Annotated in this window: 54 protein-coding genes (2 of these 54 running past the window's edge); 25 read left to right on the forward strand and 29 right to left on the reverse strand. The window is 71.3% G+C overall.

Translation table 11 applies throughout. The annotated features are described in order from the left end of the window. Together mnmA and IPQ09_11410 are read right to left on the reverse strand one after the other, a co-directional pair. Positions 1–397, reverse strand: the beginning of a protein-coding gene (gene mnmA / locus IPQ09_11405) for a tRNA 2-thiouridine(34) synthase MnmA (protein ID MBL0194810.1). 683 nt of this gene lie to the left of the window's left edge; only the first 397 of its 1,080 coding nucleotides appear in the window; its start codon is at positions 395–397; the stop codon falls past the left edge of the window. Positions 398–958: 561 nt separating this feature from the next. Further along, complete coding sequence (locus IPQ09_11410) at positions 959–1,654, reverse strand: sigma-70 family RNA polymerase sigma factor (GenBank protein MBL0194811.1); 696 nt, start codon at positions 1,652–1,654, stop codon at positions 959–961. A gap of 173 nt (positions 1,655–1,827) precedes the next feature. Between IPQ09_11410 and IPQ09_11415 the strand changes: the two genes are divergently transcribed. Then, positions 1,828–2,499 carry a hypothetical protein gene (locus tag IPQ09_11415; protein MBL0194812.1) on the forward strand — a complete coding sequence of 224 codons (672 nt, stop codon included), beginning with the start codon at positions 1,828–1,830 and terminating at the stop codon, positions 2,497–2,499. Between the two features lie 43 nt (positions 2,500–2,542). Next, positions 2,543–3,079 (forward strand): TlpA family protein disulfide reductase, encoded by a 537-nt coding sequence (locus IPQ09_11420; protein MBL0194813.1) that lies wholly within the window; start codon positions 2,543–2,545, stop codon positions 3,077–3,079. A gap of 28 nt (positions 3,080–3,107) precedes the next feature. Here IPQ09_11420 and IPQ09_11425 read toward each other — a convergent pair whose 3' ends face one another. From IPQ09_11425 to IPQ09_11470, 10 genes are all read right to left on the reverse strand, one after another. Beyond that, positions 3,108–4,034 carry a hypothetical protein gene (locus tag IPQ09_11425; GenBank protein ID MBL0194814.1) on the reverse strand — a complete coding sequence of 309 codons (927 nt, stop codon included), beginning with the start codon at positions 4,032–4,034 and terminating at the stop codon, positions 3,108–3,110. 53 nt (positions 4,035–4,087) lie between these two features. Beyond that, positions 4,088–5,644 (reverse strand): AMP-binding protein, encoded by a 1,557-nt coding sequence (locus tag IPQ09_11430; GenBank protein ID MBL0194815.1) that lies wholly within the window; start codon positions 5,642–5,644, stop codon positions 4,088–4,090. A 584-nt stretch (positions 5,645–6,228) separates the two neighbouring features. After that, on the reverse strand, positions 6,229–7,182 hold the full coding sequence (locus IPQ09_11435) for a hypothetical protein (protein MBL0194816.1): 954 nt from the start codon (positions 7,180–7,182) through the stop codon (positions 6,229–6,231). Then, positions 7,179–8,654 (reverse strand): NADH-quinone oxidoreductase subunit N, encoded by a 1,476-nt coding sequence (locus tag IPQ09_11440; GenBank protein ID MBL0194817.1) that lies wholly within the window; start codon positions 8,652–8,654, stop codon positions 7,179–7,181. Before IPQ09_11440 ends, IPQ09_11435 begins: the two co-directional genes overlap by 4 nt. A gap of 3 nt (positions 8,655–8,657) precedes the next feature. After that, positions 8,658–10,523, reverse strand: coding sequence for an NADH-quinone oxidoreductase subunit M (locus tag IPQ09_11445; protein MBL0194818.1), 1,866 nt, complete (start codon positions 10,521–10,523; stop codon positions 8,658–8,660). Between the two features lie 83 nt (positions 10,524–10,606). Further along, positions 10,607–13,222 (reverse strand): NADH-quinone oxidoreductase subunit L, encoded by a 2,616-nt coding sequence (nuoL, locus tag IPQ09_11450; protein MBL0194819.1) that lies wholly within the window; start codon positions 13,220–13,222, stop codon positions 10,607–10,609. A 75-nt stretch (positions 13,223–13,297) separates the two neighbouring features. After that, on the reverse strand, positions 13,298–13,600 hold the full coding sequence (gene nuoK / locus IPQ09_11455) for an NADH-quinone oxidoreductase subunit NuoK (GenBank protein ID MBL0194820.1): 303 nt from the start codon (positions 13,598–13,600) through the stop codon (positions 13,298–13,300). Continuing rightward, positions 13,600–14,199, reverse strand: coding sequence for an NADH-quinone oxidoreductase subunit J (locus IPQ09_11460; GenBank protein MBL0194821.1), 600 nt, complete (start codon positions 14,197–14,199; stop codon positions 13,600–13,602). Before IPQ09_11460 ends, nuoK begins: the two co-directional genes overlap by 1 nt. Before the next feature lie 19 nt (positions 14,200–14,218). Further along, a complete protein-coding gene (gene nuoF, locus IPQ09_11465; protein MBL0194822.1) occupies positions 14,219–15,616 on the reverse strand; it encodes an NADH-quinone oxidoreductase subunit NuoF in 1,398 nt (465 codons plus the stop codon). A gap of 21 nt (positions 15,617–15,637) precedes the next feature. After that, positions 15,638–16,114 carry an NAD(P)H-dependent oxidoreductase subunit E gene (locus IPQ09_11470; GenBank protein ID MBL0194823.1) on the reverse strand — a complete coding sequence of 159 codons (477 nt, stop codon included), beginning with the start codon at positions 16,112–16,114 and terminating at the stop codon, positions 15,638–15,640. Between the two features lie 497 nt (positions 16,115–16,611). On the opposite strand from IPQ09_11470, the gene IPQ09_11475 reads away from it, so the two are divergent. Further along, positions 16,612–17,736, forward strand: a complete 1,125-nt coding sequence (locus IPQ09_11475; protein MBL0194824.1) for a zinc ribbon domain-containing protein — start codon at positions 16,612–16,614, stop codon at positions 17,734–17,736. Then, complete coding sequence (locus tag IPQ09_11480) at positions 17,733–18,146, forward strand: DUF2752 domain-containing protein (GenBank protein MBL0194825.1); 414 nt, start codon at positions 17,733–17,735, stop codon at positions 18,144–18,146. Before IPQ09_11475 ends, IPQ09_11480 begins: the two co-directional genes overlap by 4 nt. Positions 18,147–18,170: 24 nt before the next feature. On the opposite strand, the gene IPQ09_11485 is transcribed toward IPQ09_11480, so the two are convergent. From IPQ09_11485 to IPQ09_11500, 4 genes are all read right to left on the reverse strand, one after another. Then, positions 18,171–19,322: an acyl-CoA dehydrogenase family protein gene (locus IPQ09_11485; GenBank protein MBL0194826.1), complete on the reverse strand. Its 1,152-nt coding sequence runs from the start codon at positions 19,320–19,322 to the stop codon at positions 18,171–18,173. After that, complete coding sequence (locus tag IPQ09_11490; GenBank protein MBL0194827.1) at positions 19,319–20,197, reverse strand: enoyl-CoA hydratase family protein; 879 nt, start codon at positions 20,195–20,197, stop codon at positions 19,319–19,321. Before IPQ09_11490 ends, IPQ09_11485 begins: the two co-directional genes overlap by 4 nt. A 21-nt stretch (positions 20,198–20,218) precedes the next feature. Next, positions 20,219–20,617, reverse strand: a complete 399-nt coding sequence (locus tag IPQ09_11495; protein MBL0194828.1) for a RidA family protein — start codon at positions 20,615–20,617, stop codon at positions 20,219–20,221. 91 nt (positions 20,618–20,708) lie between these two features. Next, on the reverse strand, positions 20,709–21,695 hold the full coding sequence (locus IPQ09_11500; protein ID MBL0194829.1) for a threonylcarbamoyl-AMP synthase: 987 nt from the start codon (positions 21,693–21,695) through the stop codon (positions 20,709–20,711). A 121-nt stretch (positions 21,696–21,816) separates the two neighbouring features. Between IPQ09_11500 and IPQ09_11505 the strand changes: the two genes are divergently transcribed. Next, the gene (locus IPQ09_11505) at positions 21,817–22,491 is read left to right on the forward strand and encodes a hypothetical protein (protein ID MBL0194830.1); all 675 of its coding nucleotides are present in this window, start codon (positions 21,817–21,819) and stop codon (positions 22,489–22,491) included. A gap of 185 nt (positions 22,492–22,676) precedes the next feature. Here IPQ09_11505 and IPQ09_11510 read toward each other — a convergent pair whose 3' ends face one another. Together IPQ09_11510 and IPQ09_11515 are read right to left on the reverse strand one after the other, a co-directional pair. Continuing rightward, the gene (locus tag IPQ09_11510) at positions 22,677–23,057 is read right to left on the reverse strand and encodes a type II toxin-antitoxin system VapC family toxin (GenBank protein ID MBL0194831.1); all 381 of its coding nucleotides are present in this window, start codon (positions 23,055–23,057) and stop codon (positions 22,677–22,679) included. Further along, positions 23,044–23,304, reverse strand: coding sequence for an AbrB/MazE/SpoVT family DNA-binding domain-containing protein (locus IPQ09_11515; GenBank protein MBL0194832.1), 261 nt, complete (start codon positions 23,302–23,304; stop codon positions 23,044–23,046). The genes IPQ09_11510 and IPQ09_11515 overlap by 14 nt, the downstream gene beginning before the upstream one ends. 514 nt (positions 23,305–23,818) lie before the next feature. Here IPQ09_11515 and IPQ09_11520 point away from each other — a divergent pair. The 3 genes from IPQ09_11520 (at position 23,819) to IPQ09_11530 (ending at position 25,695) form a co-directional block, all read left to right on the forward strand. Next, positions 23,819–23,977: a hypothetical protein gene (locus IPQ09_11520; GenBank protein MBL0194833.1), complete on the forward strand. Its 159-nt coding sequence runs from the start codon at positions 23,819–23,821 to the stop codon at positions 23,975–23,977. After that, entirely contained in the window at positions 23,974–24,561 is a 588-nt protein-coding gene (locus IPQ09_11525) for a helix-turn-helix domain-containing protein (protein MBL0194834.1), read from the forward strand. The genes IPQ09_11520 and IPQ09_11525 overlap by 4 nt, the downstream gene beginning before the upstream one ends. Positions 24,562–24,840: 279 nt before the next feature. Continuing rightward, the gene (locus IPQ09_11530; GenBank protein ID MBL0194835.1) at positions 24,841–25,695 is read left to right on the forward strand and encodes a lamin tail domain-containing protein; all 855 of its coding nucleotides are present in this window, start codon (positions 24,841–24,843) and stop codon (positions 25,693–25,695) included. 23 nt (positions 25,696–25,718) lie between these two features. Here the strand turns inward: IPQ09_11530 and IPQ09_11535 are convergent, their stop codons facing one another. The 3 genes from IPQ09_11535 to IPQ09_11545 form a co-directional block, all read right to left on the reverse strand. Continuing rightward, the gene (locus IPQ09_11535; GenBank protein MBL0194836.1) at positions 25,719–26,534 is read right to left on the reverse strand and encodes a TatD family hydrolase; all 816 of its coding nucleotides are present in this window, start codon (positions 26,532–26,534) and stop codon (positions 25,719–25,721) included. Beyond that, positions 26,531–26,935: a hypothetical protein gene (locus IPQ09_11540; GenBank protein ID MBL0194837.1), complete on the reverse strand. Its 405-nt coding sequence runs from the start codon at positions 26,933–26,935 to the stop codon at positions 26,531–26,533. Before IPQ09_11540 ends, IPQ09_11535 begins: the two co-directional genes overlap by 4 nt. A gap of 635 nt (positions 26,936–27,570) precedes the next feature. Next, positions 27,571–28,005, reverse strand: a complete 435-nt coding sequence (locus IPQ09_11545; protein MBL0194838.1) for a TerB family tellurite resistance protein — start codon at positions 28,003–28,005, stop codon at positions 27,571–27,573. A gap of 492 nt (positions 28,006–28,497) precedes the next feature. On the opposite strand from IPQ09_11545, the gene ffh reads away from it, so the two are divergent. The 3 genes from ffh (at position 28,498) to IPQ09_11560 (ending at position 32,874) form a co-directional block, all read left to right on the forward strand. Beyond that, positions 28,498–30,195 carry a signal recognition particle protein gene (gene ffh / locus IPQ09_11550; GenBank protein ID MBL0194839.1) on the forward strand — a complete coding sequence of 566 codons (1,698 nt, stop codon included), beginning with the start codon at positions 28,498–28,500 and terminating at the stop codon, positions 30,193–30,195. After that, the gene (locus tag IPQ09_11555; protein ID MBL0194840.1) at positions 30,192–31,691 is read left to right on the forward strand and encodes a carbohydrate-binding family 9-like protein; all 1,500 of its coding nucleotides are present in this window, start codon (positions 30,192–30,194) and stop codon (positions 31,689–31,691) included. The genes ffh and IPQ09_11555 overlap by 4 nt, the downstream gene beginning before the upstream one ends. 118 nt (positions 31,692–31,809) lie before the next feature. Next, the gene (locus tag IPQ09_11560; protein ID MBL0194841.1) at positions 31,810–32,874 is read left to right on the forward strand and encodes a hypothetical protein; all 1,065 of its coding nucleotides are present in this window, start codon (positions 31,810–31,812) and stop codon (positions 32,872–32,874) included. Here IPQ09_11560 and IPQ09_11565 read toward each other — a convergent pair. Together IPQ09_11565 and IPQ09_11570 are read right to left on the reverse strand one after the other, a co-directional pair. Beyond that, complete coding sequence (locus IPQ09_11565; GenBank protein MBL0194842.1) at positions 32,871–33,392, reverse strand: DUF2062 domain-containing protein; 522 nt, start codon at positions 33,390–33,392, stop codon at positions 32,871–32,873. The genes IPQ09_11560 and IPQ09_11565 overlap by 4 nt on opposite strands. Before the next feature lie 41 nt (positions 33,393–33,433). Next, positions 33,434–34,168 (reverse strand): tetratricopeptide repeat protein, encoded by a 735-nt coding sequence (locus tag IPQ09_11570; GenBank protein ID MBL0194843.1) that lies wholly within the window; start codon positions 34,166–34,168, stop codon positions 33,434–33,436. 233 nt (positions 34,169–34,401) lie between these two features. On the opposite strand from IPQ09_11570, the gene IPQ09_11575 reads away from it, so the two are divergent. Both IPQ09_11575 and IPQ09_11580 read left to right on the forward strand, forming a co-directional pair. Next, positions 34,402–36,237 carry a peptidoglycan DD-metalloendopeptidase family protein gene (locus IPQ09_11575; protein ID MBL0194844.1) on the forward strand — a complete coding sequence of 612 codons (1,836 nt, stop codon included), beginning with the start codon at positions 34,402–34,404 and terminating at the stop codon, positions 36,235–36,237. 70 nt (positions 36,238–36,307) lie between these two features. Next, complete coding sequence (locus IPQ09_11580; GenBank protein MBL0194845.1) at positions 36,308–37,780, forward strand: MCE family protein; 1,473 nt, start codon at positions 36,308–36,310, stop codon at positions 37,778–37,780. An 18-nt stretch (positions 37,781–37,798) separates the two neighbouring features. Here the strand turns inward: IPQ09_11580 and IPQ09_11585 are convergent, their stop codons facing one another. The 3 genes from IPQ09_11585 to IPQ09_11595 form a co-directional block, all read right to left on the reverse strand. Further along, a complete protein-coding gene (locus tag IPQ09_11585; protein MBL0194846.1) occupies positions 37,799–38,479 on the reverse strand; it encodes a hypothetical protein in 681 nt (226 codons plus the stop codon). Between the two features lie 75 nt (positions 38,480–38,554). Continuing rightward, positions 38,555–39,130: an OmpA family protein gene (locus IPQ09_11590; protein MBL0194847.1), complete on the reverse strand. Its 576-nt coding sequence runs from the start codon at positions 39,128–39,130 to the stop codon at positions 38,555–38,557. Continuing rightward, on the reverse strand, positions 39,127–40,860 hold the full coding sequence (locus IPQ09_11595; GenBank protein ID MBL0194848.1) for a dockerin: 1,734 nt from the start codon (positions 40,858–40,860) through the stop codon (positions 39,127–39,129). Before IPQ09_11595 ends, IPQ09_11590 begins: the two co-directional genes overlap by 4 nt. Before the next feature lie 376 nt (positions 40,861–41,236). On the opposite strand from IPQ09_11595, the gene IPQ09_11600 reads away from it, so the two are divergent. The 10 genes from IPQ09_11600 to IPQ09_11645 all read left to right on the forward strand — a co-directional run bounded on the left by IPQ09_11600 (position 41,237) and on the right by IPQ09_11645 (position 50,825). After that, the gene (locus tag IPQ09_11600) at positions 41,237–42,241 is read left to right on the forward strand and encodes a radical SAM protein (protein MBL0194849.1); all 1,005 of its coding nucleotides are present in this window, start codon (positions 41,237–41,239) and stop codon (positions 42,239–42,241) included. Beyond that, positions 42,238–43,278 carry a hypothetical protein gene (locus IPQ09_11605; protein ID MBL0194850.1) on the forward strand — a complete coding sequence of 347 codons (1,041 nt, stop codon included), beginning with the start codon at positions 42,238–42,240 and terminating at the stop codon, positions 43,276–43,278. Before IPQ09_11600 ends, IPQ09_11605 begins: the two co-directional genes overlap by 4 nt. Then, positions 43,275–43,412 carry a hypothetical protein gene (locus IPQ09_11610; GenBank protein MBL0194851.1) on the forward strand — a complete coding sequence of 46 codons (138 nt, stop codon included), beginning with the start codon at positions 43,275–43,277 and terminating at the stop codon, positions 43,410–43,412. The genes IPQ09_11605 and IPQ09_11610 overlap by 4 nt, the downstream gene beginning before the upstream one ends. A gap of 45 nt (positions 43,413–43,457) precedes the next feature. Next, the gene (locus IPQ09_11615; protein MBL0194852.1) at positions 43,458–44,852 is read left to right on the forward strand and encodes a hypothetical protein; all 1,395 of its coding nucleotides are present in this window, start codon (positions 43,458–43,460) and stop codon (positions 44,850–44,852) included. 624 nt (positions 44,853–45,476) lie between these two features. Then, positions 45,477–46,289: a hypothetical protein gene (locus tag IPQ09_11620; GenBank protein MBL0194853.1), complete on the forward strand. Its 813-nt coding sequence runs from the start codon at positions 45,477–45,479 to the stop codon at positions 46,287–46,289. Further along, the gene (locus IPQ09_11625) at positions 46,286–47,416 is read left to right on the forward strand and encodes a hypothetical protein (GenBank protein MBL0194854.1); all 1,131 of its coding nucleotides are present in this window, start codon (positions 46,286–46,288) and stop codon (positions 47,414–47,416) included. Before IPQ09_11620 ends, IPQ09_11625 begins: the two co-directional genes overlap by 4 nt. Before the next feature lie 154 nt (positions 47,417–47,570). Next, positions 47,571–48,494 carry a PrsW family intramembrane metalloprotease gene (locus tag IPQ09_11630; protein MBL0194855.1) on the forward strand — a complete coding sequence of 308 codons (924 nt, stop codon included), beginning with the start codon at positions 47,571–47,573 and terminating at the stop codon, positions 48,492–48,494. A gap of 120 nt (positions 48,495–48,614) precedes the next feature. Then, the gene (locus tag IPQ09_11635; protein ID MBL0194856.1) at positions 48,615–49,613 is read left to right on the forward strand and encodes a PPC domain-containing protein; all 999 of its coding nucleotides are present in this window, start codon (positions 48,615–48,617) and stop codon (positions 49,611–49,613) included. A gap of 175 nt (positions 49,614–49,788) precedes the next feature. Beyond that, positions 49,789–49,989 (forward strand): hypothetical protein, encoded by a 201-nt coding sequence (locus IPQ09_11640; protein ID MBL0194857.1) that lies wholly within the window; start codon positions 49,789–49,791, stop codon positions 49,987–49,989. After that, positions 49,986–50,825, forward strand: coding sequence for a hypothetical protein (locus IPQ09_11645; GenBank protein MBL0194858.1), 840 nt, complete (start codon positions 49,986–49,988; stop codon positions 50,823–50,825). The genes IPQ09_11640 and IPQ09_11645 overlap by 4 nt, the downstream gene beginning before the upstream one ends. A 53-nt stretch (positions 50,826–50,878) precedes the next feature. Here the strand turns inward: IPQ09_11645 and IPQ09_11650 are convergent, their stop codons facing one another. Next, positions 50,879–51,208, reverse strand: coding sequence for a hypothetical protein (locus IPQ09_11650; GenBank protein MBL0194859.1), 330 nt, complete (start codon positions 51,206–51,208; stop codon positions 50,879–50,881). 798 nt (positions 51,209–52,006) lie between these two features. Between IPQ09_11650 and IPQ09_11655 the strand changes: the two genes are divergently transcribed. After that, positions 52,007–53,338, forward strand: coding sequence for a glycosyltransferase (locus IPQ09_11655; protein MBL0194860.1), 1,332 nt, complete (start codon positions 52,007–52,009; stop codon positions 53,336–53,338). Here the strand turns inward: IPQ09_11655 and IPQ09_11660 are convergent. Then, positions 53,301–53,732, reverse strand: a complete 432-nt coding sequence (locus IPQ09_11660) for an SRPBCC family protein (protein ID MBL0194861.1) — start codon at positions 53,730–53,732, stop codon at positions 53,301–53,303. The two genes, IPQ09_11655 and IPQ09_11660, sit on opposite strands and share 38 nt — an antisense overlap. A 160-nt stretch (positions 53,733–53,892) precedes the next feature. After that, the gene (locus IPQ09_11665) at positions 53,893–55,806 is read right to left on the reverse strand and encodes an acyltransferase (GenBank protein ID MBL0194862.1); all 1,914 of its coding nucleotides are present in this window, start codon (positions 55,804–55,806) and stop codon (positions 53,893–53,895) included. Between the two features lie 147 nt (positions 55,807–55,953). On the opposite strand from IPQ09_11665, the gene IPQ09_11670 reads away from it, so the two are divergent. Next, positions 55,954–56,388 carry the 5' portion of an alpha/beta fold hydrolase gene (locus IPQ09_11670; GenBank protein MBL0194863.1) on the forward strand. Its footprint extends 2,517 nt past the window's final position, so the window shows 435 of its 2,952 coding nt (coding positions 1–435); its start codon is at positions 55,954–55,956; its stop codon lies beyond the right edge, outside the window.

A 56,388-nucleotide genomic window follows, 5' to 3' on the forward strand; every position in this document is an offset into this window, starting at 1 on the left:
CGCCGCTCGCGGACGCGCCGAGCCGCGCGTAGTGCCCGGTCGCGACGCGCGACGCGCCGAGCGTGCGCGCGATGCTCATGAGCTCGCCGAGCTTCACGGTGCGGTTGCACGCGGTGCACGGGCTCGGGGTCTGCCCCTCCAGGTAGGCCTTCACGAACGGCCCGACGACCCGCGCCGAGAAGAGCTCGCGCCGGTCAAACGTGTAGTGAGGGAAGCCGAGCGCGTCGGCGGTGCGCCGAGCGTCGTACTGGTCCTCCGGCGCGCAGCAACGCCCGTGTCCGCCGCGCGCGGAGGGATCGTCGGGGTAGTCCCACAGGTGGAGCGTGACGCCGACCACGTCGTAGCCCTCGTCGACCAGGCGCGCCGCCGCGACGCCGGAGTCGACCCCGCCGCTCATCGCTACAAGCACTCGCTCGCGCCGGCTCATGGTCCGGCACCTCCTAGCACGCGGCGCCCCGCAGAGCCGCGCCGCGGTCGCTCTAGCAGCCCGTTGATCAACGGACCGAGCCCGCGCGTCGTCCGCGCGGCATCGGGCAAGGCGCGATCCGAGGAGCCCGCGGAGCCTGCTTTTGCAGGTGAGCAGGCACCGGAGGATCGCAACGCAGCCCGTGCCGATGCGGCGGCGCGGGGGCGACGGGAGTTTATCAACGGGCTGCTACTACTAGTCTCCTGGAAGCGTGATCCCTTCCAGAAGTCGCGCGGCTCGGCCTTTCGCCACAAGGGAGCGAGGGGGTGTCCCGTTTTCGGCGGCGGTGGGAGGATACTCATGTTCGAGGTCGGCGTTCTCGCGCGGTCACACCCGAAACCACTGTCCCCTGAGCGCAAAGCGCCGCCTCCACCGCGCGGAACGACGTCCGAGTCGAGGACGGGCCCGCCGTCGCCGAAAACGGGGCCCCCCCTCGCTCCTCGGAATGACACCGAAGACCGGACTTCTGATACGAACCACGACTCCAGGGGACTAGGAGGGGCCCTCGCGGACCTGCTTCGCCAGCGCCTCGATCGTGCGGGCGAGCACGCGGCAGACCCAGGACTTGTGGAGGCCGAGCCGCGCACCGACCTCGTCGAGCGAGAGATCCTCGAAGTAGTGCAGGCGCAGAGCCTCACGCTCGACCTCCGGGCGGGTCGCCACGAGCGCCTCGATCTGCCGGAGCAGGACGGCGCGCTCGGCGCCTTGTTCCGGATCGGTGTCCTCGACGTCGTCGAGCGCGTCGCCGCCGCTCGCGGTCAGGAACCCGAGCGCCATCGCGAACGCGGACGCCTCGAGGCGCTGCGCGAGGAGGGCGTCGGCGCGCTCGGGCGTCGCGGGGCCGGCGGGGCCCTCCTCGGCCTGCGCCTCTGCCTGTGTCTGCGCGCGCTCGAAGGCGCGGAGGCGCGCGTACGCGGGCCGAGAGAGGGTGGAGATGCGGCGCATGTGGTCGAGCATGGCGCCGCGGATGCGGTAGCTCGCGAAGGAGCGAAACGGCACCCCGTGAGCCGGATCGTACGCGCGCGCGGCGGCGAGCAGCCCCTCGCGGCCCGCCGACCGGAGCTCGTCGAGGTCGGCGCGCCCGGCCGCGCGCTTCAGCGAGCGCGCGACGATCTCGACGAGCTCGAGCGTGGCGGTGAGGCGCGCGAGGACCTCGGGCGAGTCGGCGGGGCGGGGCTCGGTGGGCACGGCTACCTCGGGACGATACGCGAGCATCGCGCGGGTCGGCCAGCGTCGAGCTGAAGTTTTCGGAGTGACGGGGCCTGTTAACCCCGCGGCCCAAAGGTGCTACGCAAGGGCCGTGGACTACAGCGCGGGGTCTCTCTCTCGTCGCCGCTCGGCGCGATCCTCAAGGGGCAGCCGTGGAGCGGCCTGAGCTCGACGGCCGGTGCGGCAGCTGCGCGCGGTTCGTGCGCGTCGTCGAGGAAATCGACGGCTTCGGGGAAGTGCGGCGGCACGGCGAGTGTCTGCTCGAGGCCTGGCCCGCGCCTCTCTACGAGACCTCCACCTGCAACCAGTACGTGAAGCGCGGCACGTTCGTCGCCAAAGCTCGGCGCCCCGAGCCCACGCGACGAGGCTCGTCCGACCGCGACCGCTCGTCACCGCGCGCTGTTTCGCGCGCTGTCTCGTCGCCGGCGCCGTCGCCGGCGCTGTCGCCCGCCTTGCCCGAGGAGCTGCTTGACATGGACGTCGAAGAATTTCGCAAGGTCCTGCGTGAGGTGATTCAGGAAGAGCTCGCGGTCTCGCCCGTGGAGCTCGGAGGTCGCTGGCAGGGCGGTGAGCTCGTGCTCCTGCCTGGCAACAAGGACACGGCCGAGAAGCGCGTGCCACTGGAGGCCTTCTTCCGAAAGATCGTGTCGATCCGCGACAAGCTGCGCGTGCTCGAGCAGAAGCTGAACGCCCACTCGGGCTTGGCCGACGACGAGAAGGTTCAGCTCCAGCAGTACGTCACGCAGTGCTACGGCACCCTCACGACCTTCAACGTCTTGTTCGCCGACAAGCGCGATCACTTCGTCGGCCAGAAGAGCGACTGAGCCGTGGCGGTGCGCGCCCCAGGAGGACTCGACGCCCGCTCGGTTGGCCGGCCCTGCGCTCGTCCCCGCGCTCGTGGGCGCGTGCGTGCGCGCCGAGCCCGAGCCTCGCGCGCCGGTCGAAGTGGAAGAGCGCGGGACCGAGCCGGTCGCGCCGTTCGTCTTCGACTCGCTCGACGCGCGCCCCGTCGCGCGTGACGCGCTCCGCGGGAAGCCAGCCGTGCTCGTGTTCGTGACCACGTGGGACATCGCGAGCCAGGCCCAAGTGGGGTTCCTCGTCCACATGGCCGCGCGCGACGGCGACGCGGTCACGTACGCGCTCGTGGCGCTCCACGAGCGGCACGAGCGTGAGCTCGTCGAGGCGTACGCCCGCACGCTGAAGGTCACGTTCCCGGTGGCGCTCGGCGACGCGGACTCGCGCGTTGGGCGGGGCCCCCTCGGCGACGTGCACCAGATCCCCACGGTGCTCGTGCTCGACGCCGCGGGTCGCCTGGTGAAGCGCCACGTCGGGCTCACGAAGAGCGACGCGCTCCGCGCTTCGGTGGAGCTCGCGAAGCGCGCGCCCGCGCCGACAGGACGCTGAGCCGGAGGGCGCCGCGACTTGACGTGGGCTACTTGGGCTGGGTCGGCGCCGCGGTGGTGGAGCCCGCGCCGAAGAACGAGAGATCGGCGGGGCGCGACGGGATCATGATCTCGTTGAGCGTGAGGGCGCCGCCCTTGATCTCCACCTGGAAGAGCGTGCCCGCCTTGGTGAAGCCGTAGACGGACCCCGCCCAGAACGCCACGCCGAAGACGTCCGTGCGGGCGTTCAGGGCGCCCCAGTTCTTGGTGATGGCGCCGGTCTTCGGGTCGATCTCCACGAGGCAGTCGGATGCCGCGCACTGACCGCTCGCGCCCGTGCTCTTCACGGTGAGGTAGGTCGGGCCGCCGATCACCGAGACGATGTCGCCGCTCGAGCGGAGCTGGGCGTTCCCGAGCTGGCCGATGGTGGTGATCTTGCCGGTCGCAGGATCGATGCGGACGTACTCGTCCCCGACGTAGCCAACGAGCGCCTCGGCGGCGGGGTCGAGCGTGCCCTTCGGGACGAACGAGAGCGAGTTCGGGAAGTCCTTCCCGGTGGCGCCGGTGATCCGCGTGCAGCGGGCCGTGGCCTTGTCGATGCGAAAGAGCCCGGTGTACGTGGTGCCGTACATGTTCGAGGCCTCGTCGAGCGCGATGTCGATGATCTGCTCGGTCGCCTCGTTGCAGCCCGAGAACGGGCCGATCACCTGCACCGACTTGTTGTCGGGATCCAGGCGGTAGAGCACCTTGCCGGAGTGGCCGAACACCTCGCTCGGTCCCACGGGCTTCGGGGCGTCGAGCGACGCGTCGGTGAACGACGGGGGCTTGGGGCCGCCGTCGGTGGGGAGCGAGCTGCCCGCCTCGCCCGCGTCGACGGGGTCGTCGAACGTGCCGCGCGGCGTGGAGCTGCAGGCGGCGAGGGCGGCGAGGGCGGCGGGGAGGAGGGTGGCGAAGAACAAGGAGGAAGAAAAGCGCACGATTCCGCTTTCCTAGCACCCCACGCGACGGCGTGCCCGCCCGCCTTGTGCGCCTAGTCGCTTTTTTCGCCGACCGACAGCTCACGGACGAGGTCCGGCTTCACGACCTTCCCGAGGGGATTTCGCGGGAGCGCCGCCATCACATGGACGTCCTTGGGCACCTTGTAGGGGGCGAGGCGTTCTCTGCAAAATGCACGCAACTCGTGAGGGGCCGGTGGGGCGCCCGGCCCCTCGCGCAGGAGGACGCACGCGACCACGCGCTCGCCCCAGGCCTCGTCCGGCAAGCCGACGACCGCCACGTCGAGGACGCGCGGGTGCTCGCGCAGCGTCTCCTCGATCTCGAGGGCGCTCAGCTTGTAGCCGCCGCTCTTCAGGATGTCGACGCTCGTGCGCCCGAGGATCTTGAAGGCGAGCGGGGCGCCGCCGGCGTCGACGATGCGCGTGACCGTGTCGCCCGTGCGGAACCACGGGGGCCCGCCGTCCGCCGCGGGCACGAACGCGGCGGAGGTCTCGGCCGGGCGCTCGAAGTAGCCGCGGAAGACGCTCGGGCCGCGAACGAGCAGCTCGCCCACCTCGGTGTCGGCGCCGGCCTCGTCGACGACGCGTGTCTCGACGGTGGGGAGCGGGAGCCCGACGCAGCCGGGACGCCGCTCGCCCTCGAGCGGGTTCGTGAGCCCGACGCCGATCTCGGTCATTCCGAAGCGCTCGAGCGGGTACGACCCCGACCGCGCGCGGAAGAACTCACCGAGCGACGTCGGCAGGGCCGCGCTCCCGCTCGTCGCGAGCCGCAGGTGCCTCGCGGCTGAGGACCAGCGCGCGCGCGTCTCCGTGTCGGCCGCGTCGAACGCGACCTGGAGCCGCTGGTACATGCTCGGCACGCCCATGAAGACCGTGGCGTCGGCCATCGCGTCCCACACGCGAGGCGCGTCGAACGGGAGAAAGCGCGTGCAAGCTCCGCTCCCGAGGGAGGTGAGGAGCGCGATCGCGAGCCCGTGCATGTGGTGCAGCGGCAGCGTGTGCAGCAGGAGATCGTCCGGCGAGAAGCCCCACGCGCGGCCGACGAGGGTCTGCTGGGTGGCCAGGTTCTCGTGCGTGAGGACGGCGCCCTTGGGACGCCCCGTGGTGCCGCTCGTGTAGAGCTGGAGGGCAGGGGAGTCGGGAGACGAAGGCGCGGGGTCGAGGGCGACGGAGCCACTCGGCGCGTCGCTCGCGACCTCGCGCGTGAGCAGGAGGCGCCGGCCCTCGGCCAGCTCGGCCGCGAGCGGCGCGAGATCGGGCGACGCGATGAGCGTGCCCACGTGCGCGTCCTCGCAGAAGTAGCGGCGCTCGCGCGTGGGATAGAGCGGCGTCAGCACCACGCCGGTGCCGCCCGCCAACAGCACCCCGACCAGCGCCTCGACGAAGGGCGCGCCGGGCGAGACGAGCAGCCCGACGCGCTCGCCCTCGAGGGACCTGCGCGCGCCGCCCGGGTCCTCACGCAGCGCGCTCGCGATCAGTCGCGCGCCGTGCCCGAGCGCGGCGTACGTGTGGACCGCCCCGGCGGCGTCGATGACAGCCGGGCGCGGGGAGCTGGCGAGCGCGAGCCATCGCTCGACGAGGGGAGAGTGCATGCCTCTCGTATGGCAAACCGCGCGGCGCGCGACGAGTGAAAACGCGCTGGCGACACGAGGGCTAGGAGGGCCTGTCCCTGAGCCCGTAAACATGCCCGTGCCCGTGCCCGACTTCTTGCACCAGCCCGATTTCTACGGAACGGAGCGTGGCGCGTGCGCAGCTGAAGGACGTGGACGGCGCCATCCTTCAGATGGAACACAGGATCGATGCCATGGAACGACCGCAGAGTACCTCACGGTCCAGCCACGACGGCACCTCTCGGACGCCACGCTCACGGGGAAGATGCCCTTCTCCTGATGGAGGGTGGTCTCACCTCTCCGTCGGTTCCATCTCGTGCGCGGACCTCGACAAGCCAGGAGGTGTGGATAGGCTTGGGTTGACCTTCACCAGCCAAGAGAGGTGTCCTATGAAGAAGCGCGTTCGTGTCCCCGTGCGGGTTCGTATTCGTCTCCGACCGACCGACTGCCGATTCTGCGGTGGTCTTTGCGGCGAGAGCGGCTGCGGCTGCAAGAAGTAGCGCCTGCCTCGGCTCGGTCGGGCTCGCCGGCGAAGGAGGGCCCGACCTTTTCTGTGCGCACGCGCCTCAGCGCACGGGGGCGGGCGCGACCTTCTTGGTGGGCGGGCTGGGCTTTGCGCCGGCGTCGGCGCCGGGCCCGGCGAGCGTGAGGTCGACACGGAGGACGACGTTCGGGGCGATCTGCACCTCCTTCGCGCTGTCTCCCGAGAACGCGGGGTGCGCGACGTTGACCGTCGCCTTCCCCACGGGGATGCCGTCGATGCGGTAGTGACCCTTGAGATCGCTCGCCGAATGGAGCGGCTGGAGCAGCACGTAGACGTCTTCGCTGACGTACTTCAGCACACCCCGGTCGATGAGGCGAAAGCGGCCGACCCCCGGCGGGTAAAGCTTGACGGGCGCGATCGACTGCGGCGCCGCGATCCGCAGGGAGATGACCGGGACGCCGTCGATGTCGGGCGTGATGAGCTGCTTCTTCGACCGGTTCAGCACCTCTACGCGCTGCCCGTAGGTGAGCAGCACCGTGCGGCGGTCGTAGGCGCAGCCCTCGAACGAGATCGAGACGTAGTCGGTCTTGGGGGCGATGAACCCCTCGTAGCCCGTGATCGCGACGATCGCGTCGGCGAGCTCGTGGGTGCCGGCCTCGGCGCCCGGCGCGCCGACGCGGTACTGCGTGCCGTAGGCGCCCGCGCCGTCGGGACAGCGCGAGAAGTCGGCCTCGACCCGCGGAGGCTCCCCGCCGCGGACGGTGATCGTGCCCTCAACGCTGCCCGTGGGGCCGGCGTACGGTGCGAGCCCCGTGGGGTTGGTGACCTTGCGAATTTGCTCGGGCGTGTAGGGGTTGTTGTTCTGTGGCGGCAGCGCGGCCGCCTCGACCGGAGCGACCGACGCCGCGGGCGTTGCGTCGGGCTGGGCAGGCGCGGGCGGGTCCTTGCAGGCGGCGACGCTGGCGGCGAGCGCGAGCGTCACCACCGCCTGACCAGCGCGGCGCACCTCACACGACGACTCACCCACAGTCTTCACCCACCGAAGACCGCCGCGGCCTTGACCGCCACGTCGAGCGAGAGGGTCGGGGAGACGCCGAGGAGCACGACCAGCAGCGCGCTGACGAGCAGCGCGGCGTTGACGTAGCCCGAGCGCATCGGCGTCGCGATCGGGGCGCCGGCCGCCGGCTCGCGCATGTAGAGGAACACCATGACCCGCAGGTAGTAGTATGCGCCGATGACGCTGTTCAGGAAGGCGATGATGGTGAGCCAGGTGAACCCACCCTCCATCGCGGCCCTGAACACGAACCACTTCCCGAAGAAGCCGGCCGTGGGAGGGAAGCCAGCGAGCGAGAGCAGGAAGAGGGAGAACGCGAGCGCCGCCGCTGGGTGTCGGCGCCCGACCCCCGCGAGGTCCTCGTAGCTCACGGCCTCGGCCCCGTGCCGACCGCAGAGGATGAGCGTGCCGAACGCTCCGGCCGTGGAGACGGTGTAGGTGAGGAGGTAGAACATGACGCTCGCGGCGCCTTGGCCGGGGCTCTTCATGGTCGCGACGACGCCGACGAGGAGGTAGCCGGCGTGAGCCACGCTCGAGTACGCGAGCATGCGCTTCACCGACTCCTGCCGGCCCGCGATGAGGTTCGCGACCGTCATGGTCGCCACGGCCATCCAGGCCACCGCCGGCGGCCAGCCGCTCGACCAGGACATGGAGCTCGCGTCGCCAAAGCAGGTGAGCATCACGCGGAGGAGCATGGCGAACGCGCCGCCCTTCACCGCGACCGCCATGTAGGTGGTGCCCGGCGTGGGCGCGCCCTCGTAGGCGTCGGGCGTCCACATGTGGAACGGCACGGCGCTCACCTTGAAGGCGAGCGCGGCGAGCACGAGCACCAGGGCGATGAGCACCATCGGCGCGTGGTTGCCGGCCTTCACCCCTGCGCCGACGCCCGCGAGGTCGGTGTGACCCGTCGCGCCGTAGAGGAGCGCGAAGCCGTAGAGGAGGAGCGCGGCGGCGAACGACCCGAGGAGGAAGTACTTGAGCGCGCCCTCCGCCGAGCGGGCCGACGTGCGGCGGAACGCGGTCATCGCGTACGCGCCGATCGACATGGTCTCGAGGCCGAGGAACAGCGTGAGGAAGTCCCCCGAGGCTGCCAGCATCATCGCGCCGAAGGTCGCGAAGAGCAGCAGCGAGTAGAACTCACCCCGCTCCATCTTGTGCTCCGGGAGGTACCCGCCGGCGAGGAGCGCGGCGAGCCCTCCGCCGAGGCAGAGGAGCGCGTCGAAGAAGAGGGAGAAGCGATCGACGATGAGCCACGGGGCGAGCGCGTCGAGGTTCGGGATGGCGTCGAGGCCGTAGAGCCACACGGCCGCCGACAGCACGGTGCCCGAGAAGAAGACGACGGCCGTCCCCAGCGCGAGCCCCGTGCGCACCTTCGAGAAGACCTCGGCGAGCATGAGCAGCAGCGCGCCGAGCGCGACGACGAGCAGGGGAGAGAGTGCGAAAGCGAGGAGCATCGGTCAGTGACCTTCGGCCGCGGGGGCTGTCTCGGGGGCGGGCTCTGCGGGCTTGGGCGCCTCGGGGCGCCGGGGCAGGAGCTTGATGGGGCCGGTGTAGAACTTGGGCGCCGGGTTGTTCTCCGTGCGCAGCGAGAAGTCGTCGTGGATGCGCGCGATGGCGCCCGACATCGGGTCGAGGAGCAGGCGGGGGAAGAACCCGACGATGAAGATCATCCCGATGAGGGGCGTCACCGCGATGAGCTCGCGGCTGTTGATGTCGGTGAGCTTCTTGTTCTCCGGGTGCGTGAGCTTCCCGAAGAACATCTTCTGGACCGCTCCGAGCATGTAGAGCGCCGCCAGGATGACGCCCAGCGCAGCGCCCACGGCCTGGATGCCGTTGACGTGCCCGAGACGAGTCGAGACGAACGTGCCCGTGATGATCATGAACTCGCCGACGAAGCCGTTCGTGCCCGGAAGGCCGACGCTGGAGAGGGCGACGACGACGAAGAGCGCCGAGTAGACGGGCATCACCTTCGCGAGGCCGCCGAACTGGTCGAGCATGCGCGTGTGGCGACGGTCGTAGATGACGCCGACGAGGAGGAAGAGCGCGCCGGTCGAGATGCCGTGGTTGATCATCTGGAGGACCGAGCCCTCCATCGACGCGGGCGTCGCCGCGAACAGGCCGAGCATCACGTACCCGAGGTGGGCGACGGACGAGTAGGCGACGAGGCGCTTCACGTCGTCCTGCTTCCAGGCGCAGAGCGCGCCGTAGAGGATCCCGCCGAGAACGGACACGCCGCCGAGGGCCGCGGCGCTCCAGCCGCAGGCCTCCGGGAAGAGCCCCATGCAGAAACGCAAGTACCCGTAGGTACCCATCTTTAGCATGACCGCGGCCAGGATGATCGAGCCGCCCGTGGGGGCCTCGGTGTGCGCGTCCGGGAGCCACGTGTGCACCGGGAACATCGGCACCTTGATGAAGAAGCTCAGCGCGAACGCGGCCCACACCCACCGCTGGATGTGGTGCGGGAGGATGAGGCGCTGGAGCTCGAAGTAATCGAAGCTCATGTGGCCGCCCGACGCCTGCGAGTAGGTGTAGGCGATGTAGAGGATCGCGACGAGCATCAGCACGGAGCCGGCCATCGTGAAGAGGAAGAACTTGATCGCGGCCTTGATGCGGTTCGCGCCGCCCCAGACCCCGATCATCACGTACATCGGGACGAGCATCAGCTCCCAGAAGACGTAGAAGAGGAAGAGGTCCATCGCGACGAGCGCGCCGATCATCGCCGCCTGGAGGACGAGGAGCGCGAAACACCAGTCCTTCATGCGCTTGTCAATCGAGCCGAACGACACGTACGCGGCGATCGGCATGATGAAGACGGTGAGCATCACGAGCCACAGCGACACGCCGTCGAGGGCCACGTGGTAGTGGATGCCGAAGCGCTCCACCCAGACGACGTCCTGGTCGAAGTGGAACTCACGGCCCATCGACACCTGCAAGAGCGGCAGGCTGAGGAAGAGCGAAAAGAGCATCACGCCGAGGGTGACGGCCTTCAGCGTGCGCGGGGCCTGGCGCGGGAGGAACAGGATGGCCGCCGCACCGAGCATGGGCACGGCGATGAGCCAGCTGAGGAGGGTGTGAGACTCCGCCGGCGGGGTCGCGGGGTCGGCCGCGTCGGCTGCGCCCGGCCACATGCGCTGCACGAACAGCGCGAGCAGCCCTGCGATGAGGCCCATCGTGAGGCGTACGCCTCGCGAGTGGCCGCGGGGGGCCGCGCCGACGACCACCGCCGGGATGAGGACCGGCAGGAGGGAGCCGAGGGCCCCGAGGACCTTGGCGAGCGTCTCGGGGACGACCACGTACGAGGCGCTCGCGATGACGAGCAGCATCGCTCCCACGACGAGGACGGAGTACGGGGACGAGGAGGACGGGTTGGCGCCGCTCTCGGCGCTCCGCGTGTCGACGGCGGCCATCAGTTCGCACCAAGCTTCGTGGAGGGGGGATCGATCGCGCCCAGCTTGTCGAGCTGCGCGGGCTTCTCTGCGGGAGGCCGCGAGAGGGTGACTTCACGCGCGGCCGCGAGCCCGAACGCGTTCTTCACCTCGAGCCGAACGGTCTGGGACTTGTCCGCGTCGAGGTGGAGCTTGAGCTGCGTGCTCGCGGGGGAGAACTTCGGCTCTTCCTTCTCCTTCGACTCCTTGCCGGCCTCGGGGGTCCACCGGTAGGCGTAGCCCATTCCGGGGGCGGCCTCGAGGAGGTAGTCGCCGCTCGCGTTCTCGCGGACCACGAGGTCGGCGCGGGGGACCACGACGAACCAGCCGATGAACACCAGGCCGAAGGCCATGGCCCCCGCGTAAATGTGGATCACGCCGTTCTGCACGACGCGGAGGATCGTCCCGAGCGCGGCCACGAGGAGCGCCGTGAGGCGCGCGAGGATCGCGTCGAAGAAGCCCTGGTCGGCCGAGATCGCCGTGTCGGCGAGGGCGTCGACGCCGTTCCACACGGTGGCGTCGTAGAGCTCGTCCACGCGCCACTTGTCGAGGAGCAGCTTGTAGAGCCCGGGCGCCTGGGCGGCCATCTCCTTCGGGGGCGTGCCCTTCTTGAGGATGTAGAACTGGTAGGCGACGAAGGTCCCGATCGCGAACGCCGCGAAGGCCGCCGCGGTGAGCGGGTACTCTTTGTGGTGAGCCGCCTCGACGCTGGGCAGGACCTGGATGGCCTTGTTCGCCTCGTCGAACACCGGCTCGAGCCAGTGGTCCATCGGGGGCTTGTGGTCCTTGAAGAGGCCCGCGAACAACGCGGGGTTCAGGAAGCCGGCGGCGAGCGAGAGCGTGCCGAGGATCATCAGCGGCACGGTCATCTGCCAGGGCGACTCGTGCGGGGCGAGGCCAGGCTTCTTCAGGTCTTCGTGGGGGTGGTGAGCGTCGTCGTCGTCGTCGTCACCATGACCATGCGCGGCGTCGTGGTGCGCGTCGTGGTGCGAGGGCGTCGAAGGCTTGCCGACGACCCAACCCTTGAAATCGCCGAAGAAGGTCAGGATGAAGGCGCGTGACATGTAGAAAGCGGTGAGGACCGCGGCGGCGAGCCCCATGGCCCACAGCACGGGGCCTACCCAGGTGGGCTGCTGCCAAAGCGCGGCGGCCGCCTTCGGGTTCATGTGCGCCGCGGCGCCGTTGACGGGGTGGTTCACGAAGGCCTTGAACAGGATCTCGTCCTTCGAGAAGAACCCGCTCGTGAGCGGGAACCCGACGATCGCCAGGGTGGCGGCGCCGAAGGTCCAGAAGGTGTGCGGCATGTACTTGCGCAGGCCGCCCATGTGCCGCATGTCCTGCGACTTCACGTCGTCGTGGATGCGCGCGTGCATCGCGTGGATGACGCTGCCGGCCCCGAGGAAGAGGCAGGCCTTGAAGAACGCGTGGGTGAACACGTGGAAGAAGCCCGCGCTGAAGGCCCCGACGCCGACGCCGAGGAACATGTACCCGAGCTGGCTCACGGTGCTGTAGGCGAGCACCTTCTTCAGGTCGTTCTGCACGAGCGCGATCGTCGCCGCGAAGAGCGCCGTGAAGGCGCCGGTGAAGGCGATGACGGTCATCGTGAACGGCGAGAGCACGAACACGAACGAGAGCCGGCACACCAGGTAGACGCCCGCGGTCACCATCGTGGCCGCGTGGATGAGCGCCGAGACCGGGGTTGGGCCGGCCATCGCGTCGGGCAACCACACGTAGAGCGGGATCTGAGCGCTCTTGCCCGTGCACCCGAGGAAGAGCATGAGGCCCACGGCGGTCGCGCCGGTGATGACGAGCGGGGTCTTCGGCTGGAGGAAGGCCAGCGCGCCCTGGAACTGCCCGCCGCCGATGGGCCAGAGGTGGACCTGCATCGGATCGGCCTGGCTGACGAGGGAGCCGGCGCCGTTCTCGATGCCGTTCCAGTCGAGCGCGCCGGTGTAGTGGACCAGCAGGAACATCGCGCAGAGCAGGCCGAAGTCGCCGACGCGGTTGGCGATGAACGCCTTCTTTCCGGCCGTGGCGTTGGCCTCCTCCTTGAACCAGAAGCCGATGAGCAGGTAGCTGCAGAGGCCGACGCCTTCCCACCCGACGAAGAGGACGGGGAGGTTGTCCGCGAGGACCAGCACCAGCATCGAGAAGACGAAGAGGTTCAGGTACGCGAAGAAGCGGTAATAGCCGGGGTCCTTCTCCATGTACGCGGTCGCGTAGAGGTGGATGAGGAAGCCGACGCCCGTGATGACGAGCATCATCACGCCCGAGAGCGCGTCGACGCTGAACTTCAGCTCGATGGGGACGGCAGCGCCGCGGCCGCCGGTGGTGCGCATCCAGTCCCACGCCAGCCAGGAGAGCTTCACGTGCTCTCCCGAGTGGTGCGACGCCTCCCGGTCGAGCAGGAGGAACGTCAGGGCCGACGCCAGGAAGGCGATGCCCATGACCGAGAGGGTCATGGTCTTGACGGCCGGCTTGCCGAGCCGTTTGCCCCAGAGGCCGTTCACGATGGCCCCGAGGAGCGGCATCCCGAGGATGACCGCCAACAGCGTAAAATCGCCGGCGGGGAAGAGCGTTGTCAGGAGCTTGAGCATCGGACGAGGAGTCCTTCGAGTAAGGTTCGGAAGAGATTCCGGAGGAAATTCAGGGGGCGAGCTGGCGCGGCGCGCTCAGTTCTTGAGGAGATCGGCCTCGTCGGTGCGGACCGAGCGGCGCAGGCGGAACATGGCGATGACGATCGCGAGCCCCACCGCGACCTCGGCGGCCTCCGCGGCGATGAGGAAGAACGCGAACATCTGGCCGGTGTGTCCCTTCGGAGCGGCCCGGTTGAACGCGACGAACGCGAGGTTCACCGCGTTCAGCATGATCTCGATGCTCATCAGCGTGACGATGACGTTTCGCCGGAGCAGAAAGCCGATCCCCCCGATGGTGAAGAGGATCGCCGAGAGGAACACGTAGCTGTCGGTCGTGATCACGAGTCGGTCTCCTTGCCGGACGCGGTCGCCGCGGCGATCGCCGGCTTCGAGGACGTGGAGGGGCTCGCCTGCTTGCCGCGCGCGACCGCGATGGCGCCCACGATCGCGACCATGAGGAGGGCGCTCGAGAGCTCGAACGGGACGAGGCCTTGCGTGAAGAGGACGCGGCCCACGGCGTCGATCCCGCCGAAGTCGGTGGGCGGGACGGGCGGCACGGTGCCGGCCCCGGGGTTCGCGGCCGCCGCCTGGAGGCCGGCGCGGACGAGCAGGGTCATCGCGCCCACCCCGCCGAGGCCGAAGGCCAGCGCGCCGATCGCGCGGCTCGGGAGGCCGCGCCGGTCGGACGGCGTGTTGGCCGAAGGGCCGATGAGCATGATGACGAAGAGGAACAGGACGACGATGGCGCCCGCGTACACGATGAGCTGGATCGCCGCGAGGAACTGGGCGTGGAGCGCGAGGAAGAGCCCCGCGACGCTCAGGACCATCATCAGCAGGCCCATCGCGCCCCGGATGGGGTTCTTCGAGGCGACCGTGGAGATCGCTCCAATGACCGCGAGCGCGGCACAGATCCAGAAGTAGGCTTGTCCGAGGTTCACGGGAGATCCTTCGCGGTGGTCATACGGTGGTCTGTCCGCCAGAGGAGGCGAAGCCGTGGCCCTCGATCACGAGCGAAGCGCGCTTGCCCTTCGAGGGGTCGCCCACGTAGGCCTCGAAGTCCTTACGGAACTTCTTCAAGAAGCCGAGGGCGGGCATCGCGGTGCCCTCGCCGAAGGCGCAGATCGTGTTGCCCATGATGTTGTTGGCGACCGAGTGGAGGGTGTCGAGCTCCTCCAGGGTGGCGGAGCCGTCCATGAGCTTCTCGCAGATGCGCAGCAGCCAGCCGGAGCCCTCGCGGCACGGCGTGCACTGCCCGCATGACTCGTGGCGGTAGAACTGCATGAGGTTGTGCATCGCCGCGACGGGGCTCGTGCCCTCCGCCATCACGGTGATGCAGCAGGTGCCCAGCATGGTGCCGAGGCCGCGCGCCGTGTCCACGCCCAGGGGGACGTCGAGGATGCTCTTGCCGTCGTACGGGTGGAGCGGGGATTTCTCGTCCGGCGCACTGACGAGCTCGTCGGCGCGGAGGATGGGGGTGGAGGAGCCGCCGGGGATGATCGCCCAGAGCGGCTTGTCGCCGAGGACGCCGCCGCCGACGTCGTAGATGAGCTCGCGGAGCGTGGGGCCTACCGCCAGCTCGACGACGCCGGGCTTCTTCACGTGGCCGTTCAGCCCGTAGAGGCGCACGCCGCCGTCGCCGATGGCGTGGAGCGCCGAGAGCTTCGAGAACTCTTCGCCGCCCATCAGGATCATGCTCGGGACGACGCCGATGGTCTCGAGGTTGTTGACCGTGGTGGGGCAGCCGAACGCGCCGACCTGCGCCGGGAACGGCGGCTTCAAGCGGGGCTCGCCGCGGCGACCCTCGAGCGAGTTGAGGAGCGAGGTCTCCTCGCCGCAGATGTACGCGCCCGCGCCCGTGTGGACGTGCACCTCGACCGGGTAGTCCTTCCCGAAGGGGCGCGCCCCGAGGTAGCCCTTCGCGCGGGCCTCGAGGATGGCGGCGTCGAGGCGGGCCTTCGACAGGTGGAGCTCGTCCCTCACGTAGATGTAGGCCACGTGGGCGCCGATGCCGAAGCACCCGATGATGCACCCCTCGATGACCGAGTGAGGGTTCAGCTCCATCAGCGTGCGGTCTTTGTGGGTGCCGGGCTCGCCTTCGTCGGCGTTCAGCACCAGGTACGCGGGCTTCGTGGGGTGGGGCCGCATGAAGCTCCACTTGATGCCCATGGGGAAGCCGGCGCCGCCGCGGCCGCGGATGTTGGCCTTCTTCGCCTCGGCGACGACCTCGTCGCGCGACATCGAGGTGAGCACCTTGCGGGCCGCCTCGTAGCCGCGGGCCTCGCGCTCGTACACCGGGAGGGTGTGGCCGTCCCTGATGTCGTAGACTTTCGTAAGTAAATTCGTGGGCTTGAGCATGTTCTTGTTCTTCTCGTTCGCTCAGCGCCGGAGGCCGTCGAGGATGGCGTCGACCTTCTCGGGGGTGAGGTTCTCGAAGTAGTCCTTGTCGACCTGAATCATGGGGGCGGTGCCGCAGCTCGCGAGGCACTCGGCCGTGCGGAGCGTGATGGCCCCGTCGGACGTGGTCTCGCCGGCGTGGATGCCGAGCCGCTTCTCGCAGTGGTGGAGCAGCTCGCCGGCGCCCCGGAGCGCGCAGGGCAGGGTGCGGCACACCCACACCTGGTGCTTCCCCACGGGCTTCTGGTTGAACAGCGTGTAAAACGTGACGACGCCCTGCACGTGGGCCCCCGAGAGCTCGAGGCGGGATGCGACGAACTCCATGACCTCCGGCGAGACCCAGCCCTCTTGCTCCTGACAGAGGTGCAGCAGCGGAATGCACGCGGCCATCTTGTTTGGGTAGCGGCCGAGGAGCTCCGTGAGCTTCTGTTCGCGTTCGGGGGTCAGCTGAAAGGGCATCGCTCGTGGGCTCGTAGGTTCGGGGAAGCGTGAAGGCGAAGCGGCGCGGCCTGGCGGGGGAAGGGCGGAGCGGAAGAGAGCGGCGGACCGGGGGGCGGCGGGGACCGCGCGGCGGTCGGCGAAGACGCAGAACCAAGGAGAAAGGCCCCACCTTTCGGGGTGGGGCTCGGCGGTTCGCCTGGGTGAAGAGCCGCCCCGCGAATTCCCTGCAAAATGCGGGCGGACGCTAGTGTCGGCGGCCCCGCGATGTCAAGCAGGGATGCGCGCGCCGCCCCGGCGCAGCCCGCGCGGCGCCGTCCACAGGGTGCGGGACGGGCTCAGGAAGGGTGTGTGCGCAGAAGTGTGTGTGAGTGCGCAAAAAAGAGGCGAGGGACTTGAGGATCGGCGGTGTGGGGAGATATCCTCACGCCGAGGGGTGCCGCTCGCCGAGCGACCCGCGCCTGATTTCTGTTTGCGGCTCGTGCGGAAGACGCCGCGTGACGCGTGCTGGAGGATCGATGTTCTGCCCCAACTGCGGGAACCAAAACCCCGAAAATGCCCCGAACTGTGTGAAGTGTGGCTTCGCGCTCAAGGCGGCCGCCCCCCAGAAGTTCAAGGGCACCATGATGATGGCGGAGGGCCTGGGAGCCCCGCCTCCGGGCCCGGGTCCCGGCGCTGTGGGCGCCGCCCGACCCGGTGCTCCGGCCAAGCTGAAGGGGACGATGGTCGGCGTCGCGCCGCCCTCGATGGGCGCGGCGCCCGCGCCGCCGCAATTGCATTCGCCCGAGCCTCCCGCGAACCCGCTGGGCGCGACGTTCGCGCTCCCCGACGCGGCGGCCATGGGCGTCGGCGCGCCGTACGGGGGCGGTGGGGGTGCCCCCGGGGGCGCCCCGGCCGGAGCGCCCAAGATGCAGACCCAGCTCGGTGGCTATGCGGTGCCCGGCGCCGACATGGGCTACGGGCAGCCCTCTCAGGCGGCCGCGCCGGCCCCCTGGGGAGCGCCGGCTCCCGCCGATCCCGGCGCGATGGGCGGCCAGATGCCCCCGCAAGGGTTTGGGGCGCCCGCCCCGCAGCCGGAGCCCGCCTTCGACCCCGGGTTCGGTCAGTTCCAACAGAATTTTGCGCAGGCTGAGCAACAGCAGGCCCAGCAAGCGTTTGGCGCTCAGCCGTTCGGCGGCGCGGGCGGTCCCGGCATGGGCCCCGACATGGGCATGGGCGGCCCAGGCATGGGCATGGGCGGCCCGGGCATGGGGGCCCCCGGAATGGGAATGGGCATGAGCGCGCCCGGCATGGGCGGCCCGGGGATGGGCATGGGCGCGCCCGGCATGGGCGACCCGAACATGGGCGGCCAGCAGGGCTTCGGTGGCGGCGCTCCTGGCGGCGGCGGCGGCGGGATGGTGCCCGCGGGCGACGTGAACACCACGCTCCCCCTCGTGCTCAGCGTGGTCTCGCTGTTCTGCTGCGGCCTCGGCACGCTGCTCGGCATCGGCGGGCTCGTGTTGGCCATCCAGGCCAAGAACGCCCAGAAAATGGGCGATCTCGCGACGGCCCAGCAGAAGGCCAAGCTCTCCACGATCCTGGCGGCGGTCGGCATCGGTGTCGGTCTGCTCGGCGGCGTCGTCAGCGCGGTCCTTCGCAGCTGACCGCGGGGCCGGACGTCGAGCCGCGGCCCGCGCGGAGTCGGTACGGGCCGCCCGTCGGGCTCGTGCTTCTCGTGGCCGTGGTCGCGTCCGGGGTGCTCCCTTTGGACTGTCCCGTGCGCGCGGCCCTGGGCATCCCATGCCCGGGTTGCGGCATGACTCGGGCGGTGCATCTCCTCTTCCACGGGGAGGTGTGGGCCGCGCTCCGCATGCACCCCCTCGTGCTCGGGCTGGGGCCTTGGTGCGCGGCCCTGGTCGCGTCCGAGATCCTGGGCCACCTGCGGCTCGGGACCTTCGCGACCACGATGCAGCGCCCCTTCTTTCGGCGGGGCTCGTACGTGGTGTTCGCGGCGACCCTCGCCGTGTGGCTCGCCCGGTTCGCGGGGCTCTTCGGCGGACCCTGTCCGCCGTGAGGCGCTCGACGCCGCGGCCGCGTCTCAGCTGCCCGGCGCCTTCGCCAGCGCGCCGCCCACGATGAGCTTCTGGATCTCCGAGGTCCCCTCGTAGATGCGGAGCGGGCGCACGTCCCGGCTCAGCTGCTCGACGACGGACCCCGTGAGCACGCCGCGGCCGCCGTGCAGCTGCACCGCGCGGTCGACGACGCGCTGCGCCGCCTCGGTCGCGTGGAGCTTCGCCATGGCGACGTGGAGGCTCGCGTCGGGATCGCCCGTGTCCTTGGCGTGGGCCGCGCGGTACACCAGCAGCCGCGACGCTTCCAGGTCGGTCAGCATCTCGGCGAGCGCCGCCTGGGTGAGCTGGAAGTCGGCGAGCCGCTTGCCGAACTGCGTGCGCGAGCGAACGTGGTCGAGGGCCTCGTCGAGCGCGCGCGCGGCCATCCCGCACGCCGCCGCGCCCACCGACGTGCGGAACACGTCGAGCGTGCCGAGGGCCGTGCGCAGGCCGTGCCCCACCTCGCCGAGCAGGCGCCCTGGGCAGCGCTCGAGCACGAGGCGGCCGAGCGGGTGGCCGCCCGACACCGGCATCGGAGAGAGCTCGATCCCGACGGCGCGCGCGTCGACCAGGAACGCCGAGATTCCGCGCTTGCCGGCGGCCGGATCGGCGTTGGCGAAGACTATGTAATGATTCGCGATTCCAACATTCGAGATGAAGGCCTTCTCGCCCGTCAAGAGCCACTCGTCGCCCTCGCGCGCGGCCACCGTCCGCAGGGAAGCCACGTCGCTCCCAGCCTCCGGCTCGGTGAGCGCGAAGGCGCCGACTCGCTCGCCCTTCGCGACCTCGCCAAGGAGCCGCGCGCGGCCCTCGAAGTCGCCCGTGAGGAGCAGCGGGTAGGAGCCGAGCCCCTGCACCGCGAGGATGCCGTCGGCGACCGGCGAGCTGTACCCGAGGGCCTCGCGCACGAGGCAGAGCGCGCGCACGTCGAGCGCGTCGGGCCGGCCCGTGGGCGACTCCGCGCCGCCGTGGGCCTCGGGCACGACGTGCGCGAAGAGGCCCTTTCGCGTCAGGGCTGCGACGGCGCCGAAGGGCTCGTGATCGAGGGGGGACAGGTCGCCCACGCGCGCGGGGAGCTCTGCGGCGAGCGCCTGGAGACCCGGCTCGTGGCAGAACGCGGAGATGCCGAGCGGCCTCACCGCTTGGCCTGCGGTGCCGCCGCCGGAGTTGCCGCCGGTTTCGCTGCCGGTTTCGCTTGAAAGGCCCGCTTGGAGCCCTCAAAGACGGTGGGCTCCTTCTTCACCCACGCGTCGTAGGCGGCGCGGAAGTCCGGGTGCTGCATGCAGATCGCCTGCGCCTGCGCCTCGGCCTCGATGGCCTGATCGAGCGACATCGTCGCCTCGCTCTCGAGCATCTGCTTGGTCATCGCGTGCGCGAACGCCGGACCCGAGGCGAGCCGCTCGGCGAGCTGGGTCGCGGCGGCGAGGCACTCGGCCTCCGGCACCACGCGCGTCGCGAGGCCGATACGGAAGGCCTCCTCCGCGCCGACCAGATCGCCCAAGAACAAGAGCTCGCTGGCGCGCCCGAGGCCTATCACCCGCGGCAGCAGGTAGGCCGCGCCCATGTCCGCGCCCGAGAGGCCGACCTTGGGGAAGATGAACCCGAAGCGCGCGGTGTCGGCGGCGATCCGGAAGTCGGCGGCGAGCGCCATGACCGCCCCTGCGCCTACGCAGATGCCGTTCACGGCGGCGACGACGGGCCGACGCAGCGCGCGCATGTTGCGGATGAGCGCGCCCGTGATCCGCGTGAACTCCACGAGCCCGCGCATGTCGCGCGAGAAGAGCTCTCCGATGATGGTCTCCACGTCGCCCCCGGAGCAGAAGGCGCGCCCCTCGCCCGTGAGCACCACGGCCCGCACCTCCGGCTCGGCGTCGAGCGCCGCGAAGGTGTCGGTGAGCTCTCGATAGATCTCGAAGGTGAGCGAGTTCAGGGTCGCCGGGCGGTTCAAGGTGACGGTGGTGACGCCCGTCGCCTCGTCGTGCGCGAGCAGGAAGCCTTTTGCTGTAAGATGCATGGAATCGCCTCCGGGGCTCGGTCAGTCGGGGAGCACCGCCACGCCCTCGATCTCGACCAGCGCGCCGGGCTCGAGGAGGCCCGCGACCTTGACCAGGCTCATCGCCGGGTAGTGCTTGCCGAGCCGCCCGCGCCACCCCTCGCCGATGGCCTTCGTCGCGGCGCGATAGGCCTCCAGATCGGTGACGAAGACAAGGAGCTTGACGATGTGCTCGGTGCCGCCACCCGCGGCGCGGACGACGGCGATGAGGTTGTCGAGCGCTTGCAGAAACTGGGTCGCGAAGTCGGTGCTGACGATGCGGGCGTTGGCGTCCCACGCTATCTGGCCCGAGAGGTGCAAATGCCGACCCTGCGAGAGGATCGCGTGGGCGTAGCCGCGCGGCTTCGGGAAGTTGGGCGGCGTGATCTTCTTCGACGGCATGGGCTCCTCCTCCGAACGAGGCGCCAGCATAACCGCGCGGCGCGAGGGCCTAGGACAATTCGCGCCGGGCCGGTGGACCTCGGCGGCGAGGCTAGTGCGACGCGGCGCGCGTCAGGCGGTCGCGGACGGCGGCCCACGCGTCCGTGTCGGGGACGGCCTCGGCGAGCACGACGGACACGCCCGCCTCGTCGAGCCGGTGGAGGGCCGCGAACAGCCCGTGCGCGTAGCCCGTGGGGGTGGCGTCGAGCCGCTCGAGCCGCGCGCCCGGGGGGCTCGACGAGCCCTCCGTGACGAGCGCTCCGACCGCGTCGACGCCGCGCGCGAGCTGGTCGGCCACCTGCGCGCCGAGCGTGCCTCGGGCGCAGAGCAGGAGCCGGGCCCGGGGCGCGTAGTGCTTCGCGTCGAGCCCGGGGGAGGCGCGCTCGCCGGCCGCGAGCTGCGGGCCCTCGGCCCGCGTGACGGGCCACACCGCCGCGAGCGCGTCGAGCGGGACGGCGCCGGGCCGGAGCACGCGCGCGGTCGGGGAGCGCACGTCTACCACGGTCGACTCTACGCCCGCCTCGCAGGGCCCGCCGTCGAGCACGAGCGCGACGGCGTCTCCGAGCGACCGGACGACGTGGGCGGCGAGCGTGGGGCTCAGCCCCTGGTACCGGTTGGCGCTCGGCGCCGCGATGGGCTCGCCCAGCGCTCGGATCAGCGCGAGCGCGCAGGGGTGGCCCGGGACGCGGACGGCGATCGATGTGCCTCCGCCGGCCACCCCGGAGGGCACGTGGCTCGCGCGCTCGAGGACGAGCGTCAGGGGGCCGGGCCAGAAGGCCGCGGCGAGCGCTTCGGCCGCGGGGCCCCACGAGGCGACGAGCTCGCGCGCCATCGCCGGCCCGTCGACGTGGGCGATGAGCGGGTGCGTGGTCGGGCGCCCCTTGGCCGCGAAGATGCGTGCAGTATGCACTGGATCGAGGGCGCGCGCCCCGAGGCCGTAGACGGTCTCCGTGGGGAAGGCGACGAGCTCCCCCGCGCGGAGGAGGCGCGCCGCGAGCGCGATCGACTCGGGCTCGAGGGCGGGCAGCACGCGCGGCATCGCCGCTCCATAGCGCGAAACGAGGCGGGACGCCCGAGCCGGAGCGTCACACCGGCGGGAGGCCTGCGACCCGTCCGCGCTCCATCTGTCGCGCGCTGCCGCCCGCTGGTAAGGTCGGCCCATGCGCACGCCCTCGAGTCTCCCGCGGTCCGTCTCTCGCTGCGCACGCACGGGTGGGCCTCCGAGCGCTCAGGCGTTCGGCTCGCTCGTCGCGGTCGGCGCCGGCGTCATGTCCGTCGCGCTCGCGTGCGGGCCGAAGCCCACCGTGGCGCCCGTGCTCGCGCCTGCGGCTTCGGGGTCCGCCCCGGCGAGCGCGGTCGCGGCCCCCACGCCGCTGCCCTCGGGCCTGCCCGCTGCGCTGCCCGTCCCTCCCATGGGGGTTCGCGGCTCCGCACGCGCGCGCGTGATGCCCGATCCTGCGGCCGCCTGCCCCGAGACCCGCGCTGCGAACGCCGCGGCGCCGGCGTCCGCGCTGAAGCAGCTCGCGGAGGCGTGCAGTCTTCGCCCCTCCGGGCCGCTGCTGGCGGGCACGCTCGGCGACGGTGAGTCAGCGAAATCATGGCCTTTCCGCGCGAAGAAGGGGCAATGTTACCGGCTGCTCGTCGCCCACGAGCCCGCGCTGCAGGACGTGGTGGTGCTCTTGCGCGATAGCCAAGGGGCCTACGCGGTCGAGGGCCCGGAGGTCGCGGTGCCCGCTTCGGGGAAGGTGTGCTTCGACGCGGACGACGACGCGACCGTGCTCGTGTCGGTCGGCACGGGGCGTGGCGCGTTCGCGGTTCAGATCGTGGAGCGCTGACCCTCGAGCCGCGGAGACGCGCGGCCCGCGGTGCAAACGCGGGACAGGCAGACCAGGCCCGCCGTTCTTGCACTGGGGCGACCCGTTTGCAGGGCGCTGGAACGGCGCGCTGGAACAGGTAGGCGCAGACCTGCGCTGGCATGAAGGCTGCCTGCGCAGACCTTCGTGAGGCATTCAATCTGCGGTCAGAGCTTCTGGGTGCCGGGAAGTTTGCTGAGCCGTCGGTCAAAGGTTCCGAGGGGGAAATGGCCAGCTCTGAGTGCAACGGAGAGGATAAGGCAGTCGGAGAAGCCGAGCTTGGGGTGAGCACGAAAGTGAGCGAGAGCGGAGGCGACGACATCGGCATCTTGAATGACCAAGGTTTGGTGATCCAAGAGTAGCGCGAGGCCAGCAGCGAGTTGAGGTGCCTTGATGGCATAGACAGAATCAAGGACCCAGACAGCCTCCATGAGAACAAGATGAGAGATCCAGGCACCCGCCTGCACGAACGACTCGGCAGCGGCGAGTTGATGGGGGTCGTCGCGAGCGAGGAGCCGGACAAGAACGTTGGTGTCAACCGCGCGCATGGCGCGCTCGCAAGTGGGACCTGATGCCGCTCTTGAGCTCATCGAGGGAGCGGGGCTCAGGAGCGGTGAGGAAGAGAGTACGGTGAAGTTCCTCGGAGGTATGTCGGCCGGCGCGGCGGACGGTGATCCGATCGTCTTCGATGTCCCACTCGAGCACGGAGCCGGAGACAAGGGCGAGGCGCTTGCGTACCTCGGAGGGGACCGATATCTGTCCTTGAGCGGTGAGCTTGGACTGCGCGAGCTTCATACGGAGCAAGTACCACGGTAATGAAGGCGAGGCAAGGAGGCGTCGCTCCGCGGTCGTCGCAGCGAGCGAGCGCGAGGCGCTGCAGACCCGGAAGGGGGCCTACTCCGTCGCCGACCCCCTTGACGTCGGAGTCATGCTGGCGCCGCCAGACGCTCCCGGATGGGAGGGTGCGCCAACACCTACTGCGTTGCCGATCTTCGGGAGGTTGAGGTGGCGAAGACCGTGCGCGAGGCGCCCGGAGAGGAAGCGACAGAAACCGCCGGTTCCAGCGAGGGATGGGCCCGGCTTGGCCGAGTCGCGGCTGGTCCTGGGCGGACGCTGCCGATTGCGAGGAGGCCGAAGCGCCGCCGTCTCTCGAGGTCGAGCGTCGCCAATCCAGGAGCCGTTAGTACGCACCTCAGATAACCTGGACAATATAGTGACGAAAGGCTATAACTGTGCGATGCCTCGCGTAGCGACCTTGACCGGAAACATCGCGGTCTACATGTACGGAGACGACCATTGACCGCCGCACGTGCACGTGTACGCCGGGGAGCAGGAGGCGTCGATGGCACTGGACGGTACGATTGTAGTGGGAGCACTCGACAAGGCGACCCGGAAGATGAGTCGAGTGTGGGTAGTGGCGAACGCGAGTTGCCTGGCGAAGTACTGGAAGGAGCTAGGAAACAAATGAAGGCGAATCTGAAGGTGGTGGAAGCGGCGTATATGCGCGGCGGGAGTGGCTATCGGGTTCGGGTCACGTTTTCGGACGGCTCGAGCGGTATTGCGGACTATGATGGGAAGCTGAAGGGACTGCTCGCGCCGCTGGTCGACAAGAAGCAGTTTGCAAAAGTGTACGTGGACTTCGGAGCGCTGACGTGGCCCGGGAACATCGACACGGCGGCGGAGGCGACGTACGCGCTTGCGCACGGTCTGGAGCGTCCGAAGAGCGTGGAGGATGTGGAGCGGAACATGCTGGCGGTGCGGGTCCGCGAGCTTCGCAAGCGTGCGGGCAAGTCGCAGGTGGAGCTTGCGGAAGCGATGGGGGTGTCGCAGCCGACGATCGCGAGCTTCGAGAGAGCGCCGGACTTTCGCTGGTCGACGATGAGGAGGTACGTGAAGGCGCTTGGTGGGGAGGTAGACGTGGTGTTCACGCTAAAGGGGGAGCGGATGTCGCTGGAGAAGGGGACGAGGGTTCCGGCGTCGAGCCAGAGGACACGTCGGGTAGCGGCGAAGGCGAAGGTCGCGAAGTCGCCGAGTAAGGCCCCGGCGGCCTAAAAAGACTGCGAACGCGCTGCCTTCGCGGGCCGCGAGATACACCCAGCCCACGCGCGTCCAGATGGCGGTCACGTCCGTCGCCCAGACCTGGTTCGGTGCCTCGGTCGTGAAGTCGCGCTGAAGCAGGTTCGGCGCGATCGGGTCGTCGTGCACGGAGTCCGTCGTCGCGACGAATCGCTTCTTCGGACGGCCTGCGCACCGAGGGAGTCCCGCCCAAGGGCGCACGATCGTTTCACGACGTTCATCGGCGTGACGCTTTGGCGCGCGACATACGCCGCCATGACGCACCGCAATGCTTCTCGCCTCGTCGCCCTCGTCGCCCCCGTCGCCCTCGCGCTGCTTGGGATCACCGCCTGCGCCTACGGTCCCGTGAGCGACGACGCGCCCGCCTCCGCGGGGCTCCCCTCCGAGGATCCGCGCCTTCCAGTCTCTGCGCCGCCGCCCTCGTCCGGTCCTTGGGCCGCCGCCGCGGGGGAAGTTGACGGGGGAGCAGACGGGGGACTGCTCCCGAGTCCCCTGGACGCCGGCGCCGACGCGGATGTCGTGGTCGACGCGGCCGTGGCCGACGGCGGCCTCGAAGGCCCGGCCGACGCTGTGGTCCAGCCCCCGACGGACGCGAGTGTCGTGGTAGCGCGCGCGGCCGTGCCCGGCGATTTGGTCGTGAGCGAGATCGCGTTCGATCCGGCGGGGCCGCAGCCCGACTCCGAGTGGTTCGAGGTGGCGAGCCTCGCGGCCGATCCGCTCGAGCTCCGTGGGGTCACGCTGAAGGACGGCGTCGGGCGCACGCACGTCGTCGCGAGCTCGGTCGTCGTGCGGCCCGGCAGCTTCGTCGTGCTGGCGCGCTCACGCGCGGCGTGCGCCGCGGCCGGGGTCCCGGCGTCGGCGATTGGATACGAGTACGGGGCCGGGCTCTCCTCGTCGTCCGGCGTCCTGCTCGCGAATGGAAGCTCAGGAGCGATCGAGCTCGTCTCCGGCGGCGCGAGCCTGGTCCGCGTCGCCTACGGCACCTTCGGCCTCGACGCGGCCGACACGAGCCTCGAGCTGCGCGCGCTCACCTACCAGGCCACCCCCGGCGCGGCCCTCTATTGCGTGGCGACCGCCACGTCCCCGGGAGCCGCGCCCCGCTGCCCGTGACTTGTGCTCACTCGCTCACTCGCTCACTCGCGAAGGTCGAAGAACGCCCGCGCGGTCTCGGTGCTCGTGCTCGCGAGCGCCGCGGGCGTCTCGCCGCGACAGGCCGCCACCGTGGCGAGGACGTGCGGGAGCATCGCCGGCTCGTTGCGGTGCGACGCCGGCCGAGGCCGCAGATCGCGCGGAAGAATGTAGGGTGCATCTGTCTCGAGCATGAGCCGATCGGCGGGGATACCGCCCACCAGGCCCCGGAGGTGCGTGCCCCGCCGCTCGTCGCAGATCCACCCCGTGAGGCCGATGTGGAGGTCGAGGTCCAGGTAGGCCCGCAGCGCAGCCGCCTCGCCGGTAAAACAGTGCACCACCGCGCGCGTGAGCCGCGGCCGGTAGCGCGCGAGAATGGCCATGAAGTCGGCGTGCGCTGCCCGCTCGTGGAGGAACACCGGCAGCTGCAGGTCCGCCGCGAGCTCGAGCTGGGCCTCGAGGGCGCGCCGCTGGGCGTCGCGCGGGGAGAAGTCGCGATCGTAGTCGAGTCCGCACTCGCCCACGGCGACCACGTGGGCCCGCGTGGTTGGCTGTTCGCAGAGCTCGCGCAGCTCGCGGAGCGCGCTCGGTCCCGCGGCGCTGGCGTGGTGCGGGTGGATGCCGGCGGTCGCGTAGAGACGCGGCCCGAAGTCGCGCGGCCGCGACGCGAGCTCCCACGCGGCCCGGCTGCTCTCGGCGCTCGTGCCCGTCACGATGACCGTGCCCACGCCGGCGGCCGAGGCGCGCCGCAGCACAGCGTCGCGATCGGCGCGGAAGGCCTTGTTCGTGAGGTTCGCGCCGATGTCCACGAGCGGGCTCACGCCGCACCTCCTTCGGTCGCGAGGGGCGCAGCGCCCGCCGCCTCCATTGGCCAAGGGAGGCCGAGCTCACGAGCGACGCGCGCCGCCACCTCGGCGTGCCAGGCCGCGCGGTCCCAGACGCCCTCGTGATGGCCCTCGTGATGGCCCTCGGCGTGGCCCTCGGCGTGGCCCTCGCGCGGCGCACGGTCGAGGTGGAAGCGTCCGCGCAGCTGCGCGCGAAGGAAGCACAAATCCGTGATGCGCCGCCGCAGCCGCGCGAGGTGCCGCTGCTCCTCCGCCATGGGGCGCACCCACGTCGCGCGGAGCAGGCCCTTGAGTCCGCGCGACTCCCGCGCCCGCGCGTCGAGCAGCGAGGACAGGAGCGCGCGCGCCTGCGCGGCAGACGAGACAGCCGAGGCCACCGAGGCAGAGGGGATAGACGACGAGGCAGAGGGGATAGACGACGAGGCAGAGGGGATAGACGACGAGTCAGACGGGATAATCGAGTTCATGGTGAGCTCTCCGAGGCGTTCGTGGCGGGCGTGCGCGGACGCGGTCGCACGCTGAACCAGCGGCCGAGGCCGGCTGGATCGCGCGTCCGAGCGCGCACGGAGGCCCACGAGCGCGCGGGGACGTCGCCTCGCGTAGAGACGCCCGCGGAGGTGGAGGAGACTGCGGGCGGAGCCGCGGGCGCGACCAGGCGCGGCGCACGGGCTGGGTGCGGGGGCCCGAATTGAACGAGCCTCTTCGGGAGGCTATCCCGACGTAGGAGCCACTCCTACCACCCCGCGACGGGGGGAACGGTGCCGGTCGACGACTCGCTTCGATCGCACACCCCACTTGCCAACGCGGGCGCGCGAGGGCGGCCGCGGTGTCGTGGCAGTCGAGGCCAGGGCCTCGCTGTGGGCGAACGCGTACGGGTTGTACGGGTCGTACGTGCCGTACGTGACGAAGGACGAAACTAGGAGCCGAGCACCTCTTCTCGCTGGAGCGTGATTCGCGGCGACACGACTGTCAACTCGCGCCCGTCGATTTGCCCGGCGGCGCGAGCCTGGGCCTACGCGCTCGCCGCGTCGCGGACCATGTCGGCCGCGACGTCGCGATCGACCTCGAGGGCGTCGGCGGCCTCCATGATGAGCTCTCGCTCGGTGGTGCGGAGGATGCCGTCGGAGGCCATGAGTCGGATCGCGAGCGAAAGCGCGATCTCGCGGGGCTTGCCCGCGGGGAGCCGCTCTCTCACCGCGGCGAGCCGCGCCTCGCGACCCGAGGCGGCCACGCCGGCCTCGATCCGCGCCAGCAGCGCCGCGAGCGGCTCGCCGGCGAGCCGGTTGTCGGTGAGGGAGTCGACGCTCTTCGCGAAGTGGGCGCGCTCGGCGTCGCTGAACTCCCCGTCGGCGTGGGCGGCGAGGAAGAGGGTCTCGATCATCGCCTCGAGCTTGGGGGCGTCATACTTGGCAAGTTCCACGGCAAGTTCCACGGCAGGTTCGACCATGGGCGGGCACTATACACACAAGGTCCCGCGCGCGTCTGGTGGACGAGCGCCGCACCCGCAGCGCGGCCGTGTGTTTCACCCGCCAGGTGGATCGAGGCAGAGTCGCGGAGCCGGGGCGTCGGGGGGCAGAGTCGGTGGCGGTGGTGGCACCGGGCCCCGCGAAGGGGGCGAGTGTGGTCCGTCTTGGCTCGGGAGCAGTGGCTCGGGCGACGCGGCGGCGAGCGCGTTCGGGGCTGGAGGCCGTGGGCTCGAGGGCAGTGGCTGGGGCTCGGGGCGCAGGCGTGGTCGACGAGCCCACGAACGCGCGCGTGCCCCAGCCGCGAGCCTCAGCCCCCGAACGCGCTCGCCGCCGCGTCGCGCGTGCCCCAGCTCACGCACGTGCCCGCAGGGCCCAGCCGATCGCGAGTGGCCCGTGGGTCAAACCTTCTTGTTTGTGGGCCGCGCCTCGCGCGTTCCCGCCGGCGCCGCGCCGTGGTAGACGGCTACGCACCCATGTTCGACGCCATCGCCAAAGGGTTTCGCCAAGCCAAGAATCGCCTCGCCGGGCTCACAGAGCTCTCCGAGGCCAACGTCGAGACCGCGCTCCGCGAGGTGAGGCTCTCTCTCCTCGAGGCCGACGTCGAGATCGGCGTGGTGAAGACCTTCCTCGCGCGCGTGAAGGCGAAGGCGCTCGGCGAGGTCGTGCGCATCCGCGCGAAGGGCAGCGACGGCGAGACCATGAAGGTGTCGGCCGGCGATCAGTTCACGAAGATTTGCTACGACGAGCTCGTGGCCTTCATGGCCCCGCCGGAGACGCCGGCGATCACGTTCGCCACCGCCTCCGGGCGGCCGACGGGCATCATGATGGTCGGCCTCCAGGGGTCGGGAAAGACCACCACCTGCGCCAAGCTCGCGCGGTCGCTCAAGGCCGACGGCAAGAAGCCCCTGCTCGTGGCGGCCGACATGCAGCGCCCAGCCGCCGTCGAGCAGCTCACGGTGCTCGGCAAGAGCATCGGCGTGCCGGTGTTCAACATCCCGGGCGAGAGCCCGGTCACCATCTGCGCCAAGGCGGTCGCCGAGGCGAAGTCGAAGGGCTGCGACGTCATCGTCTTCGACACCGCGGGTCGCCTCGCCATCGACGAGGCCCTCATGAAGGAGCTCGCCGACATCAAGGAGAGCGTCGCCCCGGAGAACATCTTCCTCGTGGTCGACGCCATGATCGGCCAAGACGCGGTGAAGGTCTCGAAGGGCTTCCACGATCGGCTCTCGCTCACGGGCGTCGTGCTCACCAAGCTCGACGGCGACGCGCGCGGCGGCGCCGCGCTCAGCGTGAAGGAGGTCACCGGCGCGCCGGTGCGGTTCGTTGGCATGGGCGAGGGCACCGACAAGTTCGAGGAGTTCCGGCCCGAAGGGATGGCGAGCCGGGTGCTCGGCATGGGCGACGTCGTCGGCCTCATGAAGGACTTTCAGGGCGTCATCGACGAGAAGAAGGCCGCAGAGGACGCGGCGAAGATGCTCTCGGGCAACTTCACCCTCGGCGACTTCCTCGACCAAATCCGCATGATCAAGAAGATGGGCAGCCTGAACGACATCGTCGCGAAGATGCCCGGCATGGAGCAGATGGTGCCGCCGGGCGTGAGCCTCGACGACCACGAGCTCGTGCGCATCGAGGCCATGATCCAGAGCTTTACGCGCTTCGAGCGCGACGATCCCTACGCCCTGGTGCGCGATCCGTCGCGCGTGGCGCGGGTGGCGAAGGGCTCCGGCCAGACCGAGCAGGCGGTGCAGGAGCTCGTCCAGAAGTTCCTCTTCATGAAGCAGATGATGGATGGCATGGGCGGAGGGATGGGTGGCCTCGGCGGTCTGCTCGGCAAGCTCCCGGGGGGCAAGCAGCTCCAGATGGCCAAGCAGCTCAAGAAGATGGCCGCCGGTGGGGGGATGCCCGGCGGGTTCCCCGGCATGGGCGGCATGGGCGGCATGCCCGGCATGGGCGGTATGCCTGGCATGCCTGGAATGGGCGGGTTCCCCGGCATGCCCGGCATGGGCGGGTTCCCCGGCATGGGCGGCGGGTTCCCGGGCATGCCCAACATGTTCGGGGGCGCCGACCCGGAGAGCCTCACCAAGATGAAGACCCTCAGCGCCGCCGAAAAGAACGCCAAGAAGGCGGCCCGGAAGCGTGAGAAAGACGCGCGAAAGAAGGGGCGGCGGTGAGCATGTCATCGGTCTTGCATGCTTCGCGGCGCGCCCGGTCGGCCTTCGGGGCCGCCTCCCTGCGCGTCGGGCTCCTCGGCCTCGCGTCGTACGCGTCGCTCGCTGCGGTCGCGGCGGCGGTCGCGGTCGCCACGCTCGCCACGACGGGGTGCGTCGGCGGCTCGAAGACCCAGAGCCCGGAGGACAAAGAGCGGCTCAAGTCGTTCGTCGTCGATGCCTTGCCCAGCACGGCGAAGAAACTCGACGCCAATTTCGAGAATAAAATCCACCTCATAGGCTACCGGGCCGAGCCCGAGAGCGCCCCGCCGGGCACCGAGGTGAAGCTCACCTACTACTGGCGCTGCGACGACCCGATCGAGGCCGGGTGGGCGCTCTCCACGCACATCCAGCACGAGGGCTTCGAGCGCCCCGACAACGCCGACGGCGTCGGCGCGCTCCGCGAGTGGAAAGACGGCGTCCAGATCTTCGGCCCCTCCCGGTGGGAGCGCGGCAAGATCTACGTCGACGAGCAGACCTACCGCATGCCGGCGGAGCTCCGCGGCATGGACTCGCTCGTGTACGTGAGCATCTGGAAGAACGACGCGCGCCTGCGCATCATCAGCGGCCCCACCGACGGCGAGAACCGCGCCCTCGTGGTGAAGCTGCGCACGGGCGTGGCGCCGAAGGCGCCGGGCGTGCCCGAGCTCGAGGTGAAGCAGCTCGCGCGCGGCGAGAAGATCGTGGTCGACGGCAAGGGCGACGAGGCCGCGTGGAAGACCGCGCCGTCGACCGGGGCGTTCGTCAACGTGGGCACCGGCGCGGCCGACCACGGGCCGCTCGGCGGCTCCGTGAAGCTCGCGTGGGACAACGAGAACCTGTACGCGCTCTTCGAGGTGCGAGACCCCGCCGTGACCGGCGGCTTCACCGACGCGAAGGCCCAGCCGAAGCGCCACACGACGACGGGCCAGCCCATGCTGTGGACGGGGCACACGGTCGAGATGATGGTCGACCGGGTCGGCGACAACGCGAGCTACTACGAGCTGCAGATCAACCCGCAGAACAAAATCTTCAGGTCGCGCTTCGCGGGCTACAACGCGCCGCGCGGGGGCGACTACGGCCCGTTCGGCAACGAAGACTGGGATCCGAAGCTGAAGAGCGCCGTGGTGGTGAACGGCACGATCGACAAGGCCGACGACAAGGACGAGGGCTACGTCGTGGAGGTGGCCATCCCCTGGAAGGCCTACGCGTTCGGGCTCCCGGAGGGCACTTCGCCGACGCCGAAGAGCGGCGACACGTGGCACTTCAACTTCTACGCGATGCAGGACAACGGCGGGGTCGCCTGGTCGCCCATCCTCGGGCAGGGCAATTTCCATCGCGCGAGTCGCTTCGGCAAGGTTCGCTTCGTGACCGACGCGCCGCTCGCGGCCGCAGACGCTGGGCCGGGCGCGCCCGACGCGTCGCCCGGGCCTGACGCTGGGCGCGCGGGCGCGAAGGCACCTCCGGCGAAGAAGAAGTAGCCGCCAGCGGCCTCCTCGGCGCGCCGCGGCTGCGCCGAGATCGTCTGCCCTCGACCTGATCTGTGCAGGTCCGCTGGAAATTCTACGTCTCGCCAGAAAGCCGGGTAAGCTCGCTGGCATGGTGGCTCCGGCGTTCAATCGCTCTCTGCAGGTTGCCGTGGTTCTGGTCTCGGTCGTCGGCGCTGGGCCGGCCCTCGCGCAGCGAGCTGGCCCCCAGACCACGATTCGACAGGCCCCCGACGGCTCGGTCTCGGCGGGGGCTCGCGCACGCGCGAAGGCCCGCGCCGACGACTGCGCCGCGGCGCTGCCGCTGTTCGACGAGGCGATCCGCGTTACGATCGAGCCCACACTCCGGCGTGATCGCGGCGCCTGCCACGACAAGCTCGGCCACGCGGCCGCGGCCATCGAGGACTACCGCGCCTACCTCTATGCGCGGCCCGAGGGCGCCGACGCGAAGACGGTCGAGGAGCGCATTCAGGTGCTCAGCGGTCAGGTGGACGGCGGCGGGAAGCGCGACGACGACAAGGGCGGCGGGGCGACCGCGTCGCTCTCGATCAACGGCGAGGGCGCGTCCGCGAAGGCAGGGGGCGGTAGCGACGGCGACAAGGGCGAGGGCAAGGCCGACGACTCCAGCTACGACGACTACGCGGCCCGCGTGAAGAAGCGCGACCAGGCGGACTCCTCGTCCGTCCGAACGGGGACCGGCGGCGCCTTCGGGTTCTACGTGTCGCTTCGCGGCTTCCCAAAGAGCTCTCTGCCGTCGACCGTGGGCTACAACGTGGGCGTGAGCCCGCGCTACGCGCTCACCTCGAACCTGACCCTCGTCGGTGAGCTCGGGTTCGCGGCCTTCGGCACCAAGGCGCGCGAAGCGATCGGCGGCGTCGCCCTGTGGGTCGGCGCGGAGCTCCGCGTGAAGCTGGACTCCTACGGCACGAACGCGATCCTCCTCGGCCTCGGCCCCGGCTACGAGCGCTACGCCGCCCTCGATCGGGCCTCATCGACCCTGTTCAACACCGGGCACATTCGCGGGCGCATTGGGTTCCGGCACGTGTTTGGCGCGAACATGGCGCTTGACCTCTCGTTCGACCCGTCGGCGGTCTTCTTCGACCCGGGCCCGCAGACCGCGTCGATCGACGCGCAGCTGCTCCTCGGCGGGACGGCCGCGTTCGTGGTCGGCTTCTAAGAAGGGGCGCGAGGCTCGGAGCCCACCGATTCGTCCGGTGCTTCGGTCGCGCTCATCGCGCTCGGCTCACGCCGCCTCCCTCGCGCGAGGAGCGTTCCTCCGTACGCGAGCAGCCCCGCCACGGTCGCGCTCGCTGGGCTGAACAGCAGCGTCCCGAGGAAGAGCTCGAGCGCGTAGTCGAAGGGGCCGCGCGCCTCGAAGTCTTTGCGGTCGAGATGGATGAACGCGCCCGTGCGGAGCCACGCGCCGAGCTGCACCTCGGCGATGTTGATGAAGGGCGCGAAGATCGGGAGGGAGACGTTCGAGGCGACGTACGCGACCGCTGTGTCCAGGCGCAGCGGCACACACAGCGCCATCACGAGGACGAAGTGTAGCCCGTAGAGGGGCGTCGTGCCCACGAGCACACCGACGAAGACGCTCGCGGCCGTCCGCCAGGGAGTGAGCTCGCCGCCGCGCAGGCGATGATAAACTGCCTTTACCTTTTCGTGCTGGAAGAAGGCCCGCAGCCGGGCGCGCACGCCACGGCGGGGCCCTTCGGGCGGCGGCTCGCTCCCCTCCGTCACGCCGGGCTGGGGCAGGGTGGCGGAGGCGGCGCCGTGCGCGTGCGCTCGAGCATGCGCAGGTAGAGCTTGGCTTGGGCGCTCTCGGGCTCCAGCTCGAGCGCGCGCTGCCACTGGGCGGCCGCGCCGTCGGTGTCGCCGAGTGATAGGAGGGTGATGCCGAGGCCGATGCGGGCTGGGACGTAGCCCTCGCGGGCCGAGATCGCGCTCTCGTACGCCAGCCTCGCGCCTTGGTGGTCGCCGAGCTCGCGGTGGAGCACGGCGAGGCGCACGTGGAGATCGGCAAACCCAGGGCAGAGCTTCGTGGCGGTCTCGTACTCGCGCACGGCCTCCCGCAGCATTCCGGCGTCCGCGTACGCCTCGCCGACCTCGGCGTGCATGTTGGCGATCTTGCCGCGTGCGAACGGCTCGATGTCGACGCCCGGCGCGACCTTGATCTTGGCGTACACCTCGCGCGCCATGTCGTACTTGCCGCGGTCGTTGTAGGTGACGGCGAGGTTCAGGGCGGCCTCGGTGTAAGCGGGGTTCAGCTCCAGGGCGCGCTCGAAATGGTGCTCGGCGGCCACGAAATTCCCTCGCGCGTGGCAGATCACACCGAGCATGTCGTGGACATCGGCGTACCGGTCGCCCTCGGCGAGGGCCTCACGGAGCTGGCCCTCGGCGAGCTCGAACTCCTGCTTCGCGTAGTGCTCTCGCCCGAGCGTGATGAGTTGCTTGACGCGGCCCGTGGACATGCCTGGTTCGCTCCCCTCGCCCCCTCGGCCACGCGCTGGGCGCTCGCGGCCTAGAGCCCCCTCTGAATAGTGTGTTTCCTCCCCTCCGTCGAGGTCGGCGCGGGAGTCAGCCCGATGGCGCCCGGCGTGGGGATTGCCACGGGGCCGAAGCCCGGCTAACCACAGCGAGTCGTGGGCGACCCTCCCCAAGAAGATCGGCTCCGACGCGCCGATGCGGTGGCGAAGGCCCGCCGATGACCGCCTCGGACGAGGGGAGCGAGGTGCCCGGCGCGACGGCGTTGCCTCCGGTCGAGCCGGCTCAGCTCTCGGCGGACGGCGCGGTCGACGTCGAGCCCCCCCGCGGCGATGAAGTGGGCATTGCCGGCGGAGACGGTGGCGCGCCGCCGCGCGGCAAGGAAGAGGGCGCGCCCGCGCCCGTGCGGGGGGAGGGCGGTTCGCCGGCCGAGGCCGAGGGAGCTCCCGAGGGATCGCCTGAGGCCCCAAGCTCGCCCGGGGGATCCCCCGAGGTCCCCGAGACCGAGCTCCCTCTGGTGCCCGCCGGGCTCGGCGGCGGCCTCCCCATGGGCCGCCTCCTGGCGTTCGTCGCCGCCGTCGCCGTGGCGCTGTCGCTCACGCTGGCGGCGCGGGTTCGCCGGCCGGCGGTGCCCGCCGACGCCGCGGTCGCCACCGAGGGACTGGTCGACGGGGGTGAGGTCGAGCCCGCCGATGCAGGCGGCGCCGTGGCGACCGGGAACGCGCTGCCCGGTCCGAAGGACCCGGTCGCGCCGGCGTCCTCCGCCGCGACCTGGCGGGTGAGCACGCTCAAGGACGACGCGACGGTCACGTTCGTGGAGGCTCCGGTGGGCAAGCGCACGCTCTCGGGCGCGCTCGCCAAGGCCGGGCTGCCGACCCACGAGATCCACCGCCTGCTCAAGGCCTTCGAGGGGAAGCGCAAGCTCGATCGATTCCGGCCCAAGGACACCTTCGCCTTCGCGCTCGACAAGGCCAAGGGGCGGCTCCTCGGCTTCGAGCTGACCACGGCCGCGTTCGACGTGTGGCAGGCGAGGCCGAGCGACGGCGCCGAAGGCCCTGGCAGCGGGCCGCTGGTGGTCGCGAAGCTCGACCTCGCCGTGGAGCGCAGGAAGATCGCGGCGTCCTTCTCGGTGGAGACCGAGCTCCACGACGCGGTGAAGAAGGCGGGGCTCGACGAGGACCTCCTGAAGCGCCTCGACGACGCGCTCGACGGGCACTTCGAGCTCGCGGCGTTGCGCGCGGGGACGCGCGTGCGGCTCGTCGCGACGGAGGTGCGCGTGGAGGGCGCCTTCTCGCGCTATGCGCATGTCGACGCCGTCGACGTGCACCCTCCGGCCGGGGCCGCGCTCCGCGTCTACCGGTTCGCCGGGGACGACGACGACGAGGACGGCCATGAGGCCAAGGGGCGGCGGCGCAAGAAGAGGCCGGCGGGCTTCTACGACGGCAAGGGGCACCAGCCTTACCACGGGGGGTGGCGATCACCTGTGCCAGGTGCCCGTATCTCCTCACGATTCAACCCGAAGAGGATGCACCCGGTGCTCCACGTGGTCATGCCCCACAACGGCATCGACTTCGCGGCTCCCACCGGCGCGAAGGTGTACGCCGCGTCGGGCGGCACTGTGGTCACCGCGGGCAACGGCGGGCCGTGCGGCAACATGGTGCAGATCGAGCATCCCGGCGGACTCACGACGTCGTATTGCCACCTCTCTCGCTTCGCCGGGGGTCTGCACGCGGGGCAGCACGTCGACACGCGCCAGCTCGTCGGTTATGTGGGCGCCACCGGTCGGGTGACCGGGCCGCACCTCCATTTCGCGTTGAAGAAAGCGGGGCAGTTCGTCGACCCCATGTCGCTCAAGATGGACGGCGTGCGGGTGCTCCCGCCCTCCGAGCGCGGGGCGTTCTCCTCGGCGCGCGCGCGCCTCGATCGGGATCTGGACGCCGTCTCGCTCCCGGTCGCGAACGCGGTCGCCGACGCCGGAGCGCGCGACGAGGAGGTGTTCGAGGAGGCTCCCGACGACGCCGGCGACGCGGGCATTCCAGGGGACAAGGCGCCGTGAGGGGCGTCGGGCCCTGAACGTTTGGTGCTGGGGCTGCGCCGTTTTCCGCTAGGGTGCGCAGTAAGGCAGCATGGCCACGCTCACGCAAGGCGCCAAGGTCGGCGCGTTCCTGCTCATCTCCGCGGCCGGCGGGCTCCTCGTTTACCGCACCGTGAAGAAAGAGGTGGGCGACGGCACGGGGTACACCGTGCACGCCTACCTCAACGACGCGTCGGGCCTCGCGCCGCACTCGCGGGTGACCATCGCGGGCATCCCGGTGGGGAGCATCCAGAAGATCTCGCTCGAGCAGGGCCGCGCGCGCGTCGACGTGCGCCTCGCGGCAGACGTGGCGCTGAACTCGTCGGCCACCCTCGGCGTCCGCTCGGCGAGCCTCCTCGGCGAGAACATCGTCGTCCTCACTCCCGGTGTGGGGGAGCCCAAGAAGAAGGACGGCGACGAGATCGCGACGCTGCCGGAGCCGAAGAGCTTCGACAACCTCAAGGAGCAGCTCTCGTCGATCGCCGACGACATCAAGAAGGTGTCCCATCAGCTCGCCGAGTCGGTCGGCACCGACCGTGGCGGCCAGCAAATCAAGGACATTCTGCGAAACGTCGCCGACGCGACCGAGCAGCTCGATCTCGCGGTGCGAGAGAACCGCGCGGGCATCCGGCACACGATCGACAACGTCGACCGCATCACGTCGCGCGGCGCTCCGAAGGTCGACGCCATCCTCGAGAACGTCCGCATCATCACCGAGGACGTGAAGGTGATGCTCGCGAAGACCGGCGCTGGGGCCGAGGGCACCGAGAGCGGCGAGCTGCGCCAGACCATCGAGCGCATCAACCGCGCCTCCAAGAGCCTCGAGAGCACGCTCGCGCACGCCGACAACATCGCGGGTCGCATGGATCGCGGCGAGGGCACGCTCGGGCGTCTCTCGAAAGACGAGGCGCTCATCAACGAGGTGCAGGGGGTCGCCGAGGGCGTGAACGACTACGTCGACAGCCTCCGTAGGCTGCAGACCGTCGTGGGTCTGCGGTCGGACTACAACTACTTGTCGAGCACGGTGAAGAGCTACGTGGAGCTCCGGCTCTATCCGCGCGAGGACAAGTACTACCTGATCGAGCTCATCAACGATCCGCGCGGCATCACGAGCTACAAGCAGGAGGACGTCGACTCCACCGATCCGAACAAGCCGCCGCACTCGCGCACGGTCACCACCACCACGCAGTCGTCGCTGCGATTCACCGTCCAGTTCGCGAAGCGGCTCGGTCCGTTCACCGGTCGCTTCGGCATCAAGGAGTCGTCCGGTGGCCTCGGCTGGGACACCACGCTCTTCCGCAACCGCCTCGAGATCGTCCAGGACGTGTTCGGCTTCGGCGAAGAAGCGATCCCGCGCTACCGCGTGTATGCCGCGTGGCAGTTCCTGGATCACTTCTGGCTGCTCGGGGGCGTCGACCACATCCTGCTCGAGCAGCGCCGCGATTTCTTCATGGGCTTGCAGCTCCGCTTCACCGACGAAGATCTGAAGACCATTCTTCCGTTCGCGGGCGGCGTGCGCCCATGACCGCGCGCGCCAGCGCCGCTAGGGCGTCGGCGCGGGGGCCGGCATCGGCGGCAGCGCGCTCGCGGGCGGCGGCGCGGGCGGAGCGGTGGCCGCAGCCGGCGCGAGGGCGGGCGTCGGCGTAGTGGCGGGGGGCGCCGGAGCGGGAGCGGGCGGCGGCCGCGAAATGAGGTCCGTCGCGAGGCGCTCGAACAGGGCCTCGACGACCTTCATCGCGCTCTCGGTCATGCCCTCCGTGGTGGCCGAGACGTTGGCTTCGCGAGAGTGCACGGTGCCGGCGATCGCCGCCTCTTCCTCCCCCGACGCCGACAGCAGGCGCGCCTTGAAGCGGATGGTGCCGTATACAGCGGTCGTGCGGTCGAACATCTGCGGGGAGACCGCCGCCGGCCCGAACGACAGCTCGGCCTCGATGAGCTCGAGCTTGCGCCCTGGCTCACCTCGCGCTGCGGGAAAGGCGTTGCGGAAGCCGGTCGTGAGGGTCTGCCGCCAGCTCTGCACCGGCACCTCGCTCACCGAGCGAGTCGCCGGGATGAGGAACTCGTCCTTGATGGCGGGCCCAAGCGCGAGGCTCGCGGGCGCGAGCTTCTGCGGCACGAGGATGTTCGGCTGGGGTGCCGAGGGGCCGACGGTCAGATCGGCGCAGCCGAGCGGGGACGCGAGGAGCGCTAGCGCCCAGGCGCACGCGATGTGACGGAGTGTCATGCCCACAGGATACAGGGCGCGCCCCGCCGCGGGAACCTGCACTGCGCCCCGAGAGGGGCGATCACCTCACGCGGGTCACGGCGCCAGGAGGAGGTCGACGCGGCGATCCTGAGCCCAGCTGGGCTCGTCGGTGCCGGCCGCGTCCATCTCGCCGCGGCTCGACGACTGCGCCTTCGCGCGATCGAGCCCCTTGCCCACGATGTACGCGGACACCGCGTCCGCGCGGGACTGGCCGAGCACCACGTTGTACTCGGCGCTCCCGCGCGGATCGGCGTGACCCACGATCCGGAGGGTGCGCCCCTTCAGCGGGCCGGCGGTGAAGCACGCGGCGACCGCGTCGAGCCCCCGCTGCTCGCCCGGGCGGAGGTCCGCCGAGTCGAACGCGAAGTGAGCGTCGGTGTCGTTGATGCCGCAAGTCTTGATGATTTCGGGTGAAATTCGGACGGCGCTCGCGGTGGGCGAGTTTGGAGCCTCGGTAGGCAGCTTCGGCCTCTCCGCGGGCTTGGGCGGCGCGGGCGCGGTGACCGAGGACTGGTCCTTGGGCGGGAGCAGCACCGGGTCTTGGCACCCGAGGGCGACGAGCGGCAGAGCCGCGGCCAGCAGCGAGAACGCGGTACGGATGGTGGGGATGGCGTGCATGCGACGGCTCACGGAACCGGCAGCTCGAACGCCACCGAGTAGTTGTGCTGGTTGGAGTGGACGCGCACCTTCACGACGCCGGTCACCCCGGTCCACGGCCCGGAGAGCGTGGCGCTCGTCGCGCTGCGCGCGATCAGCGCCCTCTCGCCGGTCAAGCCCGCACCGGTCACGAGCTCATAGCGGCCATGGCGCGAGAAATCGCCGGTGAGGGTGGGGCTGCCGGCGACCGCGGACACGGTGAGCTCCTCGTCGTCGATGCCCACGAAGGGGTCGGAGTCGCGGAGCAGCCCCATGCGGCCGTCGGCCTCGCCCGCGCGGGCCCCGTTCGGGCCGGTGGTGTCTTGGGTCATCGCGTAGCGGACGACGAGATCGGTGCCGGTCGGCGGATCGGTGAGCGTGATGTCGACGGCGTCTCCCACGATCGCGACGCTCTCGATGGCGAGCGGGCCGTTCGAGTCTTCGGCCTCGAACCCCTTGCCGGGGCCCCACGGGTTTCCCGCCTCGGGGTGCGGGGTGGGCAGCGCGGCGTCCCACACGAGCGGCGGCGTCGGGACGTGGAACGCGACGCGGAGCACGCGGCCGGTGCGCGTCACGCTGGTCGGCTCGAGCGGCTTCCACGGCTTGCCGAGGACCGAGTGCTGAAAGAACGCCTGCCCGTGCTTGATGCCGAGCCGGCGGTAGCTGAAGGCGTCGAAGTGCACGCGGTCCGAAACGTAGCTGTATTGGTACTTCGGGCCGAGGCACACGACCTTGCCCGGCGCGACGCGGCTCGCGGTCCAGGCAGCGAGCGTGGACGCGGAGCGCAGGGTTGGCTCGCCGCGGCGCGGGATGGAGTGCTGCTGTGAGACGAACATCGGCACGGCGCGCGCCTGCCCGGTGATTGCGCGAAGATCGGCGTCGTAGTTCGTCGCGAGGGTGATGAGGGAGGCCTCGTAGCTGGTCACGATCGCGTCGGCTTCACCGTGCGTGAGGATGACCGCGCCGTAGCCGAGGCGCTTCGCCGCGGTCGTGGCGAAGGTCTTGAAGGCGGCGCCCTCGTAGAGCGTCCGTTCGTACGAGTTGCCGGTGCCGCCCTTCGCGATGAAGCTCATTGCCTTGCCCCCGGAGCCGACGACCGAGTGGAGGGTCGCGAGGTCGAGCATGCCGCGCGCCCTCGCGAGGGTCGTGATCTGCGAGGCCATCGCGGTGTGCGGTGTCTCGCCCCGAATGTTCGCGGGGTAGACGCCGGCGGTGTAGCTCGCGGGGAACGGATACGGTCGGATGGGCTCGCTGAGGGGGACGAGCGCGAGGTTGGTGGCGTCGGAGAAGCGGGGATCCGGCCCGGTGTCGTCGAGCTTCAGGTTGTTGAACGACGGCACCGTGGACAGCACCGGGAGCCCCTGCGAGCCGACCGAGAGGCTCTGGCCGGTGCCGACGATGGCCGTCCAGTCGAATTCCCACGACGGAACCACGGTCGCGTCGCCCGCGTCGCCCGCGTCGCCCGCGTCGCCCGCGTCGCCCGCGTCGCCCGCGTCGCCCGCGTCGCCCGCGTCGCCCGCGTCGGCGGGGGTCGCGTCGGCCGTGGCGGTGTCGCGCGAGGCGTCCGCCGGGACAGGGGCGTCGGCCGTCGCGTCGGGCAACGCGGCTGGTGTGTCGAGACCCTCGAAGGTCAATCCGCACGCGGCCGCGAGCAGCGCGAGCGCGGCGAACGGGGCGGAACGCGTGAGGAGGCGGGAGGCGAGGCGGGAGGAGTAGGCGCGCACGGCTCAAGTCTAGCACCCGCGCGCAAGGAGGTGACATTCCGGGAGAACCGCGGCGGCTCCGACGAAATCGCCGCGCATCCGACGTGGGCGGTGCTTTCGCACTGCTGCGAGGGCTTGCTCTCGCGGTGGTGCTCGTCGGCCGCGGGAGCGGACAAGCCGGAGGGGTGAATCGGCCAGCTTTTGTGGCCGACAGGGGGCGCCGCGCCCCCTACGAGACAGGGCTAGCACGACTGCCGTTCGCGTAGCGAACCGCGTAGCGAGAGGGAACCTCTCGCAGGAGTGTTACCGTGGCGTCGTGCACGCGCTCCAGGGACTCACCCCCGAAGGCCTCGTGGCGCAGTTCCCCGAGCTCACCCTCGCGGAGGCCCGCAAGGTGATGTCGACCGTGGTCCGCCACGGCGGCGCCGCGCTCGCGCGGCCGGTCGAGCAGGTGCGTCGCGCCGCGCTCGAGGCGGTCCGTGCGCGAGGCCACGTGCCCACGCTGGGGCTCCTCGCGGAGCGGGCGAGCGCGGTCGATCCGTTCGTGAAGTACCTGCTCGAGACCGCCGACGGTGAGCGCGTCGAGGCCGTGCGCATCCCGCTCGAGCGCCCAGGTCGCTTCTCGGTCTGCGTGAGCTCCCAGGTCGGCTGCGCCCTCGCGTGCGCGTTCTGCGCGACCGGCCGCCTGGGTCTGCAGCGCAACCTCGACGTGTGGGAAATAGTAGAACAAGTACGTATTGTTAGGGGGCATCTGCCGCCGGGCGGGCGCGTCCACGGGGTCGTGTTTCAGGGCATGGGGGAGCCGCTCTCGAACGCCGAGCGCGTGCTCGAGGCGATCCGGGTGCTCACCGAGCCCTCCGGCCTCGCGGTCGACGCTCGCGCGATCACCGTGTGCACGTCGGGGCTCCCGGCGGGGATACGGCGCCTCGCGCTCGAGGCGCCCAAGGTGCGCCTCGGCCTGTCTCTCGCGAGCGCGCGGCCGACGGTGCGCCGGAGCCTCATGCCGATCGACGCCGCCCACGCCCTGGAGGTCGCCGTCGAGGCGGCCGCGTTCCACGCCGAGACCACGGGCCTCTCGCCGCTCTTCGCCGTCACGCTCCTCGCCGGCAAGAACGACACGGCCGACGACGCCCGCGCGCTCGCGGCCCTCGTCCACGCCTTCGCCGCGCGGACGGGCCGGCGCCCGCGCCTCTCGATCATCCCGTACAACGCGATCGCTTCGGTCGACGATCCCTTCACCCGCAGCTCGGACGCCGCGGAGGACGCGTTCCGCGCCGTGCTGCGGGAGCTCGGCGTGTTTACGCACAAGCGCTACAGCGGCGGCGGTGACGTGGGCGCGGCGTGCGGGCAGCTCGCCGGGCGCGGCGACCCCGCGGGCGTGGTGGACGGGGAGCCCGGGTGAGCGAGTATCAGGTCGAGATGCGCTGGCGGTGCTCGGCCTGCGGCGCGGAGAACCTGGGTCGCCACATGGTGTGCCAAGGGTGCGGCGATCCGAAAGACGATCGCGAGCCCTACGTGATGCCTGGCGACGTCAGCGAGGCGGCGCAGGTCACCGACCCGGCGCTGCTGCGGCTCGCGCACGGCGGGGAGAACTGGCGCTGCGCGTATTGCGAGAGCGACCAGCGCGCCCTCGACGGCTCCTGTGGCCGCTGCGGAGCGGGCGCGAAGCGCGGCGCGGGGCAAGGCGTGGAGGCCGCCGCCCCCGCGGCTCCTCAGCTGACGACGCGCCGCCGCCTCGGGCCGTTCGGCGTGATCGCGCTGGTCGCGCTCGCGCTCGTGGGGCTGCCTGTCGCGCTCGTGGCCGTGTTCATGGTGTTCGCGGTCGCGAAGCCCCACACGGCGGTGGTGAAAGAGGCGACCTGGACCCGCAGCCTCAGCGTCGAGCGGCGCGAGCTCGTGCCGCGTACGGCGTTCACCGACGCCGTGCCGACCGACGCGGTCGAGCTCGCCGACGCCGGCGTCGGCGTGCACCACCACGACCAGATCTTCGATCGGTTCGAGACCGAGGCCTACACGGTGACCGTGCCAGACGGCACGCGGAGCGAGACCTACAGGGAACGCCAAGCGTGCGGGAAGACCTGCACGAGCACGCCGCGGTCGTGCACGAAGAGCTGCACGCCCAACAAGAATGGGTTCGCGACCTGCAAGGACGTGTGTACCGGCGGCGGCGAGAGCTCGACGAAGTACTGCGACGTGACGAAGACGAGGTGCCGAAGACCCGGGAAGACCGAAGGACACGCCAGGTCCAGAAGTTCCGTCAGGAGCCCCGCTACGCGCCGCAGGTCGCGTTTCGCACGTGGGCGTGGGTGCCGGTCTTCCGCACCACGCGGCAGGGGAAGGCCGACGAGCCGCTCGCGTGGCCGGTGGCGCAGATCGCGCCGCTCGCGGACGCGGGGCCCGCGGAGCTGCGCGAGGAGCGCAGCGAGACCTTCGAGGTGAAGCTCGTCGACAACTTCGGCTCCGAGCTCGTCTTCACACCCAAGACGCCGGAGGAGCTCGCGCGCTTCGCGGTGGGAAGGAAGTTCGTCGTCGGGCGAGGGGCCGAGGGCGGGCCCACGTTCACCGATCCGTGAGGGTGACCGCGCAGCGTGAAACGCCTTGTCACTGCCGCTCGATTCGTGAAGTGTGAGCGAGTGACGATCTGGGGGAGCCGGCCTGTGGCGAGCGCGCGAGTCCGGCGGGGCGCGCGGTCCGCGCTCACGCTCGGCGTGGCCATCGCCGCGACCCTCGTTGCGCGCGAAGGTCACGCGTCGCCCGAGGATCTCTTCGGCTACGGACCCCACAGCTCGGCGATGGGCGGCACAGGCGCGGCCTCGGCCCGGGGCTTCGAGGCGGCGTGGGCGAACCCGGCGCTGCTGTCGCGCCTGCGCGAGCGCAAGCTCACGCTCGGCTACGGCGGCGCGGCGTTCGGCCTCGCGACCCAGGCCGAAGGTGGCGAGCGTCAAGCGCGAGGCACCGCGGCGGCGCGCGGGGTGTTCATCGGCGTCGATCTCCCGCTGCCCTTCGGCGGCGTTCTGAAGGATCGTTTGGGCGTCGGGCTCGCGTTCTACACGCCCTCCGACATCATCGTCCGTGGGCGGCTGCTCTACCCGGAGAAGCCGCAGTTTCCGCTGCTGGGCGAGCGCGCGCAGTCGCTGACGGTGCGCGGCGGGCTCGGGGTCGATCTCAGCCACGGGCTGCGCGTGGGCGCGGGCTTCGCGGCCCTCGCGGAGATCGTGGGCGATGTGCTCGTGGCGACCGACTCGTCGGGCCGCGTGGGCACCCGCGTGGAGGACCAGCTCGTCACGACGTACGCGCCCACCGTGGGCGCCACGTACGATCTGCCCTTCTGGCGCGGCGGGCGGGTCGGGCTCACGTTCCGCGGCACCCTCGACGCGCGCTTCGCCATCACCATCGACGCGACGAAGCTCTCGTCGCTCAACATCCCCGTGTTCAACATCTCCGGGCTCGCGCAGTACGACCCCTCGCAGATCGCCCTCGAGGTGGCGCACGAGAGCGACGCGCGCACGGTGGCGTTCGGCGCGACCTACAAGCTGTGGAGCCGCTACAAAGGCCCCATCGAGCCCACGATCTCGTGCCCGCCGGGCGAAGAGGGGTGCGGCGCGCTGGTGCCCGCGGTGGTCGGCTACTCGAACACCCTGGTCGTGCGCGCGGGCCTCGACGAAAAGGTGCATATTGCACCTTCTGCCGTGGGCCACCTTCGCGCGGGCGCGTTCTTCGAGGGGAGCCCGCTGCCGTCGACGCTCCCCTCTTCGGACGCGTTCCGGTTCGCCGACCGCACCACCGGCCCGGTGCCCACCCGCTACTACGACGCCGCGCGGCTCGCGGGCACGCTCGGGCTCGGGCTCTCGCTGAAGGGGCCGCTGCCACCGATCGATCTCGACATGTACACGCAGCTTCATTTCCTGATGCCGCGCACCATGACGAGCGACCTCGGCGACGGGAGCGCCGAGCGCACCAAGGTGACCGGTCGCGTCCACGTGTACGGTCTCCTCGCGGGGGTGCGGTTTTGAGCGCGCGCTACGCCTCGTGGTCCGCGCTCGCCGCGCTCGCCGCGCTCGTCGCCGCGTGGCCCGGCGCCGCGCGCGCGAACCCCCACGACACGTTCGGGTTTGGGTCGCGCAGCACCGCGCTGGGCGGCGCCGTGGCGGCCGACGTGCATGACGCCTCGGCCAACTATTACAACCCCGCGGGCCTCGCGCGCGCGGAGGGGCTCGAGCTCTCGATTGGCTATTTTCGAGCCTCGCACCACCTCTCCACCAACGGCGTCGACAACGAGGTCGACCCCGTGAAGGGGCTCGTGCTCGGGCTCGTGGCGCCCGGCGAGCTCTTCGGCCTGAAGTTCGCGTTCGGTCTCGGCGCGCACCTCCCGGACGATCGCATCTCGCGCGTGCGCGCGTTCCGCCAAGAGCAGCCCCGCTGGGAGCTGTACGACAACCGCAACCAGCGCCTGACGCTCGCGACGAACCTCGCGGTGGCGGTCACCGACTGGCTCGAGATCGGCGGCGGTCTGTCGTTCATGTCGTCTACCCGAGGGCGCCTCGACATCACCGGGTCGGCGAACATCTTCGCGCCCTCGCAGAGTCAGCTGCGGCACGAGGTCGACGCCGACCTCACCGCCGTGCGTTACCCGATCGTTGGCGCGCGCGTCGCCCCTCACCGACCGCATCGCCCTGGCGGCGGTCTATCGGCACGAGTTTCAGCTCGGCCTCGACCTCACCGCGCACCTCCAGGGCGACATCTCCGGCCTCACGACGGCGCGCTACGACCTCGCGACCTCGAGCGTGAACAACTACCTGCCGCGGCAGGTGGTGCTCGGCGGCTCGTGGGCCCTCAGCGACGCCGTCCGCGTGAACGCCGACTTCACCTGGCTCGAGTGGAGCGCTTACGTCGCGCCGGTGGCGAAGCTCGACGTCGGCCTCGACATTCCTCCGCCGAAGGGCGGATGGCCCGCGAGCATCTCGCCGCCCGAGACGCCGGCGCCGCTGAAGGTCGTGCCGCTCCGCCTCAGCGATCGCCTCGTGCCGCACCTCGGCGTCGAGTGGCGCGCGCTCGATCGCGGCTGGCTGCGGGGCCTCGTTCGCGCGGGCTACGAGGTCCAGAAGAGCCCCATCGCTGCGCAGACCGTGTCGGTGTCCTACATCGATCGCGATCGCCACACGGGGTCGCTCGGGCTCGGCCTCGTGCTCGTGCACCCCGGCGAGCTCATGCCGGGCTCCATCGCCCTCGACGGTCACGCGCAGCTCAGCGTCCTGCCCGAGGCCGACACCCTCAAGGCGAGCCCCGCCGATCTCGTGGGCGATTTCCGCGCGGGAGGCACCATCTGGAACTTCGGCGCGACCCTCACGGCCACGTTCGACGGTCCCGTGGTGGGAGGCGCGCGCCCCGCGGCGACCTCCGCGCCGCGCGTGGCGACGGCGGCGACGGTGCAGAGGGGGCGCGCGCGATGACCCGAGACATCGCGCTCGCCGTCGGCCTCGCCGGCTCGCTCGGCCTCCTGGCGACGTCCTGCTCCACCATCGGATCCGACGGGCAGGGCGATCTCGGTCTCCCCACCGCGGGGGTCGGGCCGTTCCGCCGGCTGGCGGCTGGCGAGGTGCCGGGGATCGCGCCGTTCGTCCTTGACGGCGAGGGCGGCTACCGCGAGCCGGCCGTGCTTGGCGACGATCCGCGCGAGCCGCGGGTGTGGCTCTTCGCCGGCGCGGTGGGGAAGGGCGAAGGCGGCGTGCCGACGGGCCCGGTCATCGTGCGCACCTACGCGACCGACGGGCGCTCCTTCGCCGGCAGCGGCGCCGCGCCGGGGCGCGCGGCGGGCCTCACGCTCGCGCTCGCGCCGACCGAGCCCTGGGAGGGAGGGGTGGTCGCCTCGCCGTTCGCGCTGCGCGTGGGCGGCGAGGTGTGGCTCTTTTACGCAGGCGCCGGGGGCGTCGGGCTCGCGCGCGCCGCCTCGCCGGGCGAGCCTTTCGTGAAAGACCCCGCGCCCGCCCTCGACGCTCGCGGCGCGGCCCCGTGGGAGCGTGGCGCGCCGGGGTCGCCCACCGCCTACGTGGAGGGGAGCCGGGTGCATCTCTTCTACTCGTCCGGCGGCACCCTCGGCGAGGCCGTGTCGGACCTCTCGGCGCGGGCCTTCGCGCGCGTCGACGCCGATCCGCGGACCCCGGCGCTCGACCCGGTGCTCGGGCCGAGCCCCCGGGTCGATCCGGCGACGCTCGCGCCAGGGGAGAAGCCGCCGTTCGACGAGGTCGGGGTCGCCGATCCCTGCGTGAGCGTGCGAGAGACCCCCGCGACCGCCAAGCGCGCGCATGTGCGTGTACTCTACACTGGCATGGCCACGGCGGGCACCACGGCGATCGGGTTCGCCGCGCGCTATGGTCATGAGGGGCCGCTGGCGCGCCAGCCCCTGGCGGTCTACGCCGCCAAGGGCAAGGAGCGCGCGCCGGCGCTGCTCGACCTGGGCGAGACCGGGTACCTCTATTTCACCGAGCCTCGCTCGACCGACGCCCGCGAGGCGATCGGGGCGGGCTTCGCTCCCGGCGCGGGCTCGCCCGGTCCGCTCGCCAAGCCGGCCGCGGAGTAGCTCCGCGCCCGGCGCGGGCCGCGTGATACGCGTGGTACGCGTGGTACAGTAGCGCGATGCTCTCGGGGCTGCTCCTCGGCGTCCTCTTCGTGACGCCGTTCGTGCTCACCTATCTGTTCTTCATCCGATGGGTGGATAGGTTCGAGCCCGAGCCGTGGTGGCTCATCGGGCTCGCCTTCCTCTGGGGTGCGGTCATCGCGACCACGGCCGGAGGGGCGTCGTCGTCGTTCTTCGAGGGCGTCATCCAGCGCGGGCTCGGCATGAGCGAGAAGGACCCGCGGCTCGACGCGATCGGCGCGACCGTGCTCGCCCCGTCTTCGAGGAGGGCTTCAAGGCCATCGGCGTAGCGCTCATCGCGCTCATGAGCCTGCTCGGCCTGAAGCGCCTCGACGGTCCGCTCGCCGGGGCCATCTACGGCGGCGTGGTGGGGCTCGGCTTCACCCTCACCGAGGACATCCTCTACGTCGGGCGCCAGTTCGCGACCGAGGGCCTCGGCGGCTTCGTGGTGCTCCTCTTCCTCCGTACCGTACTCCTCGGGCTTTCGCACTGCACCTTCACCGCGTGCACCGGGCTTGGCTTCGGCGTCGCGGCGGAGTCGAAGAAGCTGTGGGTGAAGGTCTGCGGGCCGGTCCTCGGGTTCGTGGCAGCGATGGGAATGCACGCGGTCCACAACGGCCTGCCGACGTTCCTGGGCGAGGGCGGCGTCCTCGTGATGTTGATCGTTTCTTGGCTCATCGATGTCGCCTTCTTTGGGCTGCTCTGGGTGCTCGTGACGCGCGATCGGCGCATCGTGATTCGAGAGCTGCTCGGTGAGGTGGGCGATCTCCTCCAGCCGACGGAGCTCCGGCTCGTGAGCTCGTACGCCACGCTCGGCTGGCGCAACACGGTCGTGTTGTTCACGCAGGGCATCCCGACGTGGCGCAAGCGACGCGACAAGCAGCTCGCGCTGGTCGAGCTCGCGTTCATCAAGAGCCGGCGGCGCCGGGGCGACACGGGGGCCAAGCTCGACGCGAGCGAGGCGCGCCTCCGGCTCCTGATCGCCACGGCCAACCGGCAGGGGGTGTTCATCAGCCACTGAGCCCGGGGCGACCCGCGCAGGGCCGTGGCCAAAGAGAAGGTGGACAGGCGAGGAAGAATCCTGGCGGGGTCCGTAACAGGCGGCGAGACCCCGCGAACCTCCGCCTCAAGGAACCGAACCATGCGCCTCCGCTCCCTCTTCGTCGCCGCCCTCCTCCCGCTCTCCGTCTCCGCCCTCGGGGCATGCGCGTTCGAGGGAGCGCCGGAGGAAGAGGAGACCGCCGACATCGAGTCCGACCTCGCGGCCTCGCGGGTCCGCGTGATCGGCGCGATCGCGCCCGGCCAGACGCTCACGGCTTCGTACACGTCGGCACCCAAGTACTGGGCGTACTCGTTCACCGCGCAGAAGGGCGACGTCGTCGACTTCTGGGTGCGCTCGCCGAGCGGCGGGGACCCCTACGCGTACATCCTCGGGCCCTCGTTCGCGACGGTGAAGAGCAACGGCAACGCGAGCTCGACGACCAAGGACGCGCACGTGAAGGCGACCCTCGCGAGCGCGGGCACCTACTACGTGGCGTTCCGCGACACGGCCTTCGCCAACGGGACCTTCAGCGTGCAGTTCACAGGGACGGGCGCGCCGCCCGTCGACGCGGGCCCCGGCCCCGACGCGGCGCCCGTCGACGCGGCTCCCCCGGCGCCGGCACTCCCGACCTGCACCGGCACGCCGCGGTTCCCCACCACCGGACCCCTGAACGCCAAGTCGGTCGTGCGGGTCAGCTACGAGCGCGACTGCGACTCGTTCGGCGTCTGTACGGCGTGGACGAAGCGAGACGAGCGGGGCGTGGGCGCGAGCACGAACTTCGGCGTCACGTCGGTCGACCCGTCGCGTCGCGCGAAGGTGGAGATCTCCCTCGGCAGCTCGATGTCGCAGCAGGGCAGCAGCACGTACCTCTGCTCGACCACTGACCGAAACGCGAACTGGTCGACCGAGCTCGGCCTTGCGCGAACGGTCAGGGCGACACGCAGATGGAGTGGGCGGACCGCTGCAACATCGCGGGCGGCTCTGGCGGTCCCTCTGAAGTGGGCCCGCGGCGCCCGGTGCACATCTCCTTCGGCGACTCGTGCATGTCGGTCACCGAGACGCCCGCGCCCGGCGCTCGCGACTACGGCCATCAGATAAAGCAGATGTATATCGTTTCGTTCTAGTTGGCGCCGCCGGCGCGGGCGAGGTCGCCGCGACACCCGCGCGACGGCGCTCGCGTCACGGAGTCATGCTCGCCGACACGCGCGGTCCTTGCTGCGCGCCGAGCGGGGAGGCTAGTGTTCTTGCCAGTCGGCGAGACGCGGGAGGGACGATGGCGGAAGAGGTCTTGAGCTCGAGCTGCGAGGTGCTCACCGAGGGGCTCTCGATTTCGGCGTCCGCGGAGTCGGCGAACTCCGTGTCCAACGGCTTTGGCGCGAGCTCGAACTCGTCGTCGACCGGAGGCCCCCCACGCGGGCCCTCCGACGCGCGCCACGTGACAGGGCGCGATCTCCACGACATCCCGCCGCGGTGACGCCCACGGCCGCGGCGCCACCGGCCGACTCTGCGCGCAAGGCGCCGGCCCCACCTCGACCGCCCGACGTCCCGGTGGGGGCGCGGCGGGGGCTGTGGGCCACGCTGGGGTTCTGGGCCCGCGTCGCCGTGGAGACCCTCGGGGCCAGGCGCTTGTCGCGGGTGCTCGAGCAGCGCCTCGGTGGGCGCGGTGTGCTCTCGAGCGGCTTGGAGCACGTGCCCGCGCGAGGGCCCTTCGTGCTCGCGCTGAACCACGGCCACGCTCACCTCACGGTCGATCTCATCGCCGCGGCGGTGCTCTCGGCAGAGCCCGCGCGGACCGACGCCCGGCTCGCGGACGAGGTCTGTCTCGTGGTGGGCCGCAGGCCGCCTCGCGCTTCGCCCTCCCGCTGGCGGCGGCTCCTCCGCGCGACGACCGATCGGGTCCTCCGCGCGTGGGAGGCGCGGGTGCTCGCGCTGCCGGCGCTCGGCGCGGAGGCGGCGCTCGCCGCGGGTCTCGCGCAGCTCCGCGCGTTCCGGCGCGTGGCGGGGGCGAGGCCGGTGCTCGTCTTCCCCGAGGGGGTCGCGCGCGGCGCTTTCGGTGACATTCGCCCGGGGGCTGGGAGGTGGCTCGGCGGGCTCCCCGCGCCGACGGTGCCCGTCGCCGTGTGGTGGAGCGAACCCGAGCGCGCCTTCCGCGTGGTCGTCGGCGCTCCGCTCGCGTGGGCGCCGCGCGCCGAGCTCCGTGATCTCCAGCTCGGCCTCGCGATCGCCGCGCTGCTCCCCGAGTCGGAGGCCCCCGAGTGGCAAGCGCTGCTCGCGCGGTGGCGAGGTGTGCACGCGGCGTCGGGGGATTGAGCGCGGGGGGTCGAACGAGACGTGGGGGGCGGCCACGTCCTCGCGTCGAGCGGTCAGCCCCAGCGCACGTGCTCGCGCACGAGATCGATCGTGTCCTTCGTGAAGCCGTGCTTGAACGCCGCGATCGCGGCGCGCTTGGCGTCGGTGTCGCCCTCGCGCGGCACGCCCCCGAGGTCGAGCTCGAGCGCGCCGTGGCCGCGCGCCCACCGGATGGCCTCGAGGAGAGGCGGGCTCATTTTGGAGAAGGGCCGGCGCTCGGTGGAGGTCGCGCCGAGCAAGAGCGTGAGGCGCCGGTTCGTCCGCGCGACGACCACGGCGCCGAGCGCGCGCCAGAGGCCCGTCGCGAGAGACGAAGCACGCGCGCTCGGAGCGCGCCGTGACACGGGCCAAGGCGAGCCCGAACGCGTCGCCTTTGGCGGCCTCGTCGCGTCCCTGGGCGCCCATGGTCTCGCGCGACAGCGCGACGAACGCGCGGGCCTCCTCGCCCCGCGCACGCGCGCTGACGACGCCCGCCTTCGCGGCCTGCTTCAGCTCGTAGCGCAGAGTCTTTCGCCCGCTCCCGCCGAGCACCTCGGCCTCGGTGCCCACGAGCGGCATACGCACCGACCGCACGTGCGCGCCAGCGTCGTCGTCGACCGCCCGGAAGCCGAGCCGCGCGAGCGTCGCCTCGACGTGCGCGCGTTCGGCCCCGGACCAATAGGGCATGACCGAGAGGCGCACGACCCCGCGGAGCAAGAGCGCCCGTCGCAGCGCGACGAGGACCTCGCCGAGGCGGGAGGGAACGCCCACCACGGGGCCACGCTCGACCTGCGCGAACGGCAGCGGCGCCGGCCCGAGCCGCGAGCGCAGCACGAGGGCCGCGCCGACGACCGCGCCCCCGCGCGGCCGCTCTTTCGCCAGGAAAATACTCCGCGCGAAAGGGCCGATCGCTCGTGGCGAGCTCGGCGTAGTCGCGGAGCTGCGCGAAGCCGCCGTCGCTCGCCGCAGCGACGAACGCGTCGTAGTCGCGCTCTTCCTTGGGGGAGAGCCTCGCGCGGAGCACCGTGTCGAGCACGGGCGCACGGTAGCCGACACGCCGGAGGTTCGGGCGCCGTTCTTGGGGCGGCGGCCGCCGGCGCGGCGAGCCGCGCGGCCCGCGGCGCAGCCGGCGAGGGTCGCTGCGTGCTAAGTACCGCGCCCCGATGGTGAAGCTTCGCGTGCTCTTCCTGAACGACACGTCCCGCAACGGCGGGCCGGGTCGCAGCCTCTACTACATCCTGAAGTTCCTCGACCCCGCCGTCGTCCATCGCGCCGTCGTGCTGCCCCGCCGGGGTGTGCTCTCGGAGCTCTACGAGGGTTCGGCCGAGCCGGTAGCAGACGAGCTCTTCTTCGAGGACACGCTGGTGGAGAACCCCGTCGAGCCGTGGTCGCGGGCCATGGAGCGGAGCGACTTCGACGCGAACCCGCTGCGGAAGGGCGTGCGGTTCGTCGGCAACGTCGGTCGCGGCGCGCGCGCGATTCGGCGCCTCGCCGCGCTCCTGCGCCGTGGGCGGTATGATCTGCTCTATTGCAATGGCACGAACGCCGACTTCTTTGGCGGCGCCATCGCGAAGCTCTCCGGCGTGCCCGCGCTCTGGCATGTGCGGTACACCAGCGTGCCGAAGGCGCTCGCCGGGGTCCACGACCGGCTCGCGGCCTCCATGGGCGTGCGCCGCATCGTGTGTGTGTCGGGCGCCTCCGCGGCCCTGTTTCCGCACTGCCCCGAGAAGGTGCGCGTGGTGCACAACGCGCTCGACCCCGACGACTTCGGTGCGGCGGCCCCCGCGCCCGTCCTGCGCCGTGAGCTCGGTCTCCCCGAGGGGACGATCGTCTTCGGGAGCCAGGGGCGCATTCTGCCCCGCAAGGGCTACATGGAGCTCGTCTCGGCGTCGAAGCTCGCGCTCGCGCGCATGACCGCCGACGAGCGCGAGCGGGTGCACGTCGCGGTGATCGGCGACACGCCGGAGGACTACACGCCCGACCACCTCGAGGAGTGCCGCGCTCGCGTTCGCGCCCTCGGGCTCCAGCGCCACGTCACGTTCCTCGGGTTCCGCTCCGACGTGCGCCCGTACGTGGCCGACTTCGACGTGGCCATCGTGCCGAGCGTGTACGCCGACCCGCTGCCCCGCGCCGTCATCGAGTCGATGGCCATGGGCAAGCCCGTCGCCGCGTTCGACGTCGGGGGCGTGGCCGAGATGCTCCGCGCCGGGGAGACTGGCACGCTCGTCGCGGGGGCGCGCCGCCCGACGTGCAGGGCTCGCCGACGCGATGCTCCGCTACTTCCGCGATCCGGGCTCCGCGACGCTGCACGGACGGGCGGGCCGCGCCCGTATCGAGCGCGACTTCTCCGCGCACCGGCAGGCGAAGATCATCCAAGAAGAGATCGAGCGCGCCGCGCGCGGGTAGCCGTCGCGCGGAGGCCCACGCTCACGCTCGAGCTCGGCGCGCGTGGACCGGTCAGCGTCGGGCGGCGTAGCGCTCCAGCGCCGACTTGATGGAGCGGTCGAGCACCCACTGGATGGTCGGGCCGAGCGCCTCGACCTTCGCCTCGAACTGGATGGTGTAATGGAGCCGGCATCCGCCGCCACCCGGACGTTCGCTGAACACCATGCGCCCGAGGTGGTTCTTGATGGGCGAGCCGCGGGTCACTTGGTACTCGATGAGCTTGTCGGTCTCGTAGGCGACGACCGTCTCCTCGAAGGCGAGCGGGCCGGGGGGGCCGACCCGGCGCACGGACCCCACCCCGTGCTTGCCGCCCTCTCCGCTGCCGTCGCGGAGGTGCTTCATCGGGGCGCGGAGGACACGTCCGAGCTCCTCGTGATCGTGGAAGTCTTGAAAGACCTGGGAGATGGGCTGCGGGAAGTCTTGGAGCACGTCGACGGTGTGCATGCCCGGAGTCTAGGAGACCGGCGCGTCGCGCGCTGGAAAAACCGCCCGATCACGCCGCGCCCGCCCCGCCCCGGGCCCCGCCGATGCGCCTCTCCGAGCGGTCGGGGCCGAGGGCTCATGCCTTCGGGAGGGGGCCAGCGCGCCACATCGAGCGAGCCTCTCACCGGGGGCGAGGTCCGGCGTCGCGGGCGGCGGCGGCCGTGAGTCGGAAGAGCTCAGTCCACGTCCACGCGGCCGTCTCCTCGGCGCCCACGCCGTCGAAATGGAGGCCGTCGGGCCGCACCAGCTCGCCTTGGCTCCGCAGCGTGCACTCCTTGGTCGGGCACACGTGGCTCATGAGGTCGAGGGTGGGCAGGCCGCGCCTCACGGCGAAGCGTGCGAGCGCCGCGTTCAGGCACACCACCCGTTCGGGCACGTCGCTGTGCCGCCATCGCCCCACGGGGGTCGGCACGAGCGCGATGACGACCTGGCCCGCCCGGGGGCCCATGGCGTCGACGAGGGTGCCGAGGCGCGCCTCGTAGGCGGCTCCAAACGCGCCATCGCACACGCCCTGCGTGAGGAACGCGCCGCCCATGATGATGAGCGTGACGTCGGGTCGCAGGCGCTCGACGTCGGCCACCCAGCTCGACGAGCAGCTCGACTCGACGACCGCGCGCCCCGCGATGACGTGGGCGCCGGTCGCGAAGAGCGTGCACGACCCCACGCCTCGCTCGGCGGCGAACGCGCGAGCGTCGTCCTGGCGGTGGCGGAGGGCTATCCCGAGGAACGACGCGACCGAGTCGCCGAGCGTGAGGACGCGGAGCGCCCCGGGCGCGAGCTCCGCCGCGGGCGGGAGCGTCTGCATCGAAACTGAGTATTTGCTCGCATACGGAGCGCCGGCGATCACGGGCGGCCGCGGCGGAGGGGGAGCCGGTCTCCGCGTCCACGTGGGGATCGCGACCGACAGGAAGGAGGCGGCGAACGCGGCGGGCACGATCGCGCGTGCGCTGCCGAAGGTGAGGCCTCGAGTGCGAATGGGCTTCTCGAGAAAGCGGAGCGACAGCGCCGCGATGGCGAACGAGACCGCGAAGCGGAGCGCGCCGAGGGGGAGGGTGGACAGGTGCACGCGCTCGGGCGAGAGCACGATGAAGACCGGCCAGTGCCACAGGTACACTCCGTAGCTCACGTTGCCGACCGCGCGCAGCGGACCGAACGAGAAGGCGCGGGCGAGCGGCCCCGCGGGGCGGAGGATGGCCGCCGCGATGAGCGCGAGGCACGCGAGCTCGCACGCCAGGAAGCCGCCCCGGTAGAGCCACGGGCTCTCACCGTCGAGGCGGGCCCACGCGATCGTGAGCACGCCGAGCCCGGCCAGGCTCCCGACATCGAGGAGGCGACCACGGGCGCCGTCGAGCCGGCGCTCCGGGGTGAGGACGCACGCGAGCGCCGCGCCGAGCAGCATGCCCGACGCGCGGGTGTCGGTGCCGAGGTAAACGCGCGCCGTATGCGCGGGCGCGTACCACGCCGCCATGAGCCCCACCGAGACCGCGGCGAGCGCGAGCGACAGCGTGAGCAGAGCGCGCCGCGACCGCCGGAGCGCCACCCAGGCCACGAGCGGCCACAACACGTAGAACTGCTCCTCGATCGCGAGGCTCCAGGTGTGCTCGAGCGGGGAGGGCGCCGCGAACAGGTCCCAGTAGCTCTTGTTCGCGAAGATCGCGCGCCAGTTCGCGACGTAGCCCAGCGTCGCGAGCGCGTCGCGACGGATCGCGGCGAGCTCGCCGTGCTTGGCCCAGAGCGCGCAGTAGAGGCCGATCCCGGGCATGAGCGCGAGCACGGCGGGCAAGAGCCGCCTCGCCCGCCGCGTCCAGAAGGGCCCGAGCGCGACGGCCCCGGTGCGCGCGTGCTCGGCCACGAGCAGGCTCGTGATGAGGTACCCGGAGAGCACGAAGAACAGATCGACCCCGAGGTAACCCCCGGGAAGCGCGCCCTGCGAGTGGAAGAACAGAACCCCGAGCACGGCCGCCCCGCGGAGGCCGTCGAGCGCCGGGACGTGGGGGATGCCCCCGTGCTTCGCGGCAGGGCTGGCCGTTCCCACGGCGAGGTTCCTACCCCATGCGGGGCCCGCGCGGCGCGAAATCGCGGCGCTTGTCCGCGGGGCGAGCGTCGGTGCGAGTCGCGCGCGAGGCCGGGCTGTCACGCAAGCGTCGCGTTGCCGCCGCGGAAGGTGGGGTAGCATGCTCCCATGTCGGTCCTCTCACGCCTCACTCGGTCGACCCGCAACGCGCTCGAGCTCGTTCGGCTCGGCAAGCTCGGGCCCGAGTACAGCGCGCCGTACGACGTCGTCGACGAGGGGGCCCACCACAAGCTCCGACGCTACGCGACGCGCTCGAGCGGCCGCGGGACCCCGCTCGCGGGCGAGGGCTCGTCGGGGCCCTCCGTGCTGCTCGTTCCGCCGCTCATGGTCGCCTCGGAGATCTACGACATCGAGGCCGAGCTCTCGGCCGTGGCGGCCCTGGGACGGGCGGGCATCACGCCGTACCTCGTCGACTTCGGCGCACCCGAGCGCAGCGCAGACGGGCTGCTCCGCAACCTCACCGATCACGTGAAGGCCGTCGCGCGGAGCATCGAGCGCGTGCGCGAGCTCGAGGGACGCGACACGCACGTCGTGGGCTATTCG

The organism is Myxococcales bacterium, assembly GCA_016720545.1.
GTDB lineage: Bacteria > Myxococcota_A > Polyangia > Polyangiales > Polyangiaceae > JAAFHV01.

Bases quoted from the DNA above. Each gene is read 5' to 3' on its own strand.
- IPQ09_11430 (MBL0194815.1), bottom strand. From the start codon at position 5,644: ATGCACTCTCCCCTCGTCGAGCGATGGCTCGCGCTCGCCAGCTCCCCG.
- IPQ09_11440 (MBL0194817.1), bottom strand. From the start codon at position 8,654: ATGCTCCTCGCTTTCGCACTCTCTCCCCTGCTCGTCGTCGCGCTCGGC.
- IPQ09_11445 (MBL0194818.1), bottom strand. From the start codon at position 10,523: ATGCTGCTCGTCATCGCGAGCGCCTCGTACGTGGTCGTCCCCGAGACG.
- nuoL (MBL0194819.1), bottom strand. From the start codon at position 13,222: ATGCTCAAGCTCCTGACAACGCTCTTCCCCGCCGGCGATTTTACGCTG.
- nuoF (MBL0194822.1), bottom strand. From the start codon at position 15,616: ATGCTCAAGCCCACGAATTTACTTACGAAAGTCTACGACATCAGGGAC.
- IPQ09_11470 (MBL0194823.1), bottom strand. From the start codon at position 16,114: ATGCCCTTTCAGCTGACCCCCGAACGCGAACAGAAGCTCACGGAGCTC.
- IPQ09_11475 (MBL0194824.1), top strand. From the start codon at position 16,612: ATGTTCTGCCCCAACTGCGGGAACCAAAACCCCGAAAATGCCCCGAAC.
- IPQ09_11490 (MBL0194827.1), bottom strand. From the start codon at position 20,197: ATGCATCTTACAGCAAAAGGCTTCCTGCTCGCGCACGACGAGGCGACG.
- IPQ09_11495 (MBL0194828.1), bottom strand. From the start codon at position 20,617: ATGCCGTCGAAGAAGATCACGCCGCCCAACTTCCCGAAGCCGCGCGGC.
- IPQ09_11500 (MBL0194829.1), bottom strand. From the start codon at position 21,695: ATGCCGCGCGTGCTGCCCGCCCTCGAGCCCGAGTCGATCGCGCTCGCG.
- IPQ09_11505 (MBL0194830.1), top strand. From the start codon at position 21,817: ATGCGCACGCCCTCGAGTCTCCCGCGGTCCGTCTCTCGCTGCGCACGC.
- IPQ09_11510 (MBL0194831.1), bottom strand. From the start codon at position 23,057: ATGCGCGCGGTTGACACCAACGTTCTTGTCCGGCTCCTCGCTCGCGAC.
- IPQ09_11515 (MBL0194832.1), bottom strand. From the start codon at position 23,304: ATGAAGCTCGCGCAGTCCAAGCTCACCGCTCAAGGACAGATATCGGTC.
- IPQ09_11525 (MBL0194834.1), top strand. From the start codon at position 23,974: ATGAAGGCGAATCTGAAGGTGGTGGAAGCGGCGTATATGCGCGGCGGG.
- IPQ09_11530 (MBL0194835.1), top strand. From the start codon at position 24,841: ATGACGCACCGCAATGCTTCTCGCCTCGTCGCCCTCGTCGCCCCCGTC.
- IPQ09_11545 (MBL0194838.1), bottom strand. From the start codon at position 28,005: ATGGTCGAACCTGCCGTGGAACTTGCCGTGGAACTTGCCAAGTATGAC.
- ffh (MBL0194839.1), top strand. From the start codon at position 28,498: ATGTTCGACGCCATCGCCAAAGGGTTTCGCCAAGCCAAGAATCGCCTC.
- IPQ09_11560 (MBL0194841.1), top strand. From the start codon at position 31,810: ATGGTGGCTCCGGCGTTCAATCGCTCTCTGCAGGTTGCCGTGGTTCTG.
- IPQ09_11570 (MBL0194843.1), bottom strand. From the start codon at position 34,168: ATGTCCACGGGCCGCGTCAAGCAACTCATCACGCTCGGGCGAGAGCAC.
- IPQ09_11575 (MBL0194844.1), top strand. From the start codon at position 34,402: ATGACCGCCTCGGACGAGGGGAGCGAGGTGCCCGGCGCGACGGCGTTG.
- IPQ09_11580 (MBL0194845.1), top strand. From the start codon at position 36,308: ATGGCCACGCTCACGCAAGGCGCCAAGGTCGGCGCGTTCCTGCTCATC.
- IPQ09_11585 (MBL0194846.1), bottom strand. From the start codon at position 38,479: ATGACACTCCGTCACATCGCGTGCGCCTGGGCGCTAGCGCTCCTCGCG.
- IPQ09_11600 (MBL0194849.1), top strand. From the start codon at position 41,237: ATGTCGACCGTGGTCCGCCACGGCGGCGCCGCGCTCGCGCGGCCGGTC.
- IPQ09_11625 (MBL0194854.1), top strand. From the start codon at position 46,286: ATGACCCGAGACATCGCGCTCGCCGTCGGCCTCGCCGGCTCGCTCGGC.
- IPQ09_11635 (MBL0194856.1), top strand. From the start codon at position 48,615: ATGCGCCTCCGCTCCCTCTTCGTCGCCGCCCTCCTCCCGCTCTCCGTC.
- IPQ09_11640 (MBL0194857.1), top strand. From the start codon at position 49,789: ATGGCGGAAGAGGTCTTGAGCTCGAGCTGCGAGGTGCTCACCGAGGGG.
- IPQ09_11655 (MBL0194860.1), top strand. From the start codon at position 52,007: ATGGTGAAGCTTCGCGTGCTCTTCCTGAACGACACGTCCCGCAACGGC.
- IPQ09_11660 (MBL0194861.1), bottom strand. From the start codon at position 53,732: ATGCACACCGTCGACGTGCTCCAAGACTTCCCGCAGCCCATCTCCCAG.